The organism is Pseudoalteromonas sp. SIMBA_162 (genome assembly GCF_046535955.1).
In the GTDB taxonomy this organism is placed as follows: Bacteria; Pseudomonadota; Gammaproteobacteria; order Enterobacterales; family Alteromonadaceae; genus Pseudoalteromonas; species Pseudoalteromonas marina.
Genome location: NZ_JAWJBQ010000015.1, coordinates 57,672 through 115,342, shown reverse-complemented (window position 1 = coordinate 115,342; position 57,671 = coordinate 57,672). Strand labels below are relative to the sequence as shown.

Annotated in this window: 53 protein-coding genes, 1 tRNA gene and 1 pseudogene (2 of these 55 cut by a window edge); 34 read left to right on the top strand and 21 right to left on the bottom strand. The window is 39.5% G+C overall.

Annotation, left to right across the window (positions count from 1 at the left end):
* Together R0J88_RS12395 and R0J88_RS12390 are read left to right on the top strand one after the other, a co-directional pair.
* Positions 1-362: the 3' portion of a recombinase family protein gene (locus tag R0J88_RS12395; RefSeq protein ID WP_021032401.1), read on the top strand. Its footprint begins 205 nt before the window's first position; only the last 362 of its 567 coding nucleotides appear in the window; the start codon falls outside the window, past its left edge; it ends in the stop codon at positions 360-362.
* A gap of 8 nt (positions 363-370) precedes the next feature.
* Entirely contained in the window at positions 371-1,321 is a 951-nt protein-coding gene (locus R0J88_RS12390; RefSeq protein WP_410900058.1) for a hypothetical protein, read from the top strand.
* Between the two features lie 130 nt (positions 1,322-1,451).
* Here the strand turns inward: R0J88_RS12390 and R0J88_RS12385 are convergent, their stop codons facing one another.
* Positions 1,452-2,120 (bottom strand): AbiV family abortive infection protein, encoded by a 669-nt coding sequence (locus tag R0J88_RS12385; protein WP_410900057.1) that lies wholly within the window; start codon positions 2,118-2,120, stop codon positions 1,452-1,454.
* Between the two features lie 337 nt (positions 2,121-2,457).
* On the opposite strand from R0J88_RS12385, the gene R0J88_RS12380 reads away from it, so the two are divergent.
* Positions 2,458-3,633 (top strand): hypothetical protein, encoded by a 1,176-nt coding sequence (locus R0J88_RS12380; RefSeq protein ID WP_410900056.1) that lies wholly within the window; start codon positions 2,458-2,460, stop codon positions 3,631-3,633.
* Positions 3,634-3,764: 131 nt separating this feature from the next.
* On the opposite strand, the gene R0J88_RS12375 is transcribed toward R0J88_RS12380, so the two are convergent.
* The 4 genes from R0J88_RS12375 to R0J88_RS12360 all read right to left on the bottom strand — a co-directional run bounded on the left by R0J88_RS12375 (position 3,765) and on the right by R0J88_RS12360 (position 7,294).
* The gene (locus R0J88_RS12375) at positions 3,765-4,388 is read right to left on the bottom strand and encodes a hypothetical protein (RefSeq protein ID WP_410900055.1); all 624 of its coding nucleotides are present in this window, start codon (positions 4,386-4,388) and stop codon (positions 3,765-3,767) included.
* Between the two features lie 332 nt (positions 4,389-4,720).
* Positions 4,721-6,370 (bottom strand): chaperonin GroEL, encoded by a 1,650-nt coding sequence (groL, locus tag R0J88_RS12370; protein ID WP_410900054.1) that lies wholly within the window; start codon positions 6,368-6,370, stop codon positions 4,721-4,723.
* A 49-nt stretch (positions 6,371-6,419) separates the two neighbouring features.
* Positions 6,420-6,707 (bottom strand): co-chaperone GroES, encoded by a 288-nt coding sequence (locus R0J88_RS12365; protein ID WP_006791252.1) that lies wholly within the window; start codon positions 6,705-6,707, stop codon positions 6,420-6,422.
* A gap of 110 nt (positions 6,708-6,817) precedes the next feature.
* Positions 6,818-7,294, bottom strand: a complete 477-nt coding sequence (locus R0J88_RS12360) for an FxsA family protein (RefSeq protein ID WP_006791251.1) — start codon at positions 7,292-7,294, stop codon at positions 6,818-6,820.
* Positions 7,295-7,464: 170 nt separating this feature from the next.
* Between R0J88_RS12360 and cutA the strand changes: the two genes are divergently transcribed.
* The 15 genes from cutA (at position 7,465) to R0J88_RS12285 (ending at position 22,976) form a co-directional block, all read left to right on the top strand.
* Positions 7,465-7,785, top strand: coding sequence for a divalent-cation tolerance protein CutA (gene cutA, locus R0J88_RS12355; RefSeq protein WP_006791250.1), 321 nt, complete (start codon positions 7,465-7,467; stop codon positions 7,783-7,785).
* The gene (locus R0J88_RS12350; RefSeq protein ID WP_006791249.1) at positions 7,785-9,575 is read left to right on the top strand and encodes a protein-disulfide reductase DsbD; all 1,791 of its coding nucleotides are present in this window, start codon (positions 7,785-7,787) and stop codon (positions 9,573-9,575) included. The genes cutA and R0J88_RS12350 overlap by 1 nt, the downstream gene beginning before the upstream one ends.
* 229 nt (positions 9,576-9,804) lie before the next feature.
* Positions 9,805-10,257: a type II 3-dehydroquinate dehydratase gene (gene aroQ / locus R0J88_RS12345; RefSeq protein ID WP_006791248.1), complete on the top strand. Its 453-nt coding sequence runs from the start codon at positions 9,805-9,807 to the stop codon at positions 10,255-10,257.
* 43 nt (positions 10,258-10,300) lie between these two features.
* A complete protein-coding gene (gene accB, locus R0J88_RS12340; protein WP_006791247.1) occupies positions 10,301-10,768 on the top strand; it encodes an acetyl-CoA carboxylase biotin carboxyl carrier protein in 468 nt (155 codons plus the stop codon).
* Positions 10,769-10,794: 26 nt separating this feature from the next.
* Positions 10,795-12,135, top strand: a complete 1,341-nt coding sequence (accC, locus tag R0J88_RS12335) for an acetyl-CoA carboxylase biotin carboxylase subunit (protein ID WP_006791246.1) — start codon at positions 10,795-10,797, stop codon at positions 12,133-12,135.
* 126 nt (positions 12,136-12,261) lie between these two features.
* Positions 12,262-12,729 carry a tRNA (adenosine(37)-N6)-threonylcarbamoyltransferase complex ATPase subunit type 1 TsaE gene (gene tsaE / locus R0J88_RS12330; protein WP_410900053.1) on the top strand — a complete coding sequence of 156 codons (468 nt, stop codon included), beginning with the start codon at positions 12,262-12,264 and terminating at the stop codon, positions 12,727-12,729.
* A gap of 75 nt (positions 12,730-12,804) precedes the next feature.
* Entirely contained in the window at positions 12,805-14,100 is a 1,296-nt protein-coding gene (locus R0J88_RS12325) for an N-acetylmuramoyl-L-alanine amidase (RefSeq protein ID WP_008128378.1), read from the top strand.
* A gap of 36 nt (positions 14,101-14,136) precedes the next feature.
* Positions 14,137-15,969: a DNA mismatch repair endonuclease MutL gene (gene mutL / locus R0J88_RS12320; protein WP_410900052.1), complete on the top strand. Its 1,833-nt coding sequence runs from the start codon at positions 14,137-14,139 to the stop codon at positions 15,967-15,969.
* Between the two features lie 10 nt (positions 15,970-15,979).
* The gene (gene miaA / locus R0J88_RS12315; protein ID WP_008128382.1) at positions 15,980-16,897 is read left to right on the top strand and encodes a tRNA (adenosine(37)-N6)-dimethylallyltransferase MiaA; all 918 of its coding nucleotides are present in this window, start codon (positions 15,980-15,982) and stop codon (positions 16,895-16,897) included.
* An 81-nt stretch (positions 16,898-16,978) separates the two neighbouring features.
* Positions 16,979-17,242: an RNA chaperone Hfq gene (gene hfq / locus R0J88_RS12310; RefSeq protein ID WP_006791241.1), complete on the top strand. Its 264-nt coding sequence runs from the start codon at positions 16,979-16,981 to the stop codon at positions 17,240-17,242.
* 15 nt (positions 17,243-17,257) lie between these two features.
* Complete coding sequence (hflX, locus tag R0J88_RS12305; protein WP_008128385.1) at positions 17,258-18,547, top strand: ribosome rescue GTPase HflX; 1,290 nt, start codon at positions 17,258-17,260, stop codon at positions 18,545-18,547.
* 100 nt (positions 18,548-18,647) lie between these two features.
* A complete protein-coding gene (gene hflK, locus R0J88_RS12300; RefSeq protein WP_006791239.1) occupies positions 18,648-19,808 on the top strand; it encodes an FtsH protease activity modulator HflK in 1,161 nt (386 codons plus the stop codon).
* 14 nt (positions 19,809-19,822) lie between these two features.
* Positions 19,823-20,701 carry a protease modulator HflC gene (gene hflC, locus R0J88_RS12295; RefSeq protein ID WP_006791238.1) on the top strand — a complete coding sequence of 293 codons (879 nt, stop codon included), beginning with the start codon at positions 19,823-19,825 and terminating at the stop codon, positions 20,699-20,701.
* Between the two features lie 211 nt (positions 20,702-20,912).
* Positions 20,913-22,226 carry an adenylosuccinate synthase gene (locus R0J88_RS12290; RefSeq protein WP_008128387.1) on the top strand — a complete coding sequence of 438 codons (1,314 nt, stop codon included), beginning with the start codon at positions 20,913-20,915 and terminating at the stop codon, positions 22,224-22,226.
* Positions 22,227-22,337: 111 nt separating this feature from the next.
* The gene (locus R0J88_RS12285; RefSeq protein ID WP_008128241.1) at positions 22,338-22,976 is read left to right on the top strand and encodes a tetratricopeptide repeat protein; all 639 of its coding nucleotides are present in this window, start codon (positions 22,338-22,340) and stop codon (positions 22,974-22,976) included.
* A gap of 100 nt (positions 22,977-23,076) precedes the next feature.
* Here the strand turns inward: R0J88_RS12285 and R0J88_RS12280 are convergent, their stop codons facing one another.
* Complete coding sequence (locus R0J88_RS12280) at positions 23,077-24,918, bottom strand: cation:proton antiporter (protein ID WP_008128242.1); 1,842 nt, start codon at positions 24,916-24,918, stop codon at positions 23,077-23,079.
* 831 nt (positions 24,919-25,749) lie between these two features.
* Here R0J88_RS12280 and proB point away from each other — a divergent pair.
* Both proB and R0J88_RS12270 read left to right on the top strand, forming a co-directional pair.
* Positions 25,750-26,856 carry a glutamate 5-kinase gene (gene proB, locus R0J88_RS12275; RefSeq protein WP_006791232.1) on the top strand — a complete coding sequence of 369 codons (1,107 nt, stop codon included), beginning with the start codon at positions 25,750-25,752 and terminating at the stop codon, positions 26,854-26,856.
* Positions 26,853-28,100 (top strand): glutamate-5-semialdehyde dehydrogenase, encoded by a 1,248-nt coding sequence (locus R0J88_RS12270; RefSeq protein WP_008128245.1) that lies wholly within the window; start codon positions 26,853-26,855, stop codon positions 28,098-28,100. Before proB ends, R0J88_RS12270 begins: the two co-directional genes overlap by 4 nt.
* 57 nt (positions 28,101-28,157) lie before the next feature.
* Here the strand turns inward: R0J88_RS12270 and R0J88_RS12265 are convergent, their stop codons facing one another.
* From R0J88_RS12265 to R0J88_RS12250, 4 genes are all read right to left on the bottom strand, one after another.
* Entirely contained in the window at positions 28,158-30,365 is a 2,208-nt protein-coding gene (locus R0J88_RS12265) for an EAL domain-containing protein (protein WP_410900051.1), read from the bottom strand.
* 46 nt (positions 30,366-30,411) lie between these two features.
* Complete coding sequence (locus tag R0J88_RS12260) at positions 30,412-33,276, bottom strand: ATP-binding protein (protein WP_410900050.1); 2,865 nt, start codon at positions 33,274-33,276, stop codon at positions 30,412-30,414.
* The gene (locus tag R0J88_RS12255; protein ID WP_010556683.1) at positions 33,276-34,538 is read right to left on the bottom strand and encodes a PotD/PotF family extracellular solute-binding protein; all 1,263 of its coding nucleotides are present in this window, start codon (positions 34,536-34,538) and stop codon (positions 33,276-33,278) included. Before R0J88_RS12255 ends, R0J88_RS12260 begins: the two co-directional genes overlap by 1 nt.
* A 151-nt stretch (positions 34,539-34,689) precedes the next feature.
* Positions 34,690-34,765, bottom strand: a tRNA-Ala gene (locus tag R0J88_RS12250).
* Between the two features lie 166 nt (positions 34,766-34,931).
* Between R0J88_RS12250 and R0J88_RS12245 the strand changes: the two genes are divergently transcribed.
* Positions 34,932-35,327 (top strand): hypothetical protein, encoded by a 396-nt coding sequence (locus tag R0J88_RS12245; RefSeq protein WP_410900049.1) that lies wholly within the window; start codon positions 34,932-34,934, stop codon positions 35,325-35,327.
* A 2-nt stretch (positions 35,328-35,329) separates the two neighbouring features.
* On the top strand, positions 35,330-35,830 hold the full coding sequence (locus tag R0J88_RS12240; protein WP_008128252.1) for a prolyl-tRNA synthetase associated domain-containing protein: 501 nt from the start codon (positions 35,330-35,332) through the stop codon (positions 35,828-35,830).
* On the opposite strand, the pseudogene R0J88_RS12235 reads toward R0J88_RS12240, so the two are convergent.
* Positions 35,797-36,946, bottom strand: a pseudogene (locus R0J88_RS12235) (MFS transporter). The gene R0J88_RS12240 and the pseudogene R0J88_RS12235 sit on opposite strands and share 34 nt — an antisense overlap.
* Before the next feature lie 196 nt (positions 36,947-37,142).
* Between R0J88_RS12235 and R0J88_RS12230 the strand changes: the two are divergent.
* The 4 genes from R0J88_RS12230 to R0J88_RS12215 all read left to right on the top strand — a co-directional run bounded on the left by R0J88_RS12230 (position 37,143) and on the right by R0J88_RS12215 (position 40,297).
* A complete protein-coding gene (locus R0J88_RS12230) occupies positions 37,143-37,682 on the top strand; it encodes a DUF2058 domain-containing protein (protein WP_006791224.1) in 540 nt (179 codons plus the stop codon).
* A 180-nt stretch (positions 37,683-37,862) separates the two neighbouring features.
* Entirely contained in the window at positions 37,863-38,186 is a 324-nt protein-coding gene (locus tag R0J88_RS12225) for a c-type cytochrome (RefSeq protein ID WP_008128263.1), read from the top strand.
* Between the two features lie 141 nt (positions 38,187-38,327).
* Complete coding sequence (locus R0J88_RS12220; protein ID WP_006791222.1) at positions 38,328-39,095, top strand: class II aldolase/adducin family protein; 768 nt, start codon at positions 38,328-38,330, stop codon at positions 39,093-39,095.
* Positions 39,096-39,121: 26 nt separating this feature from the next.
* Complete coding sequence (locus tag R0J88_RS12215; protein ID WP_010556678.1) at positions 39,122-40,297, top strand: mandelate racemase/muconate lactonizing enzyme family protein; 1,176 nt, start codon at positions 39,122-39,124, stop codon at positions 40,295-40,297.
* Positions 40,298-40,363: 66 nt separating this feature from the next.
* Here R0J88_RS12215 and R0J88_RS12210 read toward each other — a convergent pair whose 3' ends face one another.
* The 8 genes from R0J88_RS12210 to zapB all read right to left on the bottom strand — a co-directional run bounded on the left by R0J88_RS12210 (position 40,364) and on the right by zapB (position 46,093).
* Positions 40,364-40,738, bottom strand: coding sequence for a hypothetical protein (locus R0J88_RS12210; protein ID WP_410900048.1), 375 nt, complete (start codon positions 40,736-40,738; stop codon positions 40,364-40,366).
* A gap of 51 nt (positions 40,739-40,789) precedes the next feature.
* Positions 40,790-41,629: an amidohydrolase family protein gene (locus tag R0J88_RS12205; protein WP_410900047.1), complete on the bottom strand. Its 840-nt coding sequence runs from the start codon at positions 41,627-41,629 to the stop codon at positions 40,790-40,792.
* Entirely contained in the window at positions 41,626-42,354 is a 729-nt protein-coding gene (locus tag R0J88_RS12200; RefSeq protein WP_410900046.1) for an SDR family NAD(P)-dependent oxidoreductase, read from the bottom strand. Before R0J88_RS12200 ends, R0J88_RS12205 begins: the two co-directional genes overlap by 4 nt.
* A gap of 20 nt (positions 42,355-42,374) precedes the next feature.
* Complete coding sequence (locus tag R0J88_RS12195; RefSeq protein WP_039037967.1) at positions 42,375-42,863, bottom strand: peptidylprolyl isomerase; 489 nt, start codon at positions 42,861-42,863, stop codon at positions 42,375-42,377.
* Positions 42,864-42,929: 66 nt separating this feature from the next.
* Positions 42,930-44,417: a LysM peptidoglycan-binding domain-containing protein gene (locus tag R0J88_RS12190; protein ID WP_305472729.1), complete on the bottom strand. Its 1,488-nt coding sequence runs from the start codon at positions 44,415-44,417 to the stop codon at positions 42,930-42,932.
* Positions 44,418-44,472: 55 nt separating this feature from the next.
* Positions 44,473-45,495: an MBL fold metallo-hydrolase gene (locus R0J88_RS12185; protein ID WP_410900045.1), complete on the bottom strand. Its 1,023-nt coding sequence runs from the start codon at positions 45,493-45,495 to the stop codon at positions 44,473-44,475.
* Positions 45,496-45,557: 62 nt separating this feature from the next.
* Positions 45,558-45,863: a cell division protein ZapA gene (locus tag R0J88_RS12180; RefSeq protein WP_006791214.1), complete on the bottom strand. Its 306-nt coding sequence runs from the start codon at positions 45,861-45,863 to the stop codon at positions 45,558-45,560.
* The gene (gene zapB, locus R0J88_RS12175) at positions 45,863-46,093 is read right to left on the bottom strand and encodes a cell division protein ZapB (protein ID WP_006791213.1); all 231 of its coding nucleotides are present in this window, start codon (positions 46,091-46,093) and stop codon (positions 45,863-45,865) included. Before zapB ends, R0J88_RS12180 begins: the two co-directional genes overlap by 1 nt.
* A 448-nt stretch (positions 46,094-46,541) precedes the next feature.
* Here zapB and R0J88_RS12170 point away from each other — a divergent pair, with 448 nt between their 5' ends.
* The gene (locus tag R0J88_RS12170; RefSeq protein WP_039037970.1) at positions 46,542-47,381 is read left to right on the top strand and encodes a 23S rRNA (adenine(2030)-N(6))-methyltransferase RlmJ; all 840 of its coding nucleotides are present in this window, start codon (positions 46,542-46,544) and stop codon (positions 47,379-47,381) included.
* A 94-nt stretch (positions 47,382-47,475) separates the two neighbouring features.
* Here R0J88_RS12170 and R0J88_RS12165 read toward each other — a convergent pair whose 3' ends face one another.
* Entirely contained in the window at positions 47,476-48,042 is a 567-nt protein-coding gene (locus R0J88_RS12165) for a PhnA domain-containing protein (protein ID WP_010556671.1), read from the bottom strand.
* Positions 48,043-48,117: 75 nt separating this feature from the next.
* Positions 48,118-48,867: a substrate-binding periplasmic protein gene (locus R0J88_RS12160; RefSeq protein ID WP_276754012.1), complete on the bottom strand. Its 750-nt coding sequence runs from the start codon at positions 48,865-48,867 to the stop codon at positions 48,118-48,120.
* A 153-nt stretch (positions 48,868-49,020) separates the two neighbouring features.
* Between R0J88_RS12160 and R0J88_RS12155 the strand changes: the two genes are divergently transcribed.
* The 7 genes from R0J88_RS12155 to R0J88_RS12125 form a co-directional block, all read left to right on the top strand.
* Positions 49,021-50,286, top strand: coding sequence for an EAL and HDOD domain-containing protein (locus R0J88_RS12155; RefSeq protein ID WP_058429631.1), 1,266 nt, complete (start codon positions 49,021-49,023; stop codon positions 50,284-50,286).
* 2 nt (positions 50,287-50,288) lie between these two features.
* Positions 50,289-50,906, top strand: coding sequence for a paraquat-inducible protein A (locus R0J88_RS12150; protein ID WP_006791208.1), 618 nt, complete (start codon positions 50,289-50,291; stop codon positions 50,904-50,906).
* A 59-nt stretch (positions 50,907-50,965) separates the two neighbouring features.
* Positions 50,966-51,340 (top strand): hypothetical protein, encoded by a 375-nt coding sequence (locus R0J88_RS12145; RefSeq protein ID WP_271481592.1) that lies wholly within the window; start codon positions 50,966-50,968, stop codon positions 51,338-51,340.
* Between the two features lie 148 nt (positions 51,341-51,488).
* Positions 51,489-52,856, top strand: coding sequence for a TolC family protein (locus tag R0J88_RS12140; protein ID WP_410900044.1), 1,368 nt, complete (start codon positions 51,489-51,491; stop codon positions 52,854-52,856).
* Complete coding sequence (locus R0J88_RS12135) at positions 52,846-54,339, top strand: efflux RND transporter periplasmic adaptor subunit (protein WP_410900043.1); 1,494 nt, start codon at positions 52,846-52,848, stop codon at positions 54,337-54,339. Before R0J88_RS12140 ends, R0J88_RS12135 begins: the two co-directional genes overlap by 11 nt.
* Positions 54,336-57,455, top strand: coding sequence for an efflux RND transporter permease subunit (locus R0J88_RS12130; RefSeq protein WP_410900042.1), 3,120 nt, complete (start codon positions 54,336-54,338; stop codon positions 57,453-57,455). Before R0J88_RS12135 ends, R0J88_RS12130 begins: the two co-directional genes overlap by 4 nt.
* Positions 57,456-57,633: 178 nt before the next feature.
* Positions 57,634-57,671, top strand: partial view of a hypothetical protein gene (locus tag R0J88_RS12125; RefSeq protein WP_006791203.1) — the 5' portion only. The gene runs 418 nt beyond the window's last position; only the first 38 of its 456 coding nucleotides appear in the window; its start codon is at positions 57,634-57,636; its stop codon lies beyond the right edge, outside the window.

Genomic DNA, 57,671 nt, shown 5'->3' with positions numbered 1-57,671 from the left:
ACCTCTTAGACTTGAAGCAGATTGTTACTGATTGGAATGGTAGAGGGGTCAAAGTGAAGTTTCATAAGGAAGGCCTCTGCTTTAAAGCTGGTGGCTCTGACCCAATGTCTGAGTTAATGCTGAGTATGTTGGGGGCAGTTGCTCAATTCGAGTTATCTATGATTCAAGAGAGAAGGCAGGAAGGCATCGAAAAAGCCAAGGCTGCTGGTAAATACCGTGGCCGCCCTACCAATAAGACTAACCACCAGCAAATCAGGCTATTACGCTCTCAGGGTATATCTTTGCGTAAAATAGCTAAAGAGGTTGGTGTTTCCCTTTCCACAGTACAAAGAGCTCTAGAAGCGATAGAGAAGCCTCAATGAACCAATACATGTCTGATAGTAGTTTTATAGACATTAACCCAAGAGAAGTGATTTTAGACCCTGCTATGCAAGGGCGAGACACTAATTTAATTAGAGATAAGAATACAAGACGCGCTCAAGAGCTTAAGCAAGAGAGCCAATCAAAAGAAATCTTAGACGACCTTCACAATGGAGTAGGAATAAAGCAACCAATAACTGTGTTTGAGGTTTCTGGAAAGAAGCTTGTTATAGATGGTTTTCATCGTATTAGTGCATCCTTAGAGTACATGGACAAAGCTAAATGTGATGATTTTAGGGTAAAAGCTAGGCTAGTTAGAAACAGAACATACACAGAGGCTTTCCTTGCGGCTCAAGAAGTTAACCAAGGGCATGGTGTAGGGGTTACTAAGGACGAAGTCAATCAGTCTAAGTTTAGATCATTAGTTATAGCTGGAAAATATGATTATAGTGTTAGTGAGCTTACAAAGCTTATTGGCTGCAGTCGAGGACAAGCAAACCATGTAATGAGAGCCCTTAGAGCTTGTGCAGAAGCTATTCAAGGTAAGCTGGAAGATTATAGCTCTCTTGATAGTTTTACCCGCCAGCTACAAAAAAAACTAGAGAATAGATACACAGAGGCAGCTAAAAGCTCCACTTGGGATGCAAGAGGGTTTCCAAAGATTAGAAGGCTCTCTGATATTGTCTCAGGAAAAAGCTACACCCCTAAGGATATGGATAATGAAGAATACAGACATTATCTAATAGAAGAGGCATATACCAAGATAGATAGCCTAATAGAATCTGTAGGTGAAGATAACTTTAGGGAAGCCCTACGTAAAACTGCTAGAGGCTCTACCCTTGGTATTTCTATTACCAGAAGGGATAAATGGCTTGAGCAAGCAGGAACGTTAGAGAGTGATGAAGCGCCAGATAATTGGGATGGCGTATCAATACCTGAAAGCTCATATGACGCCTTTTAGATGTCGTTGAATAGCCATCAAAGGAAGACCGCACATAGTCTTTATAAGGAAATAGAGCCTAGTGTACACATGTGTACAGTGTGGTTTCCTTGGTGTACACAACAGGCTTAGAAGATACGAGAGTACGTGTTCACAGCCCTATGAAGTCTTTGAATGAATATTCTCCTTCAGTTATTAACCCCTCAGCCTTCATTTCATTAAACCACTCTAATAAAGCTACTTTTACTACTTTCTCTGGTGTATTCCAGACTGGTTTTAAGTGTTTGATCCATAGTTCAATCTCACGAGCTGTGGTATCTTTTTTGTTAAGTAATAGTCTTGCAACAGACATAATTTCTTTAGTATTTTTTTCATCTATGACTTCTTCAGGGACTGACCAATTAGCTTTGCCAAGACAATCAGTATAAAAGCCTATTTGCTTTAAGTTATCTAGAAGCCTAGGATGCTCTGCATCTTTTTCATACATATTTAAAAAGTCATTCAGCTTCGAACCGCCAGCTTGAACCAAAGACGGAAAGATCCAACTAGCATTCTTTTGTGTGTGTAACCTATATGCTTTCCACGCTTGCTTTACCTCATCACCATTTTTAGCAACCGCTAATTGTCTTAAAATACCAGTCTTACCTGACTCTTCAATTGATAATATAGCTAAAGAAATTGCAGAGGGATAACGGCCTGATTTAAATAATATTTCAGCATCAGTAAGAAGACGTTTGGCATTTTGATTTGCTGCATTCATACCTTCTGCTACCTGCGCAGGATTTAATGTGTTTTTCCATTGTCCTAATCCTTTGGACATAATAACCTCCTAATTTGAAATGTGTTTTTTACAGATTAACCAATATACATTAAGCCATATACAAGATGCGATTATTTTTTGATTAGGAAAAGCAATAGATTCTTTCCTGAAATACTAAAAAGCAAAAAACAGATAAATATAAAACACGTTTTTTTTAATCGTAGTGAGTCGATGCAATCGTCATGCTCTAATACCACGGCCAACTCCCCCCCCTCCTCATGGTTAATTTTTTTGTAATAGCTTGTACTTTTTGTTATTGATAGTGGGTAAGGACTGAATGTTTAAATAAAACTTAAAAAGCTCACTGCAATGAAGCAGCTTAACTTTTGGAGGGATGATGGGGCCTAAAGAATCGAATAACCCAACACTAGATAGTCTGATTAATACACACGGTCTATTAAGAGATCTAGGTTTAGTTTCAAAAGATCTTGAAAAGAATGCATCTATGCTCTACTCAGTGCTCGAAAACTTCAACTCATTATTTAAAGATAGAGCTTGGGTATTAAATGACTATTTAGCACTAGAGTGCTACAAGAAAGCGGTAGACTTGGCTCTGGATGGGAAGCTTTCTCAGGCTGAGGGCGTTTTGATAAAAGGAGTGGATGAGGGACTTTCTGTATTTATACAAAACTTATCAACTGCTAAAGAATTTGAACATCGCGCAGATGCTTTAAAAAATGCAAAAGAACTTCACTTGCAAAAGAACTACGGAGCATCTGTTCCTTTATTGTTAATAGCTATTGATGGGATATCTAATGATATTGCAAATCTTGGGTTATTTGCTCAAGACTCGAATTTAGACGTGTGGGATTCAATATGCCAATACGATAATGCTTTTACTTATCTTCAAAAAAACTTTCTTACCAAAAGTAGAACTATCACAAATTCAGATGAAATTACCGTCCCGTTTAGAAACGGAATATTACACGGCAGAGATTTGAATTATGCAAATATAGCTGTATCGTCTAAATGTTGGAATACACTATATGTGTTACGAACATGGTATCGAGATAAAAAAGATGAATCATTTAAAAAAGCCAAACTTAATTCTAAGAAAAACCTGTCGAATGAAAATAAAAATTTCATAAGCTATTTACAGAAATTCGAACAACGTGAGAGTGACTCTTTATTTATTAACGACTCAGGTGTGTATGAGGTGGCTAAGACTTTCTTGGAGAGTTGGCAGAATAAACAATGGGGTAAGATAGTCCCTTTGCTGCAACACTTCATAGGTAAGCATTCAGGTAAAGCATCAGGAGAAGTTAAACAGACATATGATAAGTTTAAACTACTAGAGTTTAGATATGAGAATGCTCGATTAGATACCTCTTGTAGCGTAGTCATCGACTCTTTTTTAACTATTGAATATGAGGGGAAAAAGGAAGAACATCAAATTAATTTAAGGGTTAACTATACAGCTGAGGACCTTTTACCTTTACCAATCAATCACTTTGACGGTCGTTGGTACATACTACAAAACTCACTAACTAAAATACTATTTGGGCGTTCATAAATACATTTAGAGTCACTAGAATAACCCAAATAGATAATGTTAAGAGTTAGTGGGTAGCATAGATAAGTGCAGACATATGAAGCCTTTAGTCGCTTCTGTTAGAGATCTCAATAAAACTTAGATTGAATGGTTTACCAGTCAGTTGCATCCATCATTTCTACAAATTTACGGAAGCCAGTTATTGCTACTATTTTGTTAGATATATCGAGAGTCTCTTGAGTTATCTGTACGTCTGAGTATTGGTTCATCTCCCTTGCTTCTTTAAGGGTTAAGGTAGAGCATTTACCTTCGAGGTAGGTGTTATTTAAAAGATTTACTTTAGCTATAAAAGTATCTGAGTTAGCTATTTTTCTTATAAATTTTTCTGGGACAATATAAGTTTTATATGAAAAGTTACTTGTGACTCCATATTTGAACTGTGTGGACTCATGCTCTGTTAAGAGGCTTGAGGCTGAGAAGCTATGCACGCCATCATCTAACCTAAAATGTAGTGATGAATCGTTACCTATATTTGTAATTGTGTTCGTCCCTGCTTTTAAAAGAACAATACCTTTTTCTGCTTTGAGCGTGTCTTGGTAAAGCTCAAATCTAATATTAATACACCCCATATTGCTCATACGAATATGCTTAGTTCCATCAAACTCTGAATGTCCAGAGGAAGGTATGTTAAACATACTTGTCGCCATAGACTCAGTGCTTGGTATTGACATGCAACCAGATAAAATCAGTATGCTCAGTAAAAGTAGATGTTTCATTTAGCTTCCTTGCAAGTGTGTAGATGGGTGTTTGTCTTCCATGAATCATTAAAGTATTACATAAGATTCAGCTTTTCAACTGAACGTTGTTTTAAAAAACATGGAGCGACGCAATTGTAAGAGTACTTTAGTACCCACAATATATATGTAGTGAGCTAATCTAAATAATTTAAAAGAGGGTCTGAAGAAGTAGTTTTATTTGCTAGGTAGAATAGGAAAGTAGGGCAGGTGTATACCTAAGTATACAAAAGGGTTTATCCATGTCTCTACATATGTCTCTACGTAGAGTGGATAAACCCTTATAAATCAATGGTTAATATGGGTTGTGATGATTACATCATGCCGCCCATGCCACCCATTCCGCCCATGCCACCCATATCAGGGGCACCAGCAGCTTCTTCTTTAGGGATTTCAGCAACCATTGCTTCAGTTGTGATCATTAGACCCGCAATAGACCCTGCAAATTGTAGTGCAGAGCGCGTTACTTTAGTTGGATCTAGGATACCCATTTCAATCATATCATTGTATTCGCCAGTTGCTGCGTTGTAACCGTAGTTACCTTCGCCGCCTTTAACTGCGTTAATTACAACTGATGCTTCGTCGCCTGCATTTGTTACGATTTGACGAAGTGGTGCTTCCATCGCACGAAGGGCAACTTTAATACCGTGGTTTTGATCTTCGTTATCGCCAAGTAGTTCAACTAGCTTGCTAGCTGCACGTACAAGAGCAACACCGCCACCCGGTACTACGCCTTCTTCAACCGCTGCACGAGTTGCATGTAATGCATCTTCAACACGGTCTTTTTTCTCTTTCATTTCAATTTCAGTTGCTGCGCCTACTTTAATTACTGCAACACCGCCGGCAAGTTTAGCCATACGCTCTTGTAGTTTTTCTTTATCGTAGTCTGATGTTGCTTCTTCAATTTGTGCTTTAATTTGAGAAACACGACCGGTAATGCCTTCTTCTTCGCCAGCACCATCGATGATAGTTGTATCGTCTTTAGTGATAACAACGCGCTTAGCTGTACCTAGGTCTTCAACTGTTGCTTTTTCAAGCTCAAGGCCAATTTCTTCAGAAATAACAGTACCGCCAGTTAATACGGCGATATCTTGTAACATCGCTTTACGACGGTCGCCAAAACCAGGAGCTTTAACCGCTGATACCTTAACAATGCCGCGCATGTTGTTAACTACAAGCGTTGCAAGTGCTTCGCCTTCAAGGTCTTCAGCAATGATTAATAGTGGCTTGCTTGCTTTAGCAACGGCTTCTAATGTAGGTAGTAGCTCACGAATGTTAGATACTTTTTTATCTACAAGTAGAATAAATGGGTTATCTAATTCAACTGCGCCTTTTTCAGCGTTGTTAATGAAGTAAGGAGATAGGTAACCACGGTCAAACTGCATGCCTTCTACAACATCTAGTTCGTTCTCTAGTGATTGACCTTCTTCAACAGTAATAACACCTGTATTACGGCCTACTTTTTCCATTGCTTCTGCAATGATGTCGCCAATTTCTTTATCAGAGTTAGCTGAAATAGTACCTACTTGAGCAATAGCTTTAGTATCAGCACAAGGAACAGAAAGCGCCTTAAGCTCTGCAACAGCAGCAATGATTGCTTTGTCAATACCGCGCTTAAGGTCCATTGGGTTCATGCCTGCAGCAACTGCTTTAAGGCCTTCATTAACAATAGATTGTGCAAGTACCGTAGCGGTAGTTGTACCATCGCCTGCTGCATCATTTGCTTTAGATGCAACTTCTTTAACCATTTGCGCGCCCATATTTTCAAACTTGTCTTCAAGTTCGATTTCTTTTGCTACAGATACACCATCTTTAGTGATCACTGGAGAGCCAAACGATTTGTCTAGTACAACGTTACGGCCTTTAGGGCCTAATGTAACTTTAACTGCGTTTGCTAGGATGTTTACGCCAGTTAGCATTTTAGCGCGTGCGTCACCTGCAAAAAGTACTTCTTTAGCTGCCATGTTTTAAATTCCTCTAAATTCTTAAATGTGTGTTAAACGAAAAGTAGGCTTAGCCTACAATGCCTAAAATGTTGTCTTCACGCATGATCAGGTACTCTTGACCTTCGATCTTTTCAGTTTTCTCAACATATGAGCCAAATAACACAGTGTCACCGGCTTTTACTTCTAAAGCTCTAACGTCACCGTTATCTAAAATACGACCATTACCTACGGCTACTACTTCTCCGCGAGTTGATTTTTCAGCTGCAGAGCCAGTTAATACAATACCGCCAGCAGATTTTGTTTCTTCTTCTAGACGTTTAACGATTACGCGATCTTGTAAAGGACGAATGTTCATGTTTTTTAGTTCTCCTAACAGTTTCTGAACAGTACAGAAAAAAGCTTTTCTAATTTGCATTCATTAATGGGGGTAGAGTAAAAAATTCCAAGAGAAAAAATGATAAATTTTTAATCTTTTCGTTCAAACTCACCATCAATGGTTGTTGGTTGTTCGGTTTGTTGCTGGTCACGCATCGAATGCGGTTGTTGAGCGTATGGGGAAGGACCTTGTTGCATACCTGCACTCATTCTCACAGTTGCCTGACTTGCAAGGCCTGCAGCTAATTTATTACGAATTGCAGGGGTTAATAAAAGTAAACCAAAAACGTCAGTCATGATGCCTGGCGTTAACAATAGTACACCGGCAATAATTACGCATATTCCCGTGAATAATTCTTTAGCAGGCATCTGGCCTTGCGCCATTTGCGTTTGCGCATTTTGAAGTGCGCCCATACCTTGTTGTTTCACCATCTTAGCGCCTAAAATTGCGGTAATAACCACTAGTGCAATAGTCGCTACACCCCCTATTACATCGCTTACTTGAATTAACAAGGCGATTTCGATAATAGGAATGATAATAAACAACACAAATAAAAATCTAAACATAATGCTCTCTAAATAAGGTACTCGTAAGAGTTAATGAAATATAAGTGAGGGTTAATAGGTCTCTTTTCAAGGTTAATGCGTAGGTAGTGTCATTTAACTGGATTTCTACACATTGGCTTACCTATCAGATACTATGAAGCTAGACATCGTTCAACAAGTAAAGGTTCATAATGAATACACAATTTAAATTAATTTTTACTACCTGTAAAAACGAGGCTGAAGCACGCATGCTTGGTAAAGCTTTGGTAGAAAAAAAGCTGGCCGCGTGTGTCAATATTTTACCAGCAATGTCTTCTATTTATATGTGGGAGGGTGAGGTAAAAGAAATGACAGAAGTTAAAATGCTAGTTAAAACCAAAACAGAGAAAATGAACGATGTGTTTTTAACGATAAAAGCGATGCATAGCTACGAAGTACCTGAGATACAAGTTATTGACATAACAACCGGAAACTTGGCTTATTTTAACTGGATGGATGAGGTATTACATTAATGCGCTTTTTGTTTTTGCTATTAGTGACATTATTAATAGCCCCTGCAAAGGCTACATCAAATAATGTGCTTAATGATTTATTAGCGCCCACGCAGCAAACCTTTTTACCCGTAACACAAGCGTTTGAGTTTGACTTTGATCAGCAAGGTCGCACCTTGTTTATAGGGTGGGATATTGCGCCAGGTTACTATTTATATAAGCAAAAAATAGAGATACTCGCTAAAGATGCCAGCATTGATGTAGGAAGCTTAGGTGATGGCGAGATTATCGAAGATGAATTTTTTGGTAAAACAGAGGTGTTTTTTCAAAGCGTTAGTATCATCAGTAAGCTGAGTGACGTAAATGAAGGCGCCGTAGTCAAAGTGCGTTATCAAGGCTGTGCTGAGGCTGGACTCTGTTACCCGCCTGAAGTTATCACTATTCCATTGAGTGTGATTGCAGGCGAGCAATCGCAAAATGCAACACCGTCTAATGCTGCAAGCGCATTAACCGAATCAACATCGCAACCGGATGCTGCTATAACTAAAAAAGATCTTTCTTTTACTGAGCAACTGGCAAGTCAAAGTTTAGCTATTAACTTATTAGTATTTTTTGCAGTGGGTGTGGGGCTTGCTTTTACACCATGTGTGTTCCCGATGTTTCCTATTTTGTCGAGCTTAATTGCTGGGCAACAAAATTTATCAACTAAAAAAGCCTTCGCACTTTCGTTCGTATACATACAAGGCATGGCGGTAACTTATGCGGCATTAGGGCTAGTTGTTGCAGCATTAGGTGGACAAGTACAAGGGTATTTACAGCACCCCTATGTACTTATTAGCTTTAGCTTATTATTTGTATTACTGGCTATGTCGATGTTTGGTTGGTACGAAATAAAACTCCCTAGCAGTGTGATGAATAAACTCACGCAGGTAAGTAATAATCAAAAAGGTGGCAACTATGTTGGTGTATTTTTGATGGGGGTATTATCCGGTTTAATTGCATCACCTTGTACTACGGCGCCGCTATCAGCCGCTTTATTATACGTTGCGCAAAGTGGTGATTACTTAGTGGGCGGGCTAACGTTGTATGTATTAAGTTTAGGCATGGGGTTGCCTTTATTATTGCTTGGTACATCGGGTGGTAAATTGCTACCTAAAGCAGGCGGTTGGATGGAGCAAGTTAAAACCTTATTTGGCTTTGTAATGTTGGTCGTTCCGCTAATATTGTTAGAGCGTTTGATTAGCGCCAACATTATATTACTTATGGCAGGTATATTGGCGTTAGCTGCTGCTTTGTACTTACACCATTGGCAAAGTAATCAGCAGCAAAGTAAATTAAAAACAGCTTTATGGTTTGCAGCCATGTTGTTGGTATTTACTGGATTTAGTTTAGCTAAAGACTATTTTTGGCCTGTACAAGTCCAAGTAAACGCACAAAAAAACGAGTTTAAACACGTTGCCAATTTAGCCGAATTAAAAGTCGCGGTCGATGATGCCAATAAACAAGGTCGACTTGTTATGGTCGATTTATACGCCGATTGGTGTGTTGCGTGTAAAGAGTTTGAACATTACACCTTTCCTGATGAAAATGTGCAAAAGGAGTTTAGTCATTATCAGTTAATTCAAATCGATTTAACTGAAAGTGATAGTAAAACTATTGAGCTAATGGAAGAGTATGACGTGTTCGGATTACCGAGTATTTTGTTTTTTAACACTCAAGGGCAAGAGCTAAGCACGTTGCGAGTGACAGGCTTTTTAAATGCTGAGGATTTTGCTAAACACCTTGCTACAGTGCGTGCCAGCGCACAATAATAGTGCAATAAAGCCACTTAAATTTACTAAGTGGCTTTGTTATTTATACCTTTCAAAATGTACCTTAAATAGTGATTGGACCAGTATTTTGCTGTTATTTACGTCGAAATCACTATAATACCCAGCTAACGTGAGAAAATGTTGCAATTTAGCTTTTTTATGCTTAGTTTAAAGTTAAAAAATAGCTAGCAATGGCTTAACTCATTACTTAGAGGGTATATCGCGTATTATGGCTGCAAAATTAAAGATTTTAGTTGTTAATGGTCCAAATTTAAACATGCTAGGAAAGCGCGAGCCAGAAAAATACGGTACGCAAACACTTAGCGAGATTATGAGCGAACTAACAAATACCGCTAATAGTCTGAATGTTGAACTTACGCACTTTCAAAGTAATGGTGAGCAAGCGCTCATAGAACGAATTCATAATGCTTGGCAAGCGGTTGATTGTATCATTATTAACCCCGCAGCATTTACGCATACAAGCGTTGCATTACGTGATGCATTGTTAAGTGTTGATATTCCGTTTTATGAGGTGCACTTGAGCAATGTGCACGCACGTGAAGCTTTTCGTCATCATTCTTATTTTTCAGATGTGGCACAAGGCGTTATATGTGGATTAGGTGCAATGGGTTACCACGCAGCATTAAATGCAGCGGTTAACCGGTCGCAAAACGCAATTTAATTTAAAAATTAACACACTAACAAACTAACAGGCGGGTCGTGTAATGGATATTCGCAAGATAAAAAAACTTATCGAATTAGTAGAAGAATCGGGCATTGCGGAACTAGAAATCACTGAAGGTGAAGAGTCGGTACGCATAAACCGTAACAACATGAGTGCGGGTCCAGCTTACCCACAATTTGCACCACAACAATATGCACCAGCCCCTGCACAGCAAGCGTCAGCCCCTGCAGCCCCTGTAGCAGTTGAAGCAGAAGCTGCGCCTGCTGCACCAACGGGTCATCAAGTTAAATCACCTATGGTTGGTTCATTTTACTCAGCATCTTCTCCAGAGGCACCTGCTTACGTAGAAGTAGGCTCTAAAGTTAATGTAGGCGATACACTGTGTATCATTGAAGCCATGAAAATGATGAACCAAATTGAAGCTGATAAAGCGGGTACTGTACGCGCAATTTTAGCTGAAAATGGCGAGCCAATTGAATTTGACCAACCTCTATTCATCATTGACTAATAGCATAACGTAAAAGGCCAACTCTAATGTTAGATAAAGTAGTCATAGCAAACCGAGGTGAAATAGCACTTCGTATATTGCGCGCCTGCAAAGAGCTTGGGATCAAAACGGTTGCTGTTCATTCAACGGCGGATCGCGATCTTAAGCATGTATTGCTTGCAGATGAAACCATCTGTATTGGTAAGCCATCAGCAACAGATAGTTATTTAGATATACCGCGCATTATTGCTGCGGCTGAAATAACTGATGCGGTAGCGATTCACCCAGGTTATGGTTTTCTTGCAGAAAACGCAGATTTTGCAGACCAAGTTGAGCAAAGTGGTTTTGTATTTATTGGACCAAAAGGCGACACAATTCGTCTAATGGGCGATAAAGTATCTGCTATTGCCGCAATGCGCAAAGCCGGCGTTCCATGTGTACCGGGTTCTGATGGTCCTGTAACAGACGATAACGAACGCAACATGCAAATTGCTAAGCGCATTGGTTATCCGGTTATTATTAAAGCAGCTGGCGGCGGCGGTGGCCGTGGTATGCGTGTAGTACGCAATGAATCTGAATTAGTAAATTCAATTTCACTAACGCAGCAAGAAGCTAAACAGTTTTTTGGTAACGGTATGGTTTACATGGAGAAATACCTTGAAAACCCACGTCATATCGAAGTACAAGTATTAGCCGACGGACAAGGTAATGCAGTTCACTTAGGTGAACGCGATTGTTCAATGCAGCGCCGTCATCAAAAGGTAGTTGAAGAAGCACCAGCACCAGGTATAACGGCTGAGACGCGTAAGTTTATTGGTGAGCGTTGTACACGTGCGTGTATTGAAATTGGTTACCGTGGCGCGGGTACGTTTGAGTTTTTATACGAAAACGGCGAGTTTTACTTCATTGAAATGAATACCCGTATTCAAGTTGAGCACCCAGTAACAGAAATGGTTACGGGTATTGACTTAATCAAAGAGCAGCTAAAAATAGCAGCGGGTCAGCCATTATCGTTCACGCAAGACGACGTCGTTATTCGTGGTCATGCGATTGAATGTCGAATTAATGCTGAAGACCCTGAAACGTTTATCCCGTCACCGGGTAAAATTACACGTTTTCACCCCGCTGGTGGGCTAGGTATTCGTTGGGACAGCCATATTTATGCTGACTACACTGTACCACCTCACTACGATTCAATGGTTGGCAAGCTAATTACTTACGGTGAAAACCGTGATGTGGCTATTGCCCGTGCACGTAATGCACTAAACGAATTAGTAATTGATGGGATTAAAACTAATACTCCTTTGCATAAGCGTATTCTTGCAGACGAGAATTTTCAAAATGGTGGAACTAATATCCACTACCTTGAGAAAAAGTTAGGTTTGTAATCTTCCTAAATTAAAAAAACCGGCTTTTGCCGGTTTTTTTATGCCTGAAACTTCAATTTATCGCCATAAATAAATAATCTGGTATGATTAGCTAATATGCGCTTTTAAGTTAATTTTGAGGTAATAATGACCCGTAGTTTTGAATCTCACTTAAATGATGAACTTGCAACTGTTGCAATGGGTAAGCAAGTAGCAGCAATTATTGAGCAAGGTGCTGTGATTTATTTACATGGTGATTTAGGCGCTGGTAAAACGACGTTTACACGTGGTGTAGTGCAAGGCTTTGGTCATACAGGTAAAGTTAAGAGTCCAACATATACACTGGTTGAACCCTATGAGCTTGACCGTGCAAACGTTTATCACTTTGACTTGTATCGTTTAGGTGATCCAGAAGAACTTGAATTTATGGGTATACGCGATTATTTTTCACCGCAGGCTATTTGTGTTGTTGAGTGGCCGGAAAAGGGGGGGGAGTTTATTCCTGTACCCGATTTAGATATAACGCTAAGCTATGTAGGTGACGAGCGTAAAATTGTGTTCAAAAGTACCAGTGAACGTGGTGCAGCAATTGTCGATAAACTAAAAAATAAATAATAAAATAGTGAAGGCAGTAATTATCAAATGAATCGAGGCGCAGTTAAATTCTCAGTTTCTCTTATGATTTTCATCATGAGCTTTTCTTTGTGGGCACAAAACACGATAAATAGTGTGCGTGTGTGGCCATCTCCAGATAGTACACGCGTTGTATTTGATTTAGACGATAAACCCGATTTTAGTTATTTTATGCTAAAAAACCCAAGCCGCTTAGTAGTTGACCTAGAAAACACCAAAGAGCTTAAAGTACTACCCGGTGTGCCACCTAAGCATCAAATTGTTAGCAAATTACGTTACTCAAAGCCCAAAAATAAGCAAAGCGTTCGTTTAGTATTTGAGCTAAGCGCACCCGTAAAACCAGTGCTATTTGCGCTCGCGCCTACTGGGCCATACAAAAATAGGCTTGTGGTCGATTTATATAATAAAAGCGAACCAGAACCAGTGGCTTCACCTGCACAAAAAGCTGCTAAAAAACGTCAACTTAGCCAAGAACGCGATATTGTAATTGCTATCGATGCGGGGCATGGCGGAGAGGACCCTGGCTCAATAGGGCCATCAGGCACGTATGAAAAAACGGTCACGTTGCAAATAGCTAAGCGTCTTGAGCGAATGATAGACGCTGAGCGGGGCATGATTTCGCGTATGGTACGAAGTGGCGATTACTTTGTAAAACTTAATACGAGAACAAACAGAGCACGAGAGAAAAAAGCCGACTTTTTTGTGTCTATTCACGCAGATGCATTTACAAGCCCTGGTCCCAATGGTGCATCGGTATGGGTGTTGTCATTACGAAGAGCTAATTCTGAAATCGGTAAATGGATAGAAGATAAAGAAAAGCATTCCGAGTTGCTCGGTGGTGCAGCCGATGTAATGAAAGATGCGGCTAACGAAAAATACTTAGCGCAAGCATTACTTGATATGTCGATGGATCATTCAATGAAAACCGGCTTAAACGTTGCAGAAGAAGTAGTTAAAGAGCTACGAAAAGTTGCAAAGCTTCATAAAAAAGACCCGCAACATGCTAGCCTTGCGGTTCTTAAGTCGCCAGATATTCCCTCTATTTTGGTCGAAACGGGGTTTATATCTAACCCGCGAGAAGAAAAATTATTGAAAAGTGCAAATCATCAAGAGCGTTTAGCCAAGGCTATGTTCACTTCAATCAAAAATTACTATTTGAAAAACCCACCAGATGATTCGTTGTTTGCAAAATTGAAGTCGCAATACCCTACAAAACATAAAGTACGTCCGGGTGAATCTTTAAGTATGTTGGCAAGCCGTTATGGGGTCAGCATAAGTAAAATAAAAAAAGTAAATAAACTAAATTCAAACACGCTTTTTATTGGTCAAGAGCTCGACATACCACAAAGTTAATTACATAAATCTGCACGCAGTTTGCTAGGAAATATCATGAATATTGAAATACTACCTGCCCGTTTAGCCAACCAGATTGCCGCAGGTGAAGTGGTTGAGCGTCCAGCGTCGGTAGTAAAAGAGCTTGTTGAAAATAGCCTAGATGCTGGCGCTACTCGTATTCAAATAGAGATAGAGCGTGGTGGCCATAAGCTTATTCGTATTCGTGATAATGGCTCGGGTATAGGTAAAGAAGAGCTCACACTTGCGCTTTCTCGCCATGCGACAAGTAAGTTAAAGTCGCTTGATGATTTAGAAAATATTTGTTCACTAGGTTTTAGGGGTGAGGCATTAGCTTCAATTAGCTCAGTATCGCGATTAACCCTCAGCTCCAAACCAAAGACCCAAGACGCTGCTTGGCAAGCATTTGCAGAAGGCCGTGATATGGCTGTGCAAGTTAAGCCGGTTGCTCACCCTGATGGCACCACCATTGAGGTTAAAGATCTATTTTTTAATACCCCTGCACGGCGCAAATTTTTACGTACCGAAAAAACAGAGTTTACCCATATTGATGAGCTCATTAAGCGTATAGCACTTAGCCGGTTTGATGTATCGATTACGCTGACTCATAACGAAAAAGTAGTTAGGCAATACCGCGCCAAAACAGATCCCGCTCACGCCATAACTCGCGTTGCACAAGTTGCAGGTAAGGCGTTTGCAGAGCAAGGACTTCATATTCAATCAGGGGAAGCAGGGCTTCAACTACATGGCTGGGTTTTACCGGTAGGCTCTGTAAATACAACGCAGTACACGTATGTAAATAATCGTATGATGCGCGATAAGCTCATTTTACACGCTATTCGTCAGGCATTTGAAGAAGTTAGTGGGGTACAAGAGCTACCAGGGTTTGTCATTTATATTGATATTGACCCACGCCAAGTTGATGTAAATGTACACCCAGCAAAGCATGAAGTACGTTTTCATCAAGGTCGCTTAGTACATGACTTTATTTTACAAGCGATCAAGCAAGTTGTTGTGCCATTGCAAGGTGAGTTTAACAATGAAGCGGTAACGACAGCTGATGAACATTTACCTGCATTTACTCATGCCATGCATCCGTCGACATCTAAAAATGAGACTAGCGGCGGTTACGATTATCCTAAATCTCAGTTACAACCAAATTACTCAGGTAGTTCAAGTTCAACTGGTGCAAAAAGTAGTGGTGGTGAATACAGAGCATCATCAAGTGCAAACCATCAAGACGTGAATGCGTTTTATCAGGGAGTGAGTGAACAACATGCTGCTCACTTTGATGTCGTGGCGCAAACCACTCAGCAAGATTCATCAGTACCGGAACAAAGTGCTGTGAGTATGGTGTCTATTATTAGTTTGTATGATGGAAACTGTGTCTTTAGTGCGCAGCAGGAGCTATTTTGCTCACATTTTAAATACGCCATAGTTGATGATTGGCATGAGCAAATTAAAGAGCAAGGTAGCCTTGAAGGTAAAGCATTGTTATTACCTGTCAGGGTTAATTTATCAAAAGAAGACTGTTTGCTAATCGAAGGGCAGCAATCGAGGTTCACGCTGCTTGGCTTTGAATTGGTGATAGAGAAGCAGTTTGTCATGGTTAAAAAGCTGCCATCATGTTTGTATTTACTTGATGTAAGTAATGCTGTTAACGAGTTACTAAGCGCCTGTAAAAGGCAGCTTGAAAACATAGAAGATTGGTTAAAATGGCAGGCCGAATGTATACCGCCGCGCTTTTATGCTAGCAACGTATTTATAACTCAACAAATGCGCTTACAAAATAATCCACAAACTATTGAACGCTTGCGTGAAAAAGCAGTTAAAATAGAGCTAAGTCAGTATTTAGCGCAATTAAATTAGGGTGTTCGTGTTGAGTCAATTACCAGTTATATTTTTAATGGGTCCCACTGCTGCAGGTAAAACAGCATTGGCTATTTCTTTGTGCGAGCATTTAAATACAGAGATAATCAGCGTCGATTCAGCATTAGTGTATAAAGGTATGGACATTGGCACTGCAAAACCTGATTCAGAAGAATTGGCTCGCGCTCCACATCATCTTATTGATCTGCTTGACCCGAGTGAAACGTATTCTGTTGCAGATTTTAGACGTGATGCAATAAAAAAAATTGATGAATTTCATCAACAAGGTAAAGTACCTGTATTAGTTGGAGGTACAATGCTGTACTTCAAGGCACTTATTGACGGTTTATCGCCTCTGCCTGAGGCAGACCCAGCTATAAGGGCTCAACTTGAAGCAGAGGCTAGTGAGTTTGGCTGGCCACACTTGTATCAAGAACTCGTAAAAATAGATCCACAAGCGGCACAAAAAATGAGTGAAAACGACTCGCAAAGAATTAACCGTGCGCTGGAGGTATATCGATTAACCGGTAAAACAATGACTGAACTGCAAAAGCAAAAGCAGCCACCTTTACCGTATACTTTTCATCAATTTGCCATCGCGCCGCAAGAGCGAAGTGAATTACATCAACGAATTGAAGAAAGGTTTAAAATAATGATAGATCAGGGGTTTGAAAATGAAGTTTCGGCCTTATATCTACGTAAAGATTTACATCACAATATGCCTTCTATTCGTTGTGTGGGCTATAGACAGATGTGGGATTACCTTGCGGGTGAAGTAAGTCATGATGAAATGGTATTTCGAGGTATTGCAGCAACCCGGCAATTGGCTAAGCGTCAATTAACTTGGTTGAGAAGTTGGCCTGATGTTACTTGGTTAACAACCGGCGATGAAGAAAACTTGCATCATGTAGTAAGTTCGCTAAGCTAGTAGTAGTTGGATATGATTTAGCTTTATTAAATGAGTTCAGCCACTTAATTATAATAACACCTAGAACGAAGGAAGAATAACATGGCAAAAGGCCAATCGTTACAAGACCCATTTTTGAATGCACTACGTCGTGAGCGCATTCCGGTATCAATCTTTTTGGTTAATGGCATAAAATTACAAGGTAAAATCCAGTCATTTGATCAATTTGTTATTTTACTTGAAAACACGGTAAATCAAATGGTTTACAAACACGCAATTTCAACAGTTGTACCTGCTCGCGCAGTCAACTTCCAAGGTGTTCAAGGGAGCGATGACACTGAAGAACCAGAAGCTGGAAACTTTTAATTAGGAGCGTAATGCTTGTTTGACCGCTATGAATCCGGCGAACAGGCAATTTTAGTTCATATCGACTTACCTAAAGAAGGGGATCGTGAAGATCTTCATGAATTAGAGATGTTGGTATCTTCTGCTGGTGTTAGTAGTTTGGCGGTTGTGCAAGGCAGCCGTCAAGCACCACATCCGAAACTATTCGTCGGTACCGGTAAAGCAGAAGAAATAGCTGAGATTGTCAAAATCCACAATGCAGATGTCGTTATTTTTAATCATCAACTCAGACCGTCACAAGAACGCAACTTAGAGCGCGTTTGTCAGTGCCGTGTGCTTGATAGAACGACCCTTATTCTTGATATTTTTGCCCAACGTGCACGTACCCATGAGGGTAAATTGCAGGTTGAATTGGCACAACTTCGTCATATGTCTACTCGGCTGATCCGAGGGTGGACTCACCTTGAGCGTCAAAAGGGCGGTATTGGTTTACGTGGACCAGGTGAAACTCAATTAGAGACCGATAGGCGTTTACTGCGCGTACGTATTCAAAGTATTCGTGCACGACTACAAAAAGTGGCAGTCCAGCGTGAGCAGGGTAGACGCGCGCGTAACCGTAATGAAATTCCAACGGTGTCGTTAGTGGGTTACACTAATGCGGGTAAATCTACATTATTTAATCGTATTACAGATTCTGAGGTCTATGCTGCCGATCAGCTTTTTGCGACGCTTGACCCAACACTGCGTAAACTGGAGTTGGGTGATGTTGGCCAAGTAATTTTAGCCGATACCGTGGGTTTTATCCGTCATTTGCCTCACGATTTAGTGGCTGCATTTAAAGCAACATTGACCGAAACACGTGAAGCCGATTTGCAGTTACACGTAATAGATGCTGCTGATTCGCGAATTAAAGAAAATATTGAACAAGTGCAATCTGTGCTTAAAGAAATTGAAGCCGATGACGTTCCTCAGCTATTAATTTATAATAAAATTGATGCGCTTGATAATGTTGCTCCGCGTATTGATCGAGATAGTGAAGGTCAACCTATAAGAGTATGGTTGTCTGCACAAACGGGTGAAGGGTGTGAATTACTAAGCGAAGCCATTAGCGAGTTGCTTGCTAAAAAAATGTTTAGTGAAACGCTTTTATTAACCCCTTTATACGGGCGTTTAAGGGCTTCACTTTTTAGCTTAAATGCGGTGCATGAAGAGCGATTTGATGAACAAGGCAATTGGCTGTTAGATGTTAGAATGCCAATGGTTGAATGGAATCGCTTAATTAAAGAATTTGGTCCTGAAATTGTTGGTTTTATCAACCAAGATTAAAAATTGACGTTTAAATGTCGGTTTTTGTATGAGAAACGCAGTAGATTTGATAGATTTAACACAATTTCCTAATTTATTTAGATAACAATGGAGTATAGCTATGGCCTGGAATGAACCGGGTAATAATGGCAATGACAAAGATCCGTGGAACAATAAAGGCGGACGTGATCAAGGCCCACCTGATTTAGACGAGGTGTTCCGTAAGTTTAGTAACAAGTTCGGCGGCTTATTTGGCGGTAAAAAATCCGGCAATGGAAGCGGTGGCGGACTTGGCGGAGCCGGTATTTCATTTATCCTCATTATCGCTGCCATTGTGTGGGCGTTAAGTGGTATTTATACGGTTAAAGAAGCGGAACGTGGTGTTGTTTTGCAGTTTGGTAAATATGACCGAATTGCTGAACCAGGCCTGCGTTGGAAAATGACGTTTATTGAAACGGTTATCCCAGTTGATATCGAAGCCGTTCGTTCACTGTCGGCGTCTGGTTTTATGCTTACTGAAGATGAAAACGTGGTAAGTGTTGAGTTTCAGGTGCAATACCGTGTTATTGACCCATACCTTTACAAGTTTAGCGTAACGAATGCTGATAGCAGTTTAGAAGAAGCGCTAGACAGTGCACTGCGTTATGTTGTGGGTCATGCAAAAATGGACCAAGTTTTAACGAACGGCCGTGAAGAAGTGCGTCAAAACACATGGGATGAGCTTAACAAGGTAATCGAACCATACAATCTTGGTTTAATTGTTACTGATGTTAACTTTAAAGATTCTCGCCCACCTACTGAAGTTAAAGATGCGTTTGATGATGCGATTGCAGCACAAGAAGATGAAGAGCGTTTCATCCGTGAAGCAGAAGCGTATGCGCGTGAAATTGAACCGCGTGCACGTGGTCAAGTAACACGTATGACACAAGAAGCTGAAGGTTACCAAGAGCGTATTACACTGGAAGCGCAAGGTGAGGTTGCTCGTTTTGAAAAGCTATTACCTGAGTATTTAGCGGCTAAAGAAGTAACGCGTGAACGCTTATACATTGATGCAATGGAAGAAGTGTTAGGTAGCAGTTCTAAGGTGTTGGTTGATGTGAAGGGTGGTAATAACATGATGTACCTACCTCTTGATAAAATCATGGAAAAGCAAGGCACTGCAACACGTGTTGCGTTACCAAGCTCAAGTGACATTCAAGACTTAAGAAACAAAGTAAATACATCACGTAACAGCACCGTTAATAGCAGCAACGACCGCTTTAACAACGATCGCTTTAACTAGGGGAGATAAGCATAATGAAAAATTTTAGTTTAGTAATACTACTAGTTGCCATTGTGATGTCTTTCTCATCGGTATTTGTTGTACCTGAAGGGCAAAAAGCAATTGTGCTATTGTTCAGTAAAGTACAAAAAGATGACGATGATCAAGCGGTTGTTTATGGCCCAGGTTTGCATTTGAAAGTCCCATTTTTTAGCCAAGTGCGTCGTATTGATGCACGTATTCAAACGCTAGATGGAACGCCAGATCGTTTTGTGACAAGTGAGAAGAAAGACTTAATTGTTGATTCGTTTGTTAAATGGCGTGTTAACGACTTTAGTGCTTTTTACTTACGTGCACGTGGCGACAAGCAATATGCTGAAACGTTACTTGAGCAAAAGGTTAATAACGGACTTCGTACTAACTTTGGTACACGCACAATTCGTGAAATTGTATCGGGTGAGCGTAGTGAGCTTATGGAAGAAGCATTAGTTCAAGCATCTGAAAGTGCCCGCGAGTTAGGTATTGAAGTGCTAGACGTACGTGTTAAGCAAATTAATTTGCCTCAAGAAGTAAGTAGTTCGATTTATCAACGTATGCGTGCTGAGCGTACTGCCGTTGCTAAAGAGCACCGCTCTGAAGGTCAGGAAAAAGCGGAAACTATTCGTGCTAGCGTTGACCGTCGAGTGACAGTTATGCTTGCAGACGCTGAACGTAACTCACGCTCAGTGCGTGGTCAAGGTGATGCAGATGCTGCCGCTATTTATGCAAATGCATATAATAAAGATCCAGAGTTTTTCAGCTTTGTACGTTCTTTAGAAGCGTATAAGAAAACATTTAAAGGTAAGCAAGATGTGATGGTGCTTTCACCAGACAGTGACTTCTTCCAATATATGAAAGGCGCTAAAGCGCAGTAGACTATATTTGTACTTTTAAAATTTAAAGCCCCGCACTTGCGGGGCTTTTTGTTGAATACAACCTACAACTTTAAATCACTGTTATATATGTGGTTATTTACTCATATTTTAATTTAATAATTCTTCGCAGAAAAAATAAGCTGAACAGGGGTGATCTTTACTTGGGTTTTCTGGTAAAATCTCGTCCTAATTTTCTCTAAGTGAATTTACAATGGGTAAAAACGTTGTTGTATTAGGCACCCAATGGGGTGACGAAGGTAAGGGTAAGGTAGTTGACCTCCTTACGGACAAAGCATCTTTAGTAGTTCGTTATCAAGGTGGCCACAATGCAGGTCATACTTTAGTTATCGAAGGTAAAAAGACGGTTCTACACCTTATTCCATCGGGTGTATTACGTGACAATGTTAAATGTGTGATTGGTAATGGTGTTGTTTTATCACCAGAAGCGCTAATGAAAGAAATTGGCATGCTTGAAGAGCGTGGCGTACCAGTACGCGAACGTCTTTTAATAAGTGAAGCATGTCCGCTAATTTTGCCTTTCCATGTTGCATTAGATGTAGCCCGCGAAACAGCTCGTGGCGACAAGCCAATTGGCACAACTGGCCGTGGCATTGGTCCTGCGTACGAAGATAAAGTAGCACGTCGCGGTTTACGCGTAGGTGACTTATTTAATCCTGAATTATTTGCAGCTAAACTAAAAGAAGTTCTTGAGTACCATAACTTCACGCTAGTTAACTACTACAAAGTAGACGCTGTAGATTTCCAAAAAACGTTTGATGATGCGATGGCTGTTGCAGATATCTTAAAAGCAATGGTTGTAGATGTAACTGAGCTTTTAGACCAAACACGTTTAGCAGGTGAGCACATTTTATTTGAAGGTGCGCAAGGTACATTACTTGATATTGATCACGGTACTTATCCTTATGTAACTTCGTCAAACACGACCGCTGGTGGCGTTGCAACTGGTGCTGGTTTTGGTCCACTAAACCTTGACTACGTGTTAGGTATTATCAAAGCGTACACAACACGTGTTGGTTCAGGCCCTTTCCCTACAGAGCTTTACGATGGCCTTGATAAGCAAGACCCAGTTGGTAAGCACTTAGGTGACAAAGGTCATGAGTTTGGTGCTACAACAGGTCGTCTTCGTCGTACTGGTTGGTTAGATGCAGTGGCAATGCGCCGTGCAGTTCAAATCAACAGTATTTCAGGTTTTTGTTTAACTAAGCTTGATGTTTTAGATGGCTTAGAAACATTGAAAATCTGTACTGGCTACCAGCTTGAAGATGGCACTGTTACAAACGTAACACCATTAGCTGCTGAAGGTTACGAGAAAGTAACACCAGTATATGAAGAGATGCCGGGTTGGTCTGAAAATACCGTGGGTGTAACTTCACTTGAAGGCTTACCAAAAGCTGCAATTGATTACATCAAGCGTATTGAAGAAATCACTGGTGTTCCAATTGATATTATTTCTACAGGTCCAGACCGTGTAGAAACAATGGTACTTCGCAATCCATTTGCTTAATTACCATAAATATAAAAAAAGCTGCTAAATGCAGCTTTTTTTGTGTCTAAAATTCACCTTGGAACGATCTTTGTATATTATTTAGTAAGATAATTTTTGTACGTGGTGAACATGCGCCTATTTTTAAAAAGTTCGTTATTAGCTGTGCCCTTAGTGTCAGTGTCTTTATTTATATCTTCCAATACGTTAGCAGATGAATCACCTGCTGCAGTACCGCTATACACTGAATCAGAGCTTATCGCGTTAATAAATAAAAATGTGCATTTGCAGCGTGTAAAGGCAGATGATTGCCAGCTAGTTCAAGATATTGAAGCGCGAGCCAATAAAATGGCATTGCCATCCTATCAATTTTTATATGGCGATATGCTTGCTTATAATGTGTGTGTTGAGCGAAATGTAGAGCTAGGCGTGTATTATATGAGAAAGTCTGCTGAGCAAGGCTTAGCGGCAGCGCTTGAGCAGTTAGGTCGCTATTACGATACCGGAAGGCTAGTTCAACAAGATAAAGCCATGGCTATTACGTATTTACGTGAAGCTTCTGCACAAGGTAACTTAAAAGCGCAGTTACGTTTAGTGAAGTTGTTCAATGATGGCTACGGTAGCCCACGGGATTTTGAAGATGCATATCGTTGGTTGTTTAATGCAATGGTAGCAGATAAAGCAACGCATAAAAAAATTGAAAACGCCCTAACTAAGCTTGCGCAAAAAATGCCTGATAGTGTCGTAGAGCGCGCTCGGTTACCTATGTAATACTAATCAAGAATAAACTTTAACTAAGCGAGTTGCTGTAAATTTAGAAAAAAGCCCTAATAAAATTAGGGCTTTTTTGTGAGCGTTATTTTAATTAACTTTATTCTTTGTCTTTAAGTTGTGGGTCTTTTAATAACGACATTTTTGGGGGGTGCAGTGCCACAATACGCTCACCTTCTTGAGGTGGTTTGTCCATATTAAGTGTGAATGGTGTTACTTTAGCTGGTGTATCGTCATCGTTGTCTTTATCTCCTTTGAGAATAAATAAAGGGATAGCCTCAGGGTTCATTTCTAAGTATTGCTCCCAGCTAAACTCATCTGAAATACGTGTAGCACTTACTTTTCCGCCTTTAGCAATGACACTGCTTAAGCGAGCGTACGAACCTTCATCCCCAAATAATATTTGACGCGATAAAAAGGTCGCACTGTCTTTATTAGCTTTAGCGTGTGTTGTTGATGAGCGTAGCGAAAACACGTTTTTTTCATTGAGTAAATGTGAAAAATACTGCACACCTAATGCATTGTGATGCCTGTTTGGTGAAAGCGCTAAAACACTTCGGATAGTTGTAAGCGGTAAGTATCGTTCAGCATGCTCTGATTGCGGATTACCATAATAGCAAGGCAAGCCATCCATACGTGCCATTTTGCAGTTTTCCCAAGCAGGATCTGAAAGGTGGACAGGAATATTTTGCTCTTTTAAACCTCGCCCTATTGCACGTGACACATGGTTAGCCCCAATAATTAAAATAGTATTAGGTGATGGTTGACGTACACCTAGTAACTTTGCCACGGGGATTGCGGTTAAGCTTTGTAGTACAACAGTTATAATAATAACTGTAAAAATAAGTGGAACCATTTTTTCTGCATCAGCCACACCCGCTTCCATCATACTAAGTGCAAACACTGAACCAACAGCGGCTGCTACAATACCCCTTGGCGCAATCCAGGCGAGTACTAAGCGAGATTTAATTGGTAAGTCGGTACCAAAGGTAGAGATAGCAATGCATAAAGGGCGGGCTACAAATAACACAATCGCTAAAAATATAAATACATCACTATCTAACATCATTAAGTCGGAAAGCTGTAAACGGGCTGCGAGTAAAATGAAAAGCGTTGATATAAGAATCATCGACAAGTCTTCTTTAAATTCTAAAACAGAGTCTATTTCTAGGTCATCTTGATTCGCAAGCCAAATACCAAATACCGTTACTGCCAGTAAGCCTGACTCATGGCTTAAGTAGTTTGATACAGAAAAACTAATTAATACCAGCGCTAAAATACCAAACTTATGTAATTCAAATGGCAACCATTCTCGGCGCATTAATTGAGTTGTAACCCAGCCTGCTGCTACCCCTATTGTTAGACCAACTCCAACAGTTTTAACTAAAGCAACAATAGTATGGCTTAGTACCTCGCCTTGGCCTACTAACATTACTGCTTCAAATACCAGTACAGCAAACAATGCCCCGATAGGGTCAATAACAATCCCTTCCCAGCGTAGAATGCGGTCTATGTCTTGTGTGGGGCGCATGGAGTTTAGTAAAGGCGCTATTACTGTCGGGCCTGTTACCACAAGCACTGCGCCGAGCACAGCAGCAACCCGCCAATTGAGCTCAAGTAACCAATAGGCACTTAAACTAATTACAACACAGGTTGCAATCATACCAATGGAGCATAGGTTTCTGACTACTTTACCAATTCCCTTTAACTCCCTAAAGTGAAGGGTAAGGGCGCCTTCAAATAAAATAACAGCCACACTTAATGATACGACAGGGAAGAGTAAGTCGCCTAAAAGTGCATCAGGGTCTAAAACACCACTAAATGGCCCAAGTAACAGGCCAGTGAGCAATAAAAAAAGAATAGCGGGTACTCTAAATGCCCACGCTACCCATTGGGCAAGCACTGAGCAGAGTGCGATACCGGCTATGTAAATTGCTGACATAGATTAAGAATTCCTTATTATGATTTTATTTAAAGTATAACGATTTTAGTTGTTATTAAAGGGGTATACACGGGAAAATCAACTATTACTATTTAATTTTAGCCGCTAACAAAATATTAGTACGTATTAATTATGGTTAGCGTTGCTAAATATTTTATAAATTATCAATAACACCTTCTATCTTCATGATTTGAAAGTAAAAAAGTTTGTTACTAAACGCTTTTCAATGTGGTCGTTTGAATTTTAGCCTTGATCTTACGACCTAATTTAGCGTATTATACTTCGAGTTCGAATAATTAGGTATCTAATTAAATTACCTGGGAAATAAATTCGTCGTTAATGTTACGGTCATATTTGCTAGGTATAATCGTTATTTAGAAGCTAGTTCAGTATTTGAACGTCTAAAATATAATTTATTTGATTACTTGATTCGGTTTATCTCAAGCATTTAAAGTTTGAGTTGAATTGATATCTTCCAATGTTTAACCCCCATCGTGGCGGTTAAATCTCGGTCCTTTAGTCTTCACCCTATCTGTTGGTGTACCAGACTTTAGAGGCTCTATGTATGTTGTTAATAAAAAAGTCACCAAGGCTTTTTACAGCGATGCATAAACAACACTTTTTAAACTTTCTTATAGGCATTACTTTCATTGCAAGGTATCTGCTTTTTATATCTGAGCTTAAATTTAAAGCCTTGCTTTTAGATTTTGGCTTTCTTGTGTGTGTTTAAAAGTGTTGCCAAAAAACACAAATTCGAAGCTACATATATTGGTAGCTATTTAGTTTAGCTCATTAACACTGAGCACAGATAAAATGGAAAGTAGAAGACTTATGCAAAAGTTAAATTGGCGACGCATTGTTTTAAAAGTAGGTAGCGCACTTATTGCTCCAGATCAAGACGGTTGTCGTTCTCGTTACATACTTACTATCGCACAGTTTATTGTTCGTTGTCGTGCTCGCGGCATTGAGGTCATTTTAGTTTCATCAGGTTCTGTTGCGGCAGGTTCGCATCTATTTCCATCAGATCAACCCCGTTCAGTTGTATTAAAAAAAGCAATGGCCGCCGCTGGTCAAACTGAAATGATTGCTATGTGGGACCGCTTTTTTGATTTTCCATCTGCCCAGCTTTTGCTAACTCATGGTGATTTGCGCGACCGAGAGCGTTATCAAAGTATTCGTGAAACCGTGTTTACATTATTAGAGCATGGTGTTTTACCTATCATTAATGAAAATGATGCGGTAACTACTGATGACCTTAAAGTAGGTGATAACGATAATTTATCAGCAATGGTTGCAGCAGCCGCTGATGCAGACGCTTTACTGATTTTTTCAGACGTAGATGGCTTATACGATAAAAACCCAAATCTTCATGACGATGCTGTTTTATTACCTGAAATAAAATCAATTGATGATTCTATTTACGCCATGGCAGGATGTGCTACTAGCGCGGTAGGTACTGGCGGTATGAAAACTAAAATAGAAGCGGCAGAAAAAGCAACATCACACGGAATCGCAACATATATAATTAATGGTTTTAAAGAAGAGACATTTAATCGTTTATTAGAGGGTGACAACCCTGGAACAATATTTTTACCATACGAAAAACCAATGCAAGATTCGGTGCATTGGATGACACACACTGCGAATGAGCAAGGTGAAGTTGTGGTAGATGGAACATTTGATGAATCAATCGAAGGTGAAACAGGCATAATTCGCGGCGATGAAATTGTTGAAGTACATGGTGAGTTTGCAATTGGCGACACCATACTCGTTAGAAGTGAAGATGGTACGCGATTAGCTAAAGCGACCGCAAATTACAGTAGTTGTTTGTTGAATTTCATTGCAGACAACGAACAAAGTGAATTTAGTGAAAAAATGCAGGATTCTATTGGACCTGTTATTTCAGAAAAAGATATCGCATTATTGGAGAAGTCATGAGTTTAATTACGGATATTTCGCGTCAGGCAGCTAAAGCTGCAAATACACTTGCTTTACTCGACACCGAGACAAAAAACCAAGTGTTAACAGAAATGGCTGCGGCATTAAGAGAGCAAAAAGCATTTATAATTCAAGAAAACGAAAGTGATTTAAGCGCTGCGCGCGACAACAATTTGCCTGCGGCAATGGTTGATCGTCTAACTCTGAACGATGAGCGCATAGAATCGATGGCTGAAGGGATAGAAGTTATAGTAAGCCTTGATGATCCAGTGGGTCAGCTTCGTGAAATCACCGAACGACCTAATGGTATTAAAATTCGTAAAATGCGCGTACCACTTGGTGTTGTTTGTATGATTTATGAAGCACGCCCTAATGTGACCGCAGACGCTGGTGCTTTGTGTTTTAAATCCGGTAATGGCGTTATTTTACGCGGTGGTAAAGAGGCGCTTAAAAGCTCACAAGCGATTGCCAGTGTAATGCACAGTGTACTTGAAAAGCACAACTTACCCGTTTCATTAATCTCGGTTATTCCAGATCCCGATCGTGCACTTCTTATGGAGTTGATGCAGCAACGTGATAGCATCGATTTAATCATTCCTCGCGGCGGTGAAGGGTTGATTAACTTTGTTACCGAGAACAGTACCATTCCTGTTATTCAGCATTACAAAGGTGTATGTCATTTGTATGTCGATAAAGACGCAGACCTAGAGGTTGCGATTAATTTATTACTTAATGGTAAAACACAACGAACGGGTGTATGTAATGCACTTGAAGGTTTGGTTGTACACGAAGATATCGCAGATGAGTTCCTAAATTTATGTGCGGTAGTACTTCGTCAAGAAGGTGTAAAGATCAATGCTGATAGCTTTGCTGCCAAATACTTCGATAATGCAACTGTTTTAGCTGATGATGAGTTTGGTGAAGAATACCTAGACTTAGAAATCGCGATACGCGTAGTACCTACATTTTCAGCCGCTGTTGAGCATATTGCTCAATTTGGCTCAAATCACACAGAAGTGATTTGTACTAAAAACCAAGCCGCAGCTGAGTTATTTCAACGTAGTGTAGATGCGTCAGTTGTGATGGTGAATGCATCGTCTCGTTTTTCTGATGGTTCACAGTTAGGATTGGGTGCAGAGATTGGCATTGCTACATCTAAGCTTCATGCGTATGGCCCTATGGGGCTTGAATCACTCACAACAGAAAAATATTTAGTGAATGGCGAAGGCCAAGTTCGCGAATAAATTTTATATTAATTTTACAAAAGCCGAGCATAGCTCGGCTTTTTATTTTTGATAAAATCACTTTAATTTAGCTAGCCAATCGTTTACTAGCTCAGGTTTATGCAAGTGATAACCCTGTAGTATCACCTCCGGGTATTCCTGTAGTAAATCGAAGTGTGATTGGTTTTCGACACCCTCTGCAACAACGTCTAATTCAAATAAACGTCCCAAACTCACAATCATATCTATTATTAGTTTATCATTTTTATTTGTTGGCGCTTCGAGCACAAAAGAACGGTCTATTTTAAGCTCTTGAATTGGTAATTGCTTTAAATATGTGAGGCTTGAATAGCCAGTTCCAAAATCATCAATTGATACTTTAACACCCAACTTTTTGAGGTTATGCACAGCTTCAATAGCAGAGTCCATATTATTTAGTAGCGTACCTTCAATAATTTCTATAGTGAGTTGCGACGCAATAACATTATTAATTGTTAGCTGTTCAACTAAAAAGGCTAAAAAGCGTGGCTCATGGAAATGTCGACCACTTATGTTTATTGATAAACTTAAGTGAGGGTGTGTTTGATTAATCTTAGCTAATGTTTTTAAGGCATTTTCACATACCCAGCAATCTAAGTCATAAATAACGTCAGACTCTTCAGCAATAGAAATAAACTCACTGGGGCTAATAAAGCCTTTCGTTGTGTGTTTCCAACGAAGTAAAACCTCAGCTCCTTTTAAAATTTGATTACTATCATATTGGGACTGTAAATGAAGTAATAACTCGTTATAAGCGATTGCTTTACGTAGGTCTTGCTCAATTTCAAAACGTCTTTTTGCTTGTTCACCAAATGAGGTGTCAAAAAATGTTACTCGGTTACCCCCTTTCTCTTTTGCTTTATAGCAGGCAGCTTCACAGTTTCTGATAGTCTCAATAGCGCTTTCCCATTGCCCATGTTGTGGGAATATATACATACCAATACTTACTGTTAGGCTAACCTCTTGCAAATCAACAAAAAAAGGTAGTCTTACGGATGTAAGAATTTCTTGTGCTTTTTTCTCTGCAATAATTTGAGCTCTTGCTCTGCCAATGCCTTTATCTAGGACTGACAACGTTGCAAAGGCATCGCTTCCCAAGCGAGCAATAATATCACTATTATCAGTATTTTCATGGATACGCTTAGTTAGTTCTTTTAGGACATGGTCACCGGCTAGCAGGCCCATTCCATCATTAAACGAGTGAAACCCATCTACATCGATAATAAAAATATAGGCAAAATTTTTGTCAGTGGAACAGCTTTGTAATTGCTGCTCTAACTGCTTTAAGAAGCTGTTACGATTAGGTAGTGCGGTTAATTCGTCATGCCAAGTTAAGTAATCTATTCGCTCCTGAGTCACTTTTAGGCTTGATATATCGCTAAACACACCGATGTAGTGATCGTTGGTATCGTGTTCATTTTTTACAAGGCTTAACGTTAGCAATTCAGGGTATAACTCACCACTTTTGCGTCGGGTAACTAACTCACCACTCCAGTAGCCGGCTTCACTTGCGTGTTGCCATACTTGTTCAAAGTTTATATTTGGCTGGTTATTTTGTTTGATATCGTGAATATGCATATTCAACGAATCAGCTTCATCGTAACCCGTGATGCGGCAAAAAGAAGGATTAACCGCGATTATTTTGCCTGTACTGTTAGTTATCACAACACCGTCAGCTGTACTCGTTAGTGCGTGAAAAAAGAGTTGATGTTTAGATGATAACTGCTTTAATTCTTTTTCTCTAACATCGAGCTCCATCGCTAAAGATTCTATTTCAAGCAGCTTTTCATGTAGGTCAAAGTTTTTCTCTATTAATCGGTCTAGCATACCTTGTGCTGTTATATGTGTACGAATACGAGCTCTTACCAAGGCTAATTTATAAGGCTTGTGAATATAGTCTATGGCGCCCATAGCAAAGCCTTTTTCTTCTGACTCTTCTTCTGTCAGTGCGGTAACAAATATAATGGGGATCCCTTTGGTGCTTGGTTTGCCCTTTAAAATATTACACACTTCATAACCATTCATTCCCGGCATCATTATGTCGAGTAAAATTAGATCTGGGCGGGTAGACTCAATAAACGTTAGTGCTTGCTCTCCACTTGTCGATATTCGAACATCGTAGTCGGTTGAAAGTCCTTCTACCAAAACATGTAAGTTACTTGGTTCGTCATCAACAATTAGAATTAAAGGTTTTTGTCGCAGCGCTTTTTGTTCACTTTTATTTGTGGTTGAATAAGTTAAATGCACTATTAATCCTTTTTACATAGTATTTAAGCTCTGTATCGCTCAATCATTAATGCTTTGTGTCTGCTTTATATGTTTCAATAATCGAAATTACAGACGGATAGTCGAAATTATTAATCGCCTCTATTAATTTAGATAAACCGTGTTCAGTATCATAACTATTCGCTTCTAAATGCCTTTTTAGGTCGTTTGGGATAGGACGAGACGCTAATGCTAGTGAGTGAATCTCATTTATCACTACCAGCTCATCTTCAATATTATATTGTTTCGGCTCTATTTTTTCCAAATTGAGTGTCGCTAATAATTCTTTAATAGAAAAAAGCGTTGCTGCCAAATTTTCTTTTAATAAATCTATATTAAGCGATTTTTTCTCAATGATTGCTTTTTCAGTCTCTAATGCACATTTTTGCAGCTTTTCTAGCCCTAATGTACCCGCTAACCCCTTCAGTGTATGCACCGTTCGCTTTAAAGTAGCAACATCATTATTGTTTATTAATAAATCAGTCTTCGCTGAAAAGTTATTATTATCATTTATGAATCGAGTAAGCAATGTCATGAGTAAGGTTTCATTGTTATCAACGTTTTGCTTTGCTTTTACTAAATTTATTGTTTGCAAATTATCTCTACTTTTTAGGTTTTTATCTAAGCTTTCGTAAAGCGCGTCAAATACAATGGGTTTAACCAAAAAGTCATCCATACCTGCATCAGCGGCTGCTTTTCTATCTCTGGGCTCTACAGCAGCACTTAAAGCAATAATAGGCATATTGTAGCCTTTAGCTCTTAGTTGTTTAGTGGCTTCAAGGCCGTCCATATGGGGCATTTGTATATCCATAAATACAATATCAAAATGTTGAGCCGATACTTTATCTATAGCGTCTAGCCCATCGTTTGCAATTGTTGTATTAAGGTCAAATTTACCTAGCATTGCAGAGGTTATTTCTTGGTTAAGTTTGTTATCGTCCACAACAAGTGCTTTAAAATCAGTTAGTTTTGGCAGGTCTACCTTTGCAGGTAAAGGGTTCTTTTTGCTAGCAGTGTTATTAATTAATTGCTGTTCTGCAATGGTGAATGGAAGAGTAAATAAAAACTCACTTCCTTTGCCAAGTTCGCTTTTTACTTGTATGTCACCACCTAATAATTTGGTTAGCTGTTTGCTAATCGTTAGGCCAAGCCCTGTGCCTCCGTACTTTCTTGTTGTACTTGAGTCGCCTTGAGCAAATGATTCAAACACCCTATCAGATTGGGCTTGCGTCATACCAATTCCGGTATCACTAATGCTAAAGCGCAACTGTACTTTGTTTTCTTTTTGAAAAATGACTTCTATGGTTAATGACACCTCACCCTTATCGGTAAACTTAATGGCATTACCAATGCAATTATTAATTATTTGATTTAGCTGTATAGGATCGCCCAACAGAGTCAGGTGTCTGTCGGCATGCACAACACAATTTAGAGCTAGTCCTTTTTGTTGTGCATTAATCGAAAATAAATCTTCAACGTTAGATACGATCGTGTCGAGTGTAAAAGGAATTTTCTCAAGTTTGAGGTTATCAGAATCGAGTTTTGAAAAGTCTAAAATATTGTTTAAAACTTGCAGCAGGCTCTGCGCACTAGAAAATGCTTTTTTAGCATATTGTTCCTGCTTTACTGGCATATTGCTTGTTTGTAGCAGCTGAAGCATACCCAATATGCCGTTCATTGGTGTGCGAAGTTCATGGCTCATATTTGCCACAAAGTCGATTTTTGTTTTATTAGCCTTGTTTGTTTCCTCTATTGCTTGAGTAAGCTCTGTATTCATGGCTTCCATTTTTACATTTAAAGCGCGTGTTTCATCAAGTAATTGCTTCGTTTCCTCACTTTTTAAATAAAGTGTATTAGCCGCTTTTAACACAGATGCAATTTCGCTCAGCTTTGTATGCTTATTTTTTAGTGTAATTGGCTCACCTTCATTCATACTATTAAGTAGCAAGGTAAGCTGTGATAGGGGTTTAATAACAAAAGCAACAATAAAATAACAAAGCAGCAAAATAATAATCAGAATTAGAAAGGTAAATAGGCTGCTTTGCTTGGTTTTTTTCGTTAATTCACTATTAAATTGCGACTTAACCAAATTTAATTTTTCTTCTTCAGCGCTTTTAATTTTATTAGTTAGGTATAAAAGTTCGTTTTCGATCCCTGTCAGCACAACATTCACAGAGTAGGTGTAACTACGTGTTAGCAGTATTAGTTGGTTATGTGTTTTTTTAAGATTAATTGTTTTATCAAGCAAAGAGTCATTAATAGCTGACATACGGTTAATTTTTGTGTGCAAAAACGCTAGATTTTGCTTCACATTTTGAGCTTCATCAAAATTAGGTTTATAAAGGTAGCTGACAGCTGCATGCTTAAGGTTACTAATAGTTAGTAAAATATCATTGTAGAGAATTTTTTTATCTTCATTTGATAGTGACTCAAGTGCCATTACCTTTTTTTGTAGCTCTTCAATGGGCTGTTTAAATCCAGATGAGTATATTTGCTCGCGCTTTTGTCTGTTAATAACTACTTTTTCAAATGTTGTTTCATAGTTTTTTAGGTGCTCGCTGAGGCGAGTAAGCATATTTTTATATTCAGGGGTTTTGTCTAGCGTGTTTAATGTTAATTGCCCTAAATGAATATTGGCTTGGTCTAAATATGTTTTAAACTTTGCAATATTATTTTTATTAGCGTCATCAATAAATGCAACGGCATGGCTTTGTAAGGCCATTACATCTCTTTCTAGTTTTACTACAGCCTCACTTTGGCTAATTGCATTGTTTTGAATGTTTTGTAAGCTGGTTAACGATTTTTGTAAGTGATTAAATAAATAGCTTTGTATAAAAAGCAGTCCAGCTAATACAGCTAAGGTCGCAATTATTTTTGACTTAATAGAGCGCATTATCGACTTATCAACTCATACCACTTTTGTAAACTGTAGTCGTATGTTGGCATAACGGTATTCCATACTGCAACATTACTGAAGCGTTTAGTGTAACTTCCACCATTTCTTTGTTCGCCTTTTCTAACCGCAATATTACCATTTGTTTCTAGTAAATCAGTGTTTGCGATTTTGCCGTCATACCAATAGTCCCATTCATTCTGTGAAAGTAATGGTTTAGAACGCTGCGGATTGCTTATGTAATAACCTTGGCGAGCAATAAACGCACCTGGCCAGCCAGATAACCACCAATTCATATAATCGTAAGAAGCATCTTTTACACTATCATGCGTTTGTGACGACAAGCACATTACGCCATGCCAGCCTCTGTAACCTTCTTTAGGAGCAGCAAAACGCACATTTATGCCTTGGCCATTTAGCGCAGATACTGCAGGAGAAAACATGCTTTCAATATGAACGCGTTCATCTTTCATATACTGAACAGATTCAGGCACTGAGTTCCAATAACCGCTAAAGTGGCCTTGGCGTTTGAGCTCAAGTAGTACCTTAAATAAGTTATCCAATTCAATACGAGTCATTGCCCCTATATTGTTAATTTTCACAAGCCCTTTAGCTTTAGCAGCAAGCGCTAAGTCAAATAAACCAATAGTAGGCGCATTTACAATACCTACTTTTCCTCTGTGTTGCTCATCAAGTAACCATCCCCAACTTTCAGTTTCATAGGCAATTCCGGGTTTAATAAATTTAGTGTTATAACCAAAGGAGTCTACATTGTGCACGTAGGGTAAAAAGCTTATTAAGTCGCTTTCTTGCTCACTGAGTGTGCCATCGGGTTGTACGTTTAATATTTTAAAGGGAGCGTCACCTGCACCAATATTGGCATCTTCTGATAACTTTCCTGTTTTTGTAAGGCTATTTATTTCGTTAAAATAAGTAAGGCGTTTTTTTTCTATGGGTTGTATTGAGCCTGCATTCCACAACACATTAATACTGTTTGACCACTGCTCGTATAAATCAAATGAGCTGGGGTCCATTGAGGCTCTTTGCAAAACAGCGGCACTACCAGCGGGCGTAAATTCAATATTAATGCCTAAATCACTCATGGCTTGCTTACGAATTGCGTCCTGTAAGGTTACATGTGTGCCAAGCACTCTTATTGTGACCTTGTTACGAGCAAAAACATAAGGAACATGCGTTATAGCGCCTGCAGTTAAGCCTATAGCTGCAAGCTTTTTAAGTGTTGAGCGTTTTGGAGAGTCCATGATTTACCTAAGGCATTAATAGATATACAAGTATGTATAGCTAATAATTGATAAAGACTCAAGATAATAGAGATAAATGAAAAACAAAATAAAATGAATGAATTAGGGTGTTTTTGAAGTAAAGAATATATTTGAGAAAGGAGTAGGAAAGTGGTGGAGCTAAGCAGGATCGAACTGCTGACCTCCTGCGTGCAAGGCAGGCGCTCTCCCAGCTGAGCTATAGCCCCACATTCCTAGTTTATGCATAACATAAACGCTTGGCTGCTGAGTTCCAAGCGGGACGAACTTTAAGTTTTTTTATAAATTTGGTCAAGTATTTTTTCGCTAATTTTCACAGTTTAGATGAATTTTTGATAGACTCGGCTTAATTACTCTTTAAAACGACAGAAAATAATGAAAAAAAGCGTTTTGGTACTGATGGTTATACTTTCGGGTTGTGCATCAAATGAAGAGCCGCCTTTTGAAATAAACAACAAACAGTTTTTTGAAAAACAAGATGAGCAAGGAAATAATGTATTTGCTTATGTTGTATCAGTTAAAGCTAAGCACCGTGAGAACTTTAATCTCGATCGTGGACGTAATAACAGACCTTCTCGCAGTGAAGTTAAGGAATATATTGAGCAAGAACACTTTGAAGAGTCGAGTGTGTTAAAACTAAAACTAGAAGATCGGGCCGTTGAATTATTAAAGCAAGAGCTTACAACGCGTGAATACTGCGCTAATAATCATGTAATAACAGACGTTCTGTGGCGAGATCTAAGCGTGCAATTAAGAGGGCGTTGTTTGTAACTATGTTAGCGGACAAAACAAAATTAGAGGCGTGTTTAGCGCATTTAAATATTAATTACGATGTTATCGAACACCCACCTTTACATACTAGCTTAGCAGCGGATGAATTACTGCTTGAACGCCCAGGTACCCGTTTAAAAAATTTATTTTTGCGTGATAACGAAGGTAAACGTCACTTTTTAGTAATTACAGCTCACAATAAGCAGTTGGACCTAAAAGCGCTCTCTAAACAGCAAGGTTTGTCGCGTTTAGGGTTCGCTTCAAGCGAACGTTTAGCAACCTATTTAAAAGTTGCACCAGGATGTGTATCAATGCTTGCGCTACTAAACGATAAACAAAATGCGGTAACAGTATGGTTAGATCAAGATATTTGGTTTGGTGAGTTATTTCACTGCCACCCCTTTGAAAATACGCTGACATGGATTTTGAGTAAATCAGACTTAGAAACCTTTTTTAAGCATACGGGTCATCAACCGCGTGTCATGTTTTTACCGTCAAGATAAGCCCAGGTAATAAGAAAAAAGCCACACAAACAAACAACAAGTAAGGTAAACATAAATGCTGTTTGTCCGTACTGTTGATAAACTAAACCCGGTAATAGCGAGCCACAAGCCCCGCCACTGTAATAAAACGAGACATACCCTCCGTCTGTCACGCTTGGTGGTGCTTTACTTATTTGATTGACCAGTGGAGCTGCGGTTGAATGAATAATAAACATAGCCGCACAAAATAGCGTGAATGCAGTTAAAAATACGCTTAGCTGATGGCTTATTAGCGCAACAATACTAAAGCTATAAAAAATGAAAGTCGCCGCTAATACGTGCCAAGCTGAAGGTGCTTTTTTCAGTAACCAAGGCGTCGCAATAGATGCCAAAGCACCAATTAAATAGCCGCTATAAACTAATCCGATATTACGAGTGTTGGTAATTAAAAATGTTTTTTGCAGTATAAAAGGCAAATAATTAAGTAAAGCAGCAAAACAAAAAAACATACAAAACACAGCGCTGTAAACTTTTAAGACAGGACCTTTCTTAAGTTGTTTGATGTAATCTAGAGGTGATTTTGAAGCATGGGTGCTCATGTTATTGAATCTATAGGGCTTTATTAATATGGCTAAAAAAACAAGCATAAAAGCAATTAAGTAATAAAAGCTTTGCCAATGCCATAAGTCACTAAACAGTGCAGCAAGTACTCTTCCAAAGTAACCACCTGCAATACTGCTGCCTATATAAAGTGTCATATTTTTTTGAAGTGTATCAGCGCTAAAGCTTATCCCTATGAAACTGGTCATGGCGGTTAATGCTGCGGGAAGAGTAAGGCCTTGTAAAAACCTTACTAACAGCAAGAGCTCAAAACTAGGCACCCAAATAAATAGTAAGCAGCTAAGGCTCAGTACTATCATTGCAATGCGAAGTATTTTTTAAAGGATTCTGTTTAGCTAAAAACAAGCCGTATACTAATGGTGCAATAGCGAGTGGCAGCATAGTTGCCGTCATAAGGCTACCAGCAACGGCAGGCGATACATTATATTCACTCGCAAATAAGTTCAGTAACGGTTGAGGTGCATAAAGCACAAAAAATATAACAATGGAGCAAGCAAGTAGATGAATTAAGCGCATTATTTGGCTTATGAGTTAGCTAGTTGGCTACTTTATTGTATTGAAAGATAACTATAATTGATAATTAAAAGTACGATTATTGTTTTATATCATGCTTAGTATGAAGGAGTTTGTTAGATTAATACCAATAGCACTGTCATTTGAACGCGTTGATGATTAAAATGAGCGTAATATTAGTTTTTACTGGAACAATGCCATGGGTTCATTACAAGACCAATTGCTTCAAGCAGGATTAACAACATCGCATAAAGCTAAAGTTGCTAAATCAGAAAAACGTAAGCAACAAAAAAAACAAAAAAAGGGGGCGACAAGTAACCCTAGTGATCTGCAAAAGCATATTCAACAAACTAAACTTGAGCAGCAGAAAAAAGCAGAAGAGCTTAACCAAGTTCGCCAAGTTAGCCTTAAACAGCGTGAGCAAGAAGCGCGCGTTAAACAAATTTTAGAGCACAACAACCAAGATGCTATTCGTGGTGAGCGAACCTTTAATTTTACTTACGACAAAAAAGTTAAAAGTATTGAAGTGAATGAAAACACTCAAAAAGCATTGTCGGGTGGTCGTTTAGCAATTTGTGTCCTAGAAGGGCAGTTTTATGTATTAGAAGACGAACCCGCTCGCAAGGTGGCTGAAGTTGACGAAAAATACATTGTTTTTCATGTTGAAGCTGAAAATAAACCAAAAGATGAAGACGATCCGTACGCAGATTTTGAAGTGCCAGACGATTTAGTATGGTAACAATCAGTTAAGCGTCTGCTCATATTTATTTGCTAAACTAATTATGAGCATAAAACGAGCTAGCAGTGTAGGATTAAGTTGATCGTCTAGCATCGTTTCTAACGTATGCTTTTTATTTGATTGTTGACTACAATCAATTGAACAGTTTTTTCTAACCGTCAAAAAAGAAGAGTAAATACAATGAGCAAGATGAAAACACTAATACTAGGCGCGGGCATTAGTTTAGCCGCAAGTTTCTCGTTTAATGCAGCTGCTGCCGATGGCGCCGCTCTTTACACTGCAAAAAATTGTCAAACCTGCCATGGTGCAGATGGTAAAGCACCAATCATGGGTATGTACCCTAAACTTAATGGCCAAAACAAAGATTATTTAGTTGCACAAATGAAAGACATTAAGTCGGGTGCGCGTAATAATGGTATGTCTATGGCGATGAAAGCAATGGTTGCTACAGTAACAGACGAAGAGTTTGAAGCTATTGCAGACTACTTATCTAAAGTAAAATAACTCAAAGCAGTTATTCGCCCTTTAAAAAACAGCCACACACGTGTGGCTGTTTTTGTTTGTTGATTGCTATAAAAGACAGAGTGTTTTAGACTTCTAAACATCTATTCGCACTTGTTATGTGTGTATTTTAAAAGGCTTACTATGTTTGATTTACCCCAACTCGATTTAAAAAATAAAGTATCTGCTCAAGAGTGGCAACTTCGTGTCGACCTTGCTGCCTGTTACCGGCTAGTGGATCACTTTCGCTGGGGAGATTTAATTTATACGCATTTATCAGCGCGTTTGCCGGGCACTGACCATTATCTTGTTAATGCTTTTGGATTAACATTTGACGAAGTAACCGCGTCAAACTTGGTTAAGGTAGACTTAAACGGGAATATAATCGACGACACTCCCTTTAGCATTAATCCTGCTGGTTTTACTATTCATAGTGCAATACACGAAGTAAGAGAAGATGCGCATTGCGTTATTCACCTGCACACCAAAGAAACCATTGCTGTGGCTACGCAAAAAAAGGGCTTATTACCATTGAGCCAGTATTCTATGTTTTCATTGCCGTCGCTTTCATATCACGGTTACGAAGGCCTTGCAGTTAATGATGATGAGCGCAAAGTCCTCCAGGATGATCTAGGCTCAACTAATCACATGTTATTAGTTAACCATGGTGGGTTAACCGTAGGCCCTACTGTAGGCGATGCGTTTATGCGTTTTTACGACTTACAGCGCGCCTGCGAAATACAATTAGCGCTGCAAGCTAGCTCGCAAGAGGTAATTCCCGTGCCTCAACCAATTATCGACAATATTTATAATCAAGCCAATGTGGTTCATAGCGGCAGCACCGGAGGCCAGCTTGCTTGGCCTGCTATGCTACGTAAAGCGTATCGGCTTGATCCCAGTTTTGCAAAATAACCTTAACAGGTTAATAAGGAATTTTTATGAAGGTAAATCGCGTAGAAGTATTTGATATTCATTGTCCAGAGCGCCCAGCATGGACACCTGTATTCGTTCGCATTCATACTGATGAAGGCATTAGTGGTGTGGGTGAGGCGGGTCTTGCTTATGATTTAGGTCATAGCGCAGCTGCCGCCATGATCAAAGAAATGGCAGATGCTTTTTTAATTGGGCACGACCCGTTTCAGACAGAAAAGCTATGGTCTCGCATGTTACGAGAAAGCTTTTGGGGTTTAGGTGGTGGACCCGTTGTGTACGCTGCAATGAGCGCAATTGATACTGCGCTTTGGGATATTAAAGGTAAGGCACTTGGGTTACCGGTATATCAATTACTTGGTGGTAAAGTTAACGACAAGCTTCGTACTTATGCATCGCAACTGCAGTTTGACTGGGATAGCGAATTTAAAGCGCTAGTTCAGCCACAAGAATACGCAGAGGCAGCATTAAAAGCCATAGCTGAGGGTTACGATGCGGTTAAGGTAGATCCAATTCAATATGATAAAGACGGTAATACCTATTACGACCGAACTAATATTATTTCACGCCCAGAAATGAAGTTGTATCGCGCGCGTATGCAAGCTATTCGTGAAGCCGTGGGTGATGAAGTGGATATTATTTTTGAATGCCATAGTTTACCGGGTGCTACATCTGCAATTCAAATTGGTGAAATAGCCGAAGAATTTGATTGTATGTACTTTGAAGAGCCTGTGAACTACTTAAATCACTCATTGCATGCCAAAGTAGCAGATAAAGTTAATGTGCCAATTGCAGGTGGTGAGCGCTTGTATAACCGCTGGGGGGTTCGTCCTTATTTAGAAGATCAGAGTATTGACGTACTTCAGCCCGATATCGGTTTATGTGGTGGTTTTACTGAAACTAAAAAGGTATGTGATTACGCTGATATTTTTGATGTACGCATTCAGGCGCACGTATGTGGTGGCCCAGTAGCTACTGCGGCTTCATTGCATTTAGAAACAGCTATTCCTAACTTTTTAATTCATGAGCATCACACGTATGCAATTAAAAAGTGGAACCGCGAGTTGTGTTTACAAGACCCACAACCTAAAAATGGTTTCTTTGAAGTATCTGAAGAGCCAGGTTTGGGTATTGAGTTAAACGATGAGATTGTAATGCGGTCGCAACGTGTAGAAATAAAATAATAACTAAGCTTATTATTATAACAGCCGGTAAGTGACTATTCACTTACCGGCTTTTTATTAGCAGAATTAAGGTTGTTCGTTAATTACGCACTCAACACCTTTGAGCTCTTGAGTTGCTTTGCTATCTACGTGGCGTATAAAGCATTGTTTGTTTTTTATCATCAGCTCAAATTGGTCGGGTGGATTAAGCTGATGACTTTTTATTATGTTATTTTCGTTTAAATTACTCAGCGTAACCACACTGTTTATTGTAAATACATCGTCATCTAACGTTATATTTTGCATATTCATAAGGGTATTGATTACTTTGTTAACCGCGCTTTGATTAGGCGCTAAAAGTAATGCATGTTGTAATTTTGGAGTGGGTTCAGCGTGTTGCGATATGCAGCCACTTAATAAAGTGCACAAAGCTAAGCTCGAAATGAATAATGTGTTTTTCATAAAACCTACGCCATTTTAAGCATAATAAAATTTAAATATAACGACTTTTACTTACACTTGGTAGTAATGCTTTGCATTTGCGTAGCTGAGCTTAAGCCAAAGGCTATGGCTATTACATAGCGCATAATGCTGATGCCATAGGGCATTGTAATACGTGTTTATTTGGCATACCGGAAAGTTACTAGCAAACATAATACGCTGTTCGCCAAAATGCTTTAAAAGCCACTTAAAGCAGGCTTCTTGTTGTGATTGTGTCAGGTCTAATAATTCAAAGCCAGAAAACTTAATGGCAATGTTGCTATATTGGGCAAGTAGTTCAACGCCTTTTTGCCAAGAGATCAAATCATCAGGCAACCCTGCATGGTTAAGAATAATTTGTAGGTGAGGTAATTGTTTTGCACAGTGAGCAATATGATTGGCCACACTAATATTGTGTAACTCAAATTGCGCTTCAAAATGCAATTTGTTTGCTGCTAATAAGTCAAGATTATGAATACAACGAGGGCTTTTTAGCCTTAATGCGTCATCCCCTTCGGTTATATCTCTAATACCACATAAGCTTGAATGAGCAAGCGCATTTAGTGCATTACTAAATTGCTCAGCAGGGGCATCTATTTGGTTAAAGCTAATGGCTTTAAATGGCATTTCACTTAAATGCTTACTTAGCCAATTTAGCTCCTTAATTGGGGCTGAGTTATCAAAGCCTGCTTCTATGTGTACAAGGCCTTTTAATTTAAAGTCGGTACTGTTGGCAAGTTGTTGTGCGCTAATAGGCCGTTTTATTTTTTCTAAATTGGGCCATGCCGGAGGGTTACTTCCTTGTAGCCAAGTGTATTGACCATCGAGTAAATTAAAAAAATGAACATGCGGGTCAATTATATTTGTACTCATTGGGCTGTATAGCCGCCATCAATACTTTGTAAGCTGCCAGTAATAAAGCTTGCATCGTCACTTGCTAAAAAATTAACAAGAGCGGCTACTTCATCGGCTTGACCTAATCGGTTTAGCGGTTGAAGACTGGCTTCTTCTGCCACTATATCGGCTTTGTTTGCACCGCTTTTATCGCAGTAAGCGTCTATTGCGTTATGAAATAAAGGGGTTTCAATTGTGCCTGGACACACTGCATTAGCACGAATATTAAAGCGTGCATAATCAAGTGCCGTAGTTTTTGCCATTGAGGCGAGGGCATGTTTAGTGAGGTTGTAGGCAAATGAATTTTGCTTGGCAATTAATGCTTGGTCGGATGCTATTAATATAATAGAACCCGCATTATTTGCCTTCATCGTTGGGAGTACGCTTTGTACTGCCGCATAGGCGCCTTTTACATTAAGCGCAAATAGCGCATCGAGCGTTTGCTCATCAGTGCTTTCTATATTTGCGCTTAAGTGTTTTCCAGCATTAGAAACCAGTACGTCAATACGTTGATATTGTTCATGTATCGCGTTGATCGAGCGGCGGACAGCCTCTACATCACTTACATCGCAATGATGAAAAACACCTACATCACTTGGTGTGATATCAAGGTTATGTACCTCATAGCCACTGGTTAGTAAGCGTTTTACTACCGCTAGGCCAATCCCTTTTGTACCACCTGTTACAATTGCAACTTTTGACATACTTGTTCCTTTTTCGCTAATTAGTGAGCGTGGCCACAACCGCCTTCAGCGTGAACATGGCCATGCGAAATCTCTTCGCTGGTTGCTTCGCGTACCGATACAACTTCAACATCAAATGTCAGAGTTTTACCTGCAAATGGGTGATTTAGGTCACAATCGGCATTAAAACGACCAACTTTAACAATAGTCACTTGATGACGGCCTTGGTTAGATTGAACCATTGCGGTCATACCTGGTTTCCATACTTTAACATCGCCTTGTAAATGCTTTAGTGGAATGCGTTGAATTAAGTCATCAACTCGCTCACCATAAGATTCACTTGGTTCAAGTGTTACACTAAATTTATCGCCGGCACTTTTATCTTCAAGGGCTTTTTCTAAACCTGGAAGCATGCCTTCGCTACCATGGATGTAGCTAAGTGGTGCATCATTTACACTACTTTCAATTTGCTCACCTGCTTCACTGAGTGTGTAGTGAAACTCTACTGCCGAATTTTTACTAATTTGCATGCTGATCTCTTTCAATAATAACTATGTTAGGGCGTGATTTTACGCGAAATAGATTGGTTTATAAACTTAACGTGGTTGATTTAGTGTTTTTTGCAGATCAAGCAGAAGGTCTTTTTTGATTGGCTTGGCTTTAGGTTTTTCAGCTTGAGGAATAAAAAGTACTAGCTGACTGCCGGGCTTTAAAATACTTGAGGCTGATAATTTATTCCACTTAGCTAAATCGCTATGTGGTACGTCGTAAAGTTGGCTAATGCTCCACAGGCTATCTCCAGTTTTTACGGTGTAGTCGATTTCTATTGTTGGAATGACAATATCTTCTTGAGGTTCTAAATAAGGGCTTATTTTGTAATCTATGGTTAAAGAGCTTGGTAAGGTTTTGGGTTGCCCAACCAATAACTTTTCGCCTATACCAATAAAGTTATTGGCTTTGTTATTAAGCTGTTTAAGCGCTTTGACCGACATACTATAACGCTTTGCAATGCCATAAAGTGTATCGTTTTGCTTTACTATGTATTCACCAGCAAAGTTAGATTTAAAAAACTGACTTTTTAAAAGTGCCTCTTGGCCTATTGGCAGTAGTAAGGTATGAGGTCCGTTTGGTGAACTTTGATTTTTTAAATACCCTTGGTTAATTGCATGTAACTGCTTTGAGCCAATTCCAGACAGCTTAGCAATAACCGAAAAATCGAATTGCTGGCCTATATTCATTTGTGTGGTGAGTGGTTTATAGGCAAGTTTTGGTTGCTTCATGCCTTTTTGTGGATGCTTAACTAAATAACTTAAAGCGAGTAATTTGGGTACGTAATCAGCAGTTTCTTTTGGCAAGCTGAGCGACCAAAAGTCAGTGCTTTTTCCTCGTTTAGAGTTTTTCTCTATGGCCCGCTTTACGCGTCCTTCACCGCTATTGTAGGCGGCTAATGCATGTAGCCAGTTACCATTAAAGCGTTTATGTAAATAACTCAGATAATCCAGCGCGGCATCGGTTGAAGCAAGTACATCTTGGCGTCCGTCGTACCATTGATCTGACTTTATACCAAAGTGATACGCAGTCGCACCGACAAGTTGCCATACGCCAACAGCTTGCTGCGATGAGGCAGCGGTAGGTCTAAAGTCACTTTCCACAAAAGGCAGTAACGCTATTTCCATAGGGAGGTTTCTTTGCTCTATTTTTTTTACAATGTGGTATAAGTAGGGGGCTGCACGCTTACTTACCGTGGTTAGGTATTTAGGCTGTTTTAGATACCACTTAATGCGTTTTTTTAAAGCCCGATTTTGATAAACCGTAAAGTGTAAGTTGTTAGCAATGTGCACCCATAAATCAGTCGTTTTTGGTGGGCGCTTTTTTACGACTCTATTTTTAACCTTTAGTGGCGTGCTTTGTTCTTCAATAAGAAGTGCTTGTTGCTTTTGGGGGATCGGTTCATCTACGTTTTGGTGATTAGCGTAATCAGGCTCAAAATGAGTAAATATTTGAGGTGCCTCTGCCTGCTTTTGCTCAGTTGATTCACAACCAAACAAAAAAAGTACTAAAAAGCATAATATCAAACTGCGCATAGTGATCACTTGAATAAATTCCTTTTATTATTTTAACACAATCCGTTGTGTTGGGTTATTGTGAGCTTTTAGCGCGATTGAGTCCTGCTTGTAAAAAAAACTGGCTCGACTTTTGGTTTAATGTGTTTTGTTGATAAGGAGCAAGCACATTTTGTGGAAAAGATTCGATGAGTGCTTCAGTTGTTAGGTTTTGATTACTTTTGACGTGCTCAGTTAGGGCATTTAAGAATGCCAGTGGTTGCTTAAGTTGTTGTTTATTTAGAGTATCACCATGGCCTGGTATAATGAGTGATAGCTTTTCATTACTTATGTATTGTTTAAGCAACGTTTGCCAGCTTTTAAGCTCACCATGGCCAGGGTAAGGCAGCCAATCAACAATATCACCGCCAATTAACGTGCTCCCATTGTTTGTAGTAATGGTTAAATCGCCCGTAGTATGCGCTTTGTGTGGTGTGATATTTATTTCAAAGTTCCCTAAATTAAGCGTTTTACTTACTGCTAATGCTATTTTTGGTGGATTAAGCTTATATTCGCGCCAGCGAAAAAGTCGTGCTTTGGCCAGTTCTAACTTTTCTCGCCATGCTGTTTGTTCTTCTTTGGGAATTGAAGCTAAACGCTGATAACTCAGTTCAATGCTTTTTTCATAGCTGTCGAGTTTATCGATGTAGGCTTTTTGATAGGTTTTAAAATCAGCGCTAACTTGCTGGTGGGTAATGAGTTTAGCGTTTGGATAGTAGTGTTGAACCACCGCCATGCCCAGTAAGTGGTCGTCGTGATAATGAGTTGCAACTAAATAACAAAGAGGCGTTTTAAGACGTTTTTTTAGTTGAACAACTAGTTGTTCAACACCGGCAAAATTCCCGCTGGTATCAACAAGTAGGGCGCATTCAGCGCCTTCAATCAAAACTTGGTTTGAGTCGTAAAAGCGTAAATCGTCCTGTTGTTTTAAAAATTGGATATTGTTATTAATAGTTTGCCAGCTAATAGCTGCATTTGAATTGGCTGTGGCAAAAAGTAAACCTATCATCAGGAGTGTATATTTTAACGATGAGTGAATAGTGAGTAAGGAGTACTTCATTTGCGATCTCTTGCAGGCCATTTATTACCCTAATGATAAACAAAAAGCGCAGGTTGCGCTTTTTATTTTTTTTGTTCGGGGTCACTTGCCAAATGTTGGCTGAGTTTATCAACAAGTTGGTCTTGGTGTTGCTGCTCAACAGTTGCTTGTGTTTTTGCTTCAAGCAAATCGTGGCTTAAATTAAGTGCTGCCATAAGCAATGCTTTTTGATCGTTTCGAACGGTTGAACGCTGTTTCATTTGTTCAACTAAGTCGTTTAGATTTTTAGCTGCTGCTATCAATGCCTCTTCTTGTCCTTGCGGACAAGCAAATTGCTGCTCTTTACCTAGCAACTCAACAGTGACCCGCTGGTTTTGCAGCTCAGACATTAGCTAGCCTGTTGTGCGCTTTGTAATTTATCAAGCAAGCCAGTTAATGTTGTGCTGGCATCTTTTTGCTTTTCTTCGTTTTCAAGCGCTTCTAGTTGTAAAAGCTCATTATCATCAGCAAGTTTGCTGTTTTGTTCTTTTAAGCTAGCAACGTCAGTTTGTAATTGATTATTGCGTTCAATAAGTGAATCGATCAGTTGTTCGAGTTGTTGAAGAGTATTGTTGTCCATAAGGCGCTCATATAACTGTAATTAATGTCTTGCAAATGTAAAGCAAAGTACATTAATTTACTAGCATTTACGCGAGTTTTAGCTGATTTTTCTTCTTTGTTAAGGGATAATTCATACAACGTGCTTTTTTGTTCATATATGGTTCATTTAAACACCCTTTATCCAAGAGGTTGTTGAATTTTGCGGATTAAAGTTTGTTCAAACTAGGGGGTATTTAATCGTGGCGCGAGGTGTGTAACTCAGTGGACTAGGTAACTGCTCCCGCGTTATTCTACCGGCTTAAATTCATGTAAGTATAACCGCACTATGTAGGCTCTACTTTGCCTAAATATCAAACAGGCCGCTTAAACTTTAACCTCGAACGGTTAACAGACCCTAGTGCAAGTTGCTAAAGCCCAGTGCTTATGGTTCACTTGCGATATTAAATTGCGTATGGCGAAAATAAATAATGCTTAGTTACAGACACTCATTTCATGCGGGTAATCCGGCCGATGTTCTAAAACATCTTGTATTGGCTGAGGTGCTTAAATATCAAACAGTTAAGGATAAGCCGCTAGATTACATTGATACGCACTCTGGCGCAGGCTTTTTTGAACTCGCAGCAGCTGATGCTCAAAAAACGCAAGAATACCAAGACGGTATTGAAAAGTTGTGGGCGCACACAAGTGAGCATGAGGCACTTAACGAGTACATTGACCTAATTAAATCGTTCAATAATACGAGTGACCTCGATTTTTATCCGGGTTCACCAAAAATTGCTGAACATTATTTACGTCGTCAAGATAAAGGTTGGTTTTTTGAATTGCACCCAAGAGACTTAGTCTTGCTAGAAAGTAATATGCAGGGTAAGCGCTCTATTCGAGTGCGCGGTGAAGACGGGTTCACTGGTTTGGTAGGGCTACTGCCACCTGCGTCTCGAAGAGCGTGCGTATTAATCGACCCACCATACGAAATTAAAGATGATTATGAACGCGTTGTAAAAACATTAATTAAAGCACATCAACGATTTGCAACGGGTACTTATATGATTTGGTATCCGGTTGTTGATCGGGAACGCATTAACAATATGGAGCAGGGTTTAATTGATTCCGGTATGCGAAATATTCAGTTATTTGAGCTGGGAACCGAGGCCGATACTGACGTTCATGGCATGACTGCATCAGGTATGATAGTGATTAATCCGCCATGGAAGCTTAAACAAACTATGGATAATGTATTGCCTGAGCTAGTGTCATTATTAAGTGAACCTACTGGCTTTTATAGGTGTGAGCAACTGGTCGATGAATAGCCACTATTTACGGAAATGCCCAGCAGTTCTGGGCATTTTTGTTCTAACTTATTACTCACAGTTAAAAGCGAAGATAGCGTGAGTTATTTGCTGACTACTTTTTAACAAACTTAGTTAAAATGACAATGCGCTGGCCATCAACACGCCCTTCAATGTGTTCTGGGTTACTGGTTAAACCAATATTACGCACCGCAGTACCACGTTTTGCTGTAAGGCTACTGCCTTTTACATCTAAATCTTTTATAAGTGTCACGGTATCGCCAGCTTGAAGAACCACGCCATTACTATCGACATGTTTAACATCGTCATCTTCAGCAAGTGCTTTATTAGCCCACGCCAGAGTCTCTTCTTCTAGATATACCATGTCTAGTGCATCTTGTGCCCAACCGTTATCTGGCGCTAAGCGCGATAGCATTCTATAGGCAACAACTTGAACCGCAGGTGTTTGGCTCCACATGCTGTCATTTAAACAATGCCAATGCGTTGGAGTGATTTCGACGGTGTTTTCAATTTGTTCTTTGCATGTTTTGCAAGTGTAAATGCATTTGTCTGAATGTGTTTCGGTTACAGGTGGAACTTCATAAACAGATAAGTCATTGGTAGCTGTACACAATTCACACTGGTTATTGCTGCGTTCAATTAAAGCTTTTTCAATACTCATAGGGATTACTTTTTTGGTCGGGTTGATATTTTTGCATAGTATAACTCAGCGCACTGGGTGTGTGTTATAAATCCCTTAGTTTTGTATGGGTATTTCTTTCATGTATTTTTCAGCTATGTTGTTTATATAACCAATGCTGTGGAGGTTTTTTATTACTTTATTAATGATAGGCATTAAGTGCTTATGTTTGCTAAGCAGGCGAATTCTCAAAAAACCATGAGAATATTGAGCACCAAAACCAATGTTGATATTAAGTTTTTGTGACCAATATAAGGTTGGTGAGTCACCTATTATGGCAACATCTACTCTTTTTCGTACTAGCGCCTCAATGAGTTCTTTTTCCGAAGGAAAATCAACGCGTTTAAATGTATCAGCATTGTGATAATAATAACCCAATACTGTGCCTACATTTTTACCCTCAATATTGGACACATGTTGCCATTTTTTTGTGTTTTCGGGCAGCGTTACAAGCATTTCTGTTACTGTAATTAATGGGTCAGAAAATACATATTTGGTGTTGTTTCTTTCGCTTTGAGGTAGCCAATCAAGCGAGATCACATCAAAGTCAATAATACCTTCATTCAGGTATTTAGTGATTCGCTTTGCAGGTAGCGATTCATGAGAAGCAGAGATATTAGCGTCAATCAGTACTTTTTCAATGATTTCTGGTAACACACCCGGGCGTTTAGGATTGTTGGTGTAGAAAGGGTAATGACTTCCAGATGAGCTAATGTTGTACTTTAGAGGATTGTTGCTTTGTGCTGCAATATTAGGAAGCGAGCTCAATGCTAAACATGTTATCAATAACCATTTTAAAATACGCAAACCCGCTCCTATACTACGAACTTTTTTATTAGTTTTATTTACTTTGCAAAATTTTGCAACGATTAAGATGCATTTACTATACTTTTAATCTTTAACATAGATTAGACTCAAAAGATTAGCTTTAATTTTGCACAAACTTATAGGTGAATTCTATTGAACGTGTCTGACACTCCATCGTTAACGCCTACCTTGACACAATATGTTGCTAGGCAACCAATATTTGATGCAGACAAAGCAGTGTTTGCTTATGAGTTGCTTTACCGAAACTCAGCAAATAATGCGTTTCCTGTAGGTACTAGCGATGAACACGCGACCAGCCGTTTGTTTTTTAATACCTTAATGCTAGTTGGTGCAGAAAAGCTTACAGCTCACCAACTTGCTTTTGTAAACCTTTCTACAGACGCTTTGCTGGATGAATTCCCTAAACTATTAAACCCTGAACATACTGTAATAGAAATTGTGGAGCGTACGGTAAATATTGCAGCGGTTGCTAGTCGTATTAAAGCGCTGAAAGGTCAGGGTTATGTATTTGCACTGGACGATTATGACGGCGATGAAAAATGGGAGCCGTTACTCGCCCTTGTTAGTTATATAAAAATTGAGGCTGAAGAGCCTATTATTAAAACTAATATGCGGGTTAAAAAGCTGAAACGAAGTTACCCTCATTGCAAAATAATAGTAGAGCGAATAGAAACTTACGATCAGTTTATAAACTTACGTGATGCAGGTTGTGATTATTTTCAGGGATTCTTTTTTGCCCGCCCAGAAATGCTAACTTACAGTGGGGTCGATCCTTCAAAAGTTACCGTTTTCGAACTCCTTAAAGCAATAGCAAAAGAATCGTTATGCTTTGAAGAAATTCATCAGCGTGTAGCTAAAGATGTAGGAATAACGGCGCGAATTTTACGTTTGGCAAATGCACGTTCTAATAATAGTAATTTAGTTATTACGTCCATATCGCAAGCTGTTGTTTATTTAGGTGAGGACGTAATTCGTCAATTTGTGCGTGTATTAGCTGTTAGCGACTTAGGAATAGATAAACCAACAGAGTTGACTAAATTTGCTCTTGTACGCGCTCGGTTAATAGAGCTTATATTAGCTGAAACAAACAAAAATTTATCTCAGCAAGGTTACTTAGTGGGTTTGTTTTCGATGCTTGATGCGATATTAGATATTGAGCTAGCAACTATTGTAAAAGAGTTTACGCTAGATAAAAGCATAACAGATGCTTTGCTACTGCAAACCGGTTTGCTAGGCGATTGCTTATTACTGGCAAAAGCGATTGAAACTAAAAACTGGGCAGTGGTTGAAACACAACTTAAGTTGGTTAACCCAGAAATGGAAATAGAAAAAATATACAGCTTTATATTAGAGTCAATGCTTTATAGTGATGATGTAATAGAAGTTATGAGCGAATAAGTATGCGTAATTTTTTATCTGTTGTAAGTGTAGTTATTGCTTTATGTTTGTTATTTCCGGGTATTACAAAACCCGTGCTAACAATTGAAGGGAATATTGATAAATCAAAACTTGCTCAAGCGGGGATTGAAATGTTAGCTGAAGAGGGCGATGGCCGAACGCGCAGCATGCTAATGATGTTTTCAAACATGTTGGGCCTAGATAAGTTAGACGGTGAGATTAGCGCTTATAGCAAAACGCAAAGTATTTACGGCACTATCACAGACCTAGCAAATAATAATAATTTGCTTGTGGCTGCCTTGGTTGGTCTTTTTTCAGTTGTGGTGCCAAGCTTAAAGCTATTATTACAGCTACTGTATTGCTGCTTACCAGTGAATAGACTTAAGCAAGTATGTGGCAATATTGTTTGTGCACTCAGCAAATGGAGTATGGTTGATGTATTTGTAATAGCATTAATTGTTACGTATTTAGCGGGCAATGCACACGGTAAAAGTGGTGAATTACTTGTTATGAATGCACAATTTGGTGAAGGGTTTTGGTATTTTAGTGGCTATTGTATATTTACAGTAATTGCCAGTTATTTAATTAAACCCCAAACCAAACTACAAAACACGCCCTAAATTATTTGTAGTCGTTTATAAGTTACTTTAAAATCCCCTTTTTTGATTGAGGTACTATTTTGCAACGCTTGTACACTATTTTACTTACGCTTACTTTACTGCTCACGTTTGTGGGTCAGTCGTTTGCGTCTGTAGCAAGTGAATGTGAAATGCCTCATCAGTCTAACGTTCACGTTAACATGCATTTAGACAAAAGTAGCGCAGAGAATAACAGCGCTCACCATTCCATGATGCAAATGGATTGCTGCGATGATGAAGCGACTGCTCAAAATGAATGCAGTTGCCCTGTTAATGGCTGTACGGCTAACTCAATGCTTAATGTCGATATTCTAATACTTATTACAGTTACAAGTACTGAAAAAGTTAATACATGCGAATCGCGTGCTCAAACAACCTCTCCCAAATCACTTTACCGACCTCCAATGTTTGCTTAAATAGCAGGATAGGTGTGTCTAAATTTTATGGAACCTCAAGCTGATTTTTATCTTTTGAAAACGTGATTAGTTTTCGTATTAGGTGCGGCTGATATAAACACCTTTCTTGCCAATTTAAATTTTTATTAATTTTTAAATGGAGCAAGTGATGAATTACGCTTTGAAAATAAATGCAGTGCTATGTTGTTTGACTTTGTTCAGCAGTGCGGCGAATACCCAAGAAGAAAAAACGACTGGCGCAATAGATGAGTATAGCTCTGTACGTACGCTAAACTTATCTCACGCCCTTAGTTATGCACTTGAAAATGATCCGTGGCTATCTGCAAGCCGCCACCAAGAGCAAGCCGTTATGGCTCAGAGTATTATGGCGGGCACTTTACCCGACCCAACACTAACGCTTGGTCTTATGAACTTACCAACAAATGGTTATGCGTTTGATCAAGAAGGGATGACTCAATTTAAAGTAAGTGTAAGTCAAAAGTTTAGCCGCGGTGATAGCCTAGCACTCAAGCAAACGTCACTTTTACAGTCATCGCAGCAATATCCATGGCAGCGAGCTGATAGGTTGGCTCAAGTAAAAGCAACCGTCACCGAGTTTTGGCTAAATGCGTATAGGGCACAGCGCAGTATTCACTTAATAGAGAAAGACAGAGAGTTATTTACTCAGCTTATTCAAATAACTGAGGCCAGCTACGCAAGTACACAGGGTAAGACACGCCAGCAAGATATTATTCGGGCTCAGTTAGAGCTTACCCGCTTAGAAGATAAGCTACTCACACTTGAGCAACAACTTCACAGCGCTAAAAATCGGCTAGCGCAATGGTTGCCCATAACAATGTTAGAAAAACCTTTAGATGGTAAATTTATAACCCCTCCCGCGCTTACTAATTTTAATACACTTGAATTTGGTCAACTTATGCAATTACTCATGGCTCACCCAGCCATTGTAGCCATAGATCAAAGTGTATTGGCCAAGCAAACACAAGTGCGCCTAGCTAAACAAAGCTACCAGCCACAGATAGGGGTTAATGTAGGGTATGGCTATCGAGCAGACACACCAATGGGCCAATCAAGGGCCGACTTACTTTCTGTGGGAGTTAGCATTGATCTCCCTTTATTTACGGATAACAGGCAAGACCAACAAGTTAAATCGGCTATATCGATTAAGGAAGCGACTAAAACACAAAAAAGAGTCGCTTTGCAAAAACTCAAAGGTATGTATTTTAAAGAATATAGTCAGCTATCTCAGTTACAAAAGCGAAATACACTATATCAAAATACGTTATTAGTACAAATGGCAGAGCAATCACAAGCAACCTTAAATGCTTATACGCGTGATGACGGTGACTTTTCTGATGTTATGCAAGCACGTATTAGTGAGTTAAATGCCAAAATTGACGCGCTCAATATCCAAGTCGATCAACACATTATTATTGCACGCTTAAATTATTATATGAGTAGCTTAGACTCTCAAGTTATGGGCGAACCACGTGAGGAGCAGCCTGATGAACACTAATTTGAAACTATTCATTGCCGCTATTGTAGGGGCTGGTTTATGGGCTGTTTTTACGCAAATTATAATTGATGAAAAACCGGCCGTAAAACAACCCTTATATTGGGTGGCACCCATGGACAGCAATTATAGGCGTGACGCTCCAGGCCTCTCTCCTATGGGGATGGATTTAGTGCCCGTTTACGACGAAGTTGGTAATAGTGAAAGTGAAAAAGGAGCGATTACTATTTCGCCAGTGGTGATTAATAATTTAGGAGTTAAAACCACTAAGGTGCAGTTAAAAACACTGCAAAGTAACATCAATACAGTGGGTTATGTGCAATATAACCAAGACAAAATTACTCATATTCACCCTCGTGTAGAAGGGTGGCTTGAGGATTTATATGTAAAAGCGCAAGGCGATAAGGTAAACGCCGGCGAACCTTTGTATACCTTATATTCACCGCAGCTAGTTAATGCACAAGAAGAGTTTTTATTGGCAGTAAATAGAAATAACAATGTACTAATTCGTGCTGCAAAGGCACGTTTAGAGTCGTTAAATGTATCTGCTGAATTTATTGAGCGCTTACAAAAAAATAAGCAAATAATGCAAAATATTACCTTTTATGCGCGTCAAAGTGGGATTGTTGATGAGCTGAATGTGCGAGAAGGTTTTTATGTAAAGCCGGGTACATCTATGATGAGTATTGCTCAACTTGATGAAGTATGGGTGGAGGCGGAAATATTTGAACGTCAATCGTCGCTTATTAGTGTTGGCCTACCGGTAACCATGACCCTTGATTATTTTAAGGGAAAAATATGGCAAGGACAGGTCGATTATATTTATCCGGCGCTGGATGCTCAAAATAGAACACTTCGGGTCAGGCTCCGATTTACAAATAAAGACCTTAAGCTAAAAGCGAATATGTTTGCTCAGGTGACTATTCATACAAAAGCGAGTGAACCTCAGCTTGTAGTACCAAAAGAAGCTGTAATTCGTACGCAACATCAAAACCGCGTAGTTATAGCATTAGGCGAAGGGCGCTTTAAATCTGTTGAAGTACAAGTAGGACAAACAAGCGTTGATGAAACGATTATTTTATCAGGTGTGGTGGTAAACGATAGCGTGGTTACCTCTGCACAATTTTTAATAGATTCTGAGTCGAGTAAGCTTTCAGACTTTAAGCGAATGGAGATGCCAGCTGCTGATAGTAGTAACGATGACAACTCTCAAAGTGCAACCGTAAATGGCGTTATAAATACAATTGATGCAGCAAATCGAGTTGTAAATATTAGTCGTGAAGCTATTCCAAAGTGGAACCGAGGTCCAGCAACAATGAACTTTGTTCTGGCACCGCATATAGAGGTTAACTCGCTTATTAAAGGTCAAACCATTGATTTCACGTTTAGTATTATTAATGATGATTTTGTGATCACCGCTTTAAATAATATAGACGCAATAGATCACTCCTCAATGCAACATACGATGGGCGAGGAAGTAAAATGATTACTGCTGTTATTTGCTGGTCTGTTCATAACCGGTTATTGGTATTGTTGCTTACATTAATTTTAGTGGGCGGTGGTGTGTTTGCCGTTAAAAATACGCCCGTAGATGCCTTGCCCGATTTATCTGATGTGCAAGTTATTGTAAAAACATCGTATCCAGGGCAAGCACCACAAGTGGTTCAAGACCAAGTTACTTATGTGCTTACTACTGCTATGTTATCGGTGCCAGGGGCTAAAACCGTAAGAGGCTTTTCATTTTTTGGCGACTCGTATGTTTATATTATTTTTGATGACAGCACTGATTTGTACTGGGCGCGTAGCCGAGTGCAAGAATACCTAACCCAAGCTGCAAACCGTCTGCCTGAAGGTGCAACGCCAGAGCTTGGACCTGATGCAACGGGTGTTGGTTGGGTTTACCTATATGCCCTTATTGATAAAACAAATACGCTTGATATTAGCCAATTGCGAGACTTACAAGATTGGTTTTTAAAGTTTGAATTACAAACTGTGCCGGGTGTTTCTGAAGTAGCCTCTGTAGGGGGAATGGTTAAGCAGTATCAAGTAAATGTAGATCCTAACAAGCTGCGTGCTTACGGCATTCCGTTGAGTCTTATTCAAACTGCAATACAGCAAGGAAACCAAGAAACAGGCGCCTCTGTTATTGAAATGGCCGAAGCTGAATACATGGTTACCAGCACAGGGTACATAAAAAGTGTTGCCGATTTAGAGGCTATTCCATTAGGTACTAATGCAAATGGCACTGCTTTGCAGTTACGTGATGTCGCAAATATTCGCCTAGGCCCACAAATGCGCCGTGGCGTGAGTGATCTTAACGGTGAAGGCGAAGCTACCGGTGGTATTGTTGTTATGCGCTACGGCGAAAATGCACAAAAAACCATTGAACTGGTTAAGGCTAAACTCGAATCGCTTAAAAAAGGATTACCAGAGGGCGTTGAGATTATTCCTGTTTACGATCGCTCAAACTTAATTAACAACGCAATAAGTAATCTGACAAGCAAACTTGTTGAAGAGCTGATTGTTGTAGCGCTTGTGTGTGTTGTGTTTTTGTTTCATGTGCGCTCATCTTTGGTGGCTATTGTTACCTTACCGCTGGGTATTTTAACGGCGTTTATTGTGATGTATTGGCAAGGAATTAACGCTAATATTATGTCTTTGGGCGGGATTGCGATTGCCATAGGTGCAATGACCGATGGCGCCATAGTAATGATTGAAAATATGCATAAGCATATGGAAAAAACGCCTCTGACTGATCAAAACCGTTGGGAAGTCGTTATTAAAGCGACAAGCGAAGTAGGCCCTGCGCTGTTTTTTAGTTTATTAATTATTACCGTGAGTTTTTTGCCTGTATTTATTTTAGAAGCGCAGGAAGGGCGAATGTTCTCACCTCTTGCTTACACTAAAACTTATGCAATGGCGGCTTCAGCAGGATTAGCGATCACCCTAGTGCCTGTATTGATGGGCTATTTTATAAGAGGTAAGGTAATACCTGAAAATAAAAATCCCGTTAATAGATTGCTTGTAGCGACTTATCGGCCTTTGCTCAGATGGGTGCTTAGTTTTCCAAAAACGACCTTAATATTTGCCTTAGTTATGACCTTGGTAGGTTTTTACCCACTTAACAAAATAGGTAGCGAGTTTATTCCACCACTTGATGAGGGTGATTTAATGTATATGCCCTCTACATACCCAAGTATATCAATAGCTAAAGCTCGAGAGATTTTGCAGCAAACAGATAAATTAATCGCAACCGTGCCAGAGGTTAAAACAGTTTTTGGTAAAGTCGGGCGAGCTGAAACAGCCACCGATCCCGCTCCACTGACAATGATTGAAACGTTTATTCAATTAAAGCCCAAAGACGAGTGGCGAGAGGGAATGACTCTTGAAAAACTCAAAGCCGAACTTGATGCATTAGTCACGTTTCCTGGTTTAACTAATGCGTGGGTTATGCCAATTAAAACACGCATAGACATGCTGGCAACCGGTATTAAAACCCCAATAGGTATTAAAGTGGCAGGTCCACAGTTAAGTGAAATTCAAAAAATGGGTGAGCAAATAGAAACGCTACTTGCTGATATTCAAGGCACTGTATCTGTTTACTCTGAACGAGTGGCTGGTGGGCGCTACGTAAAAATTGATATAAACCGTGAAAAAGCAGCGCGTTATAATTTAAACATAAGCGATATACAGCAAGTTATAGCAACGGCAGTTGGTGGTAAAAATGTAACACAAACAATAGAAGGGCAGGCTCGTTATTCGGTTAACGTGCGTTATCCGCAAGTTTTTAGGGACTCACCTGACGCCCTTATGTTATTGCCCATTGTGACGCCACAAGGACAGCATATTGCGCTTGGAGATGTCGCTAATGTATTTATTGAAAATGGCCCGTCTGGCATTAAAAGTGAAAATGCACGTTTAAATGGTTGGGTTTATATTGATATAGATGGCGTAGACATTGGCAGCTATGTTGAAAGCGCGAGAGCTGTGCTCGATGAGCATTTAATACTGCCATCGGGGTATTCTATTTCATGGGCTGGTCAGTATGAATATATGCAACGTGCAAAAGAGAAGCTCACCTACGTAGTGCCTCTCACCTTGGCCATTATTGTTGTGCTGCTCTATCTTAATTTTAAAAGCTTTGCTGAAGTAACTATTATTATGTGCACACTGCCATTGGCTATGATAGGTGGTGTATGGCTCATGTACCTTCAAGGTTTTAACTTTTCAGTCGCCGTAGGGGTTGGTTTTATTGCGCTGGCCGGTGTTGCCGTGGAGATTGGGGTGATTATGCTGGTTTACTTAAATCAGGCATATCAAAACATGTGCTTAACTGCTAAGCGAGCTGATAAACCACTTTCGTTAGCTCAGTTACAGCAAGCAATTATTGAAGGTGCCGGGTTACGTGTGCGTCCTGTCATGATGACGGTGGCTACTATTGTTATTGGTTTATTACCTGTGCTTTATGGTACGGGTAGCGGTAGTGAAGTAATGAGCCGAATTGCAGCGCCTATGGTGGGTGGTATGGTAAGCGCAATAATGTTGACCTTATTAGTTATTCCAGCGGTTTACCTATTATGGAGAAAAAAGGCTATTAAGTAACAGTGATAGGGTAATGACTTATCATTGCCCTATAAAAATTACCTATTGTCTGTAAGTTATTCTATTAATTTGTATTTTAATTTATTTTTAAAGTGTAACCCATTGTTTTTAATTGTGGTTTTTATTGGCATGATTCAAGCAACTAGTAACTCATAAGTTAACTAAGTAAGGAATGCACATGCAAGTTAAAACAATTAAAGAGGTATACGATTGGAC

Bases quoted from the DNA above. Each gene is read 5' to 3' on its own strand.
- R0J88_RS12375 (WP_410900055.1), bottom strand. From the start codon at position 4,388: ATGAAACATCTACTTTTACTGAGCATACTGATTTTATCTGGTTGCATG.
- hfq (WP_006791241.1), top strand. From the start codon at position 16,979: ATGGCAAAAGGCCAATCGTTACAAGACCCATTTTTGAATGCACTACGT.
- R0J88_RS12220 (WP_006791222.1), top strand. From the start codon at position 38,328: ATGTTTGATTTACCCCAACTCGATTTAAAAAATAAAGTATCTGCTCAA.
- R0J88_RS12240 (WP_008128252.1), top strand. From the start codon at position 35,330: ATGTTAGCGGACAAAACAAAATTAGAGGCGTGTTTAGCGCATTTAAAT.
- R0J88_RS12390 (WP_410900058.1), top strand. From the start codon at position 371: ATGTCTGATAGTAGTTTTATAGACATTAACCCAAGAGAAGTGATTTTA.
- cutA (WP_006791250.1), top strand. From the start codon at position 7,465: ATGAATACACAATTTAAATTAATTTTTACTACCTGTAAAAACGAGGCT.
- R0J88_RS12170 (WP_039037970.1), top strand. From the start codon at position 46,542: ATGCTTAGTTACAGACACTCATTTCATGCGGGTAATCCGGCCGATGTT.
- R0J88_RS12260 (WP_410900050.1), bottom strand. From the start codon at position 33,276: ATGCGCTCTATTAAGTCAAAAATAATTGCGACCTTAGCTGTATTAGCT.
- R0J88_RS12350 (WP_006791249.1), top strand. From the start codon at position 7,785: ATGCGCTTTTTGTTTTTGCTATTAGTGACATTATTAATAGCCCCTGCA.
- R0J88_RS12130 (WP_410900042.1), top strand. From the start codon at position 54,336: ATGATTACTGCTGTTATTTGCTGGTCTGTTCATAACCGGTTATTGGTA.
- R0J88_RS12215 (WP_010556678.1), top strand. From the start codon at position 39,122: ATGAAGGTAAATCGCGTAGAAGTATTTGATATTCATTGTCCAGAGCGC.
- hflC (WP_006791238.1), top strand. From the start codon at position 19,823: ATGAAAAATTTTAGTTTAGTAATACTACTAGTTGCCATTGTGATGTCT.
- R0J88_RS12150 (WP_006791208.1), top strand. From the start codon at position 50,289: ATGCGTAATTTTTTATCTGTTGTAAGTGTAGTTATTGCTTTATGTTTG.
- R0J88_RS12255 (WP_010556683.1), bottom strand. From the start codon at position 34,538: ATGGACTCTCCAAAACGCTCAACACTTAAAAAGCTTGCAGCTATAGGC.
- R0J88_RS12325 (WP_008128378.1), top strand. From the start codon at position 12,805: ATGAGCTTTTCTTTGTGGGCACAAAACACGATAAATAGTGTGCGTGTG.
- R0J88_RS12200 (WP_410900046.1), bottom strand. From the start codon at position 42,354: ATGTCAAAAGTTGCAATTGTAACAGGTGGTACAAAAGGGATTGGCCTA.
- R0J88_RS12245 (WP_410900049.1), top strand. From the start codon at position 34,932: ATGAAAAAAAGCGTTTTGGTACTGATGGTTATACTTTCGGGTTGTGCA.
- hflK (WP_006791239.1), top strand. From the start codon at position 18,648: ATGGCCTGGAATGAACCGGGTAATAATGGCAATGACAAAGATCCGTGG.
- aroQ (WP_006791248.1), top strand. From the start codon at position 9,805: ATGGCTGCAAAATTAAAGATTTTAGTTGTTAATGGTCCAAATTTAAAC.
- R0J88_RS12365 (WP_006791252.1), bottom strand. From the start codon at position 6,707: ATGAACATTCGTCCTTTACAAGATCGCGTAATCGTTAAACGTCTAGAA.
- R0J88_RS12270 (WP_008128245.1), top strand. From the start codon at position 26,853: ATGAGTTTAATTACGGATATTTCGCGTCAGGCAGCTAAAGCTGCAAAT.
- tsaE (WP_410900053.1), top strand. From the start codon at position 12,262: ATGACCCGTAGTTTTGAATCTCACTTAAATGATGAACTTGCAACTGTT.
- R0J88_RS12185 (WP_410900045.1), bottom strand. From the start codon at position 45,495: ATGAAGTACTCCTTACTCACTATTCACTCATCGTTAAAATATACACTC.
- R0J88_RS12135 (WP_410900043.1), top strand. From the start codon at position 52,846: ATGAACACTAATTTGAAACTATTCATTGCCGCTATTGTAGGGGCTGGT.
- groL (WP_410900054.1), bottom strand. From the start codon at position 6,370: ATGGCAGCTAAAGAAGTACTTTTTGCAGGTGACGCACGCGCTAAAATG.
- R0J88_RS12190 (WP_305472729.1), bottom strand. From the start codon at position 44,417: ATGCGCAGTTTGATATTATGCTTTTTAGTACTTTTTTTGTTTGGTTGT.
- R0J88_RS12285 (WP_008128241.1), top strand. From the start codon at position 22,338: ATGCGCCTATTTTTAAAAAGTTCGTTATTAGCTGTGCCCTTAGTGTCA.
- mutL (WP_410900052.1), top strand. From the start codon at position 14,137: ATGAATATTGAAATACTACCTGCCCGTTTAGCCAACCAGATTGCCGCA.
- accC (WP_006791246.1), top strand. From the start codon at position 10,795: ATGTTAGATAAAGTAGTCATAGCAAACCGAGGTGAAATAGCACTTCGT.
- R0J88_RS12230 (WP_006791224.1), top strand. From the start codon at position 37,143: ATGGGTTCATTACAAGACCAATTGCTTCAAGCAGGATTAACAACATCG.
- R0J88_RS12280 (WP_008128242.1), bottom strand. From the start codon at position 24,918: ATGTCAGCAATTTACATAGCCGGTATCGCACTCTGCTCAGTGCTTGCC.
- R0J88_RS12205 (WP_410900047.1), bottom strand. From the start codon at position 41,629: ATGAGTACAAATATAATTGACCCGCATGTTCATTTTTTTAATTTACTC.
- R0J88_RS12290 (WP_008128387.1), top strand. From the start codon at position 20,913: ATGGGTAAAAACGTTGTTGTATTAGGCACCCAATGGGGTGACGAAGGT.
- R0J88_RS12385 (WP_410900057.1), bottom strand. From the start codon at position 2,120: ATGTCCAAAGGATTAGGACAATGGAAAAACACATTAAATCCTGCGCAG.
- R0J88_RS12380 (WP_410900056.1), top strand. From the start codon at position 2,458: ATGGGGCCTAAAGAATCGAATAACCCAACACTAGATAGTCTGATTAAT.
- R0J88_RS12180 (WP_006791214.1), bottom strand. From the start codon at position 45,863: ATGTCTGAGCTGCAAAACCAGCGGGTCACTGTTGAGTTGCTAGGTAAA.
- R0J88_RS12225 (WP_008128263.1), top strand. From the start codon at position 37,863: ATGAGCAAGATGAAAACACTAATACTAGGCGCGGGCATTAGTTTAGCC.
- zapB (WP_006791213.1), bottom strand. From the start codon at position 46,093: ATGGACAACAATACTCTTCAACAACTCGAACAACTGATCGATTCACTT.
- R0J88_RS12360 (WP_006791251.1), bottom strand. From the start codon at position 7,294: ATGTTTAGATTTTTATTTGTGTTGTTTATTATCATTCCTATTATCGAA.
- R0J88_RS12140 (WP_410900044.1), top strand. From the start codon at position 51,489: ATGAATTACGCTTTGAAAATAAATGCAGTGCTATGTTGTTTGACTTTG.
- accB (WP_006791247.1), top strand. From the start codon at position 10,301: ATGGATATTCGCAAGATAAAAAAACTTATCGAATTAGTAGAAGAATCG.
- R0J88_RS12210 (WP_410900048.1), bottom strand. From the start codon at position 40,738: ATGAAAAACACATTATTCATTTCGAGCTTAGCTTTGTGCACTTTATTA.
- R0J88_RS12165 (WP_010556671.1), bottom strand. From the start codon at position 48,042: ATGAGTATTGAAAAAGCTTTAATTGAACGCAGCAATAACCAGTGTGAA.
- proB (WP_006791232.1), top strand. From the start codon at position 25,750: ATGCAAAAGTTAAATTGGCGACGCATTGTTTTAAAAGTAGGTAGCGCA.
- R0J88_RS12195 (WP_039037967.1), bottom strand. From the start codon at position 42,863: ATGCAAATTAGTAAAAATTCGGCAGTAGAGTTTCACTACACACTCAGT.